This is a genomic window from Virgibacillus salinus (genome assembly GCF_900102415.1).
Lineage (GTDB): Bacteria > Bacillota > Bacilli > Bacillales > Amphibacillaceae > Lentibacillus > Lentibacillus subterraneus.
The window spans coordinates 115,344-173,014 of record NZ_FNKD01000005.1; the positions used below are offsets into that span (position 1 = coordinate 115,344).

Sequence of the window (57,671 nt, forward strand, 5' to 3'; positions counted from 1 at the left end):
CAATTCTTATAAACAACTACAACTACTATAAATGTGCCTTTTCCACCCTCTTCGTCCCTCTGTCACAGTCAACAACATACTCTCAAACTTAACTGATCAGGGGTAATTTTCCAGAAAAAAGTGTTCAATTCTATCAAGCGAAACTGTTCAATGTAGTCTTGCAGTTACAAGCTGTCAATCATGATGCAAAAGCAGTGTATCAAAAGTATATCGGCTGGATAAATTACTACCTGAAGAATCAGCCAAGAAATATGTGGAATATGTGGGTGAAGAGGGACTTGTTATAGAGAAAGCTAAGCAGGATTTCAGGAACGGAGAATATCAATGGATAACAGAGGTTACAAAACAGGTTATTTATGCAAGTCCAACTACGCTATGGTATTCTTCCGGCTAAAGGTTCGATTATTACTGAAGATGTATTAAATAATCTATCACTAGCGTATGTGATCTACTTACTTAGTATTCGAACACTCTAATATTAATATTATCCGGTTGGATGATTATATGAACATATAGTAAATATTGACTATTCACTCTAGTAGATATACGATTAATGTAATACATAACCATTAGTGCAATAGTTTGTATTTAAAACTGGAAAAGAATTCATATCATCCTGATTTATTTATCTTATAGGAGAGCAAATTACATAAAGGATTGATGGTATTGAATACTAGAAGTGAAGCAATAGAGAAGATAAAACATTTTCTATAGTCTGACGAAACATATTGCTTAGTTACAGGAACGATGAGAAACACCGACTCGTTTTGCAAGTACTCGCTAAATATTATAAAAATGGTAATTTTCTCTTTAGAACCAGTACCATTCCTAACGCTACTAATTTCTTAGAATCAAGTAAAAGACTTGCGCAAAGGATATTCATTGAAAGAGAACCGTCTCTATGTTGATATCATACAAAGAAGAACATGGTTAAAGACACCAAATCAAATAGATGTAGCTATCATTTATCCTCTAATGCCTTTGGAATAAGAATGGTTATTAACCGATATTATGGAGGATTTAAGGTTTAGACAAACACAAAAAGTATTCATCGTTAGTTCATTTGATACAGTTGATTTATCAAATCTTTCAGAGTATAGTCCTATTGAAGTCGCATATGATGTATTAGAAGAAGATCCAGACTATCATCAGCGTGTACTAGATAATTTAAACAAAAGAAGGCATTAATTTTTCCGTGTGGAGACATCCTTCTCATCTCCAGAGCTACTGTACTGTATTCTCTTCTTTTGATCGTGATTAAAAACTTTAAAGAAAACTTAAAAAGGTTCTATTCAACCCAACCATCATTGATCTCAGGTAAAAATGCCAAAGTTATATCAACATCGGTTAATAATTCAATACTTTTATTAAATACATATAAAGTTCATATGGTTAATATACAGTATAATTTTGGAGGCGATAACATTGGAAAGTACTGATTTTGCAAATAGGGAAAGCACTCACAAAATCATGAAAAAATGGGATTACGACAGGGAGAATATATTGATAAATATCCTGACTTATTTACTTTAGATAGGGTCTATGAACAAGACTTTGAAGAGTATGCAAATGTTGAACTAACTTTAATAGTAAATGAAACAAATGAAAACGCTATTAATTACTTATTAATGGAAAATCAGGTTATAGAGTATGAACATTTTACTAGAGACAATTATCATTTCTATAGGTTTTTCTATTCCATTAAACGTGGCTTTACTAATAATAACAAAGAGCGAAGATATGATTGGTTTGGAGCACTAGGTCCTGATAGCAATGACAACTCTATAAATATATCAAGATATAATTATATTATTGGATCAACACAAGTAGGAAAAATATTTGGCGACTCCAACTATCTATTGAAGGATAACTTTTATAAACTTGATAATGCTTGTTATCTGTCTTTAAACAATGGTAGAGAAATATATAGTTTAAAAGAATTCAGACGGAATGATTCTGGAGCCTCTCCAAAATATTACGAAGATTTACAGGGGATTTTTTGTTCAAAGTGGGAAGACAGTAAACACGAATTTTAAATCACAAAAATATAGAATGGGAATTGGAAAGGAATCTTTCTTGATTGAAACCAATTATAAACAGGGTTTAAGTTATATCCCAGATTTCTTTTTAAAGGAGGAGACTGAATGGAAGTTTTCTATTTTAGACTTGGGTGGGTAATAATATGAAGACAAAAAGGAATGGTGAAAATAAGGACCTGTTAATTTCGTTACAACAACTCATGGAAGACTTGGACGTTCCTGATTGGCTTCAGAGGAAGACGATCAAAATCCTCGAAATCAAAAAACAAATGATGACGGATGAAGTGTTATATCAGTACTTGGAGCAGTTAGGCAGATCAGAAACCAAGACACTTCCTGATGAATTAATGAATGAAGAATGGCTTCAGTCGGTGTATGCTTCTCACTCAAATTGGGTAGAAAAGGAAATCACCTTTCTTGAGGAGACGACCTATGAATCTTTCAATACACATCTAGTAACGACCCCACAATCTATCAAAGACATGACTGAGAATGCACAAAGGAGCTACATAGCTGTAAGTTCGTGTTTGTTTAATGTTTTCGCTCAAATAGATGATATTTTTTATCAAAAGAAAACAGTTAAGAGCCAAAGCAACGAGGGAAATCCTTCCATCCAAAGGAAACTTTTTCGTTTTTTAATAGCAGCGATTGGCTATCCCCTCATCATTTTCAGTTACATGTCTGCTATTGCTGCATTTACAACTTTTGACGAGGAAGGTCTGGTATTTTATTTTGTAATGCTTTTATTCATGGGAATGATACCATTTATAATTGGATTGTTCCTAGTTAGAGATGTTACACTGAAAAATTTCTATAAACATGCCATGTTTCGAATTTATTGTTATTTTGCGTTAGTGGTTCCATTTGGTTTATATATCTTTATCAATTTGATGGAATGGAAAGAAAATTTATTGGAGGAACCTGATTTCATATTTTTACGTCTTGTTTCTGATCAATGGGTAGGGGCACTTCAATCGTTGATCCTCGTCATCATTATACTGCTGGCAGGTCCTATTACCGTTTGGAGAAAAAACAGGAAAAAATTCCTTATATCTATTAGTATCTTTTTCCTCATGTTTGCCATATTGCAGTACGTCACGATTCATGATTATCAGGCTATTGGAAAAGATGGAGTGGTACAATCTGCCTTTGGTTCCAATCAGACTTATGACTGGAACAAGGTAGAATCGGTTTACTTATCTGGAAAAACAGATTTCCCTCCTTTAGCAGGAATTGCAAGAAGCAAAGAATTTAAATGGTCCTTCCAATTTGATATGGAGAATGGAGATACTGTTTCGTTTGAGTCATTTGGATACAGAGAAGGACCGATCGAGGACTCTCTAAAAATTAAAAATAAGATAAAAACGGAAAACATTCCGATGCAAATTGATTCATTAACGGAAGAAGATCGTGCGTTTGTAAAAATAGACATGGATTATCTTGAACCGGAATTAAAAGATAAATTTTTCAAGCTTTTTGAAATAGACAGCTTTTAATAGACATAGCGGCCGATTTGCATATTATTCTTTACTTGAGAGTACTTTTTGCGGATATAAACAGCGGTGATTTTTGCAGATGGATTGAACCACTTGTGCATATACGATAGTGTCTGACTATCAGCCTCTTTATCAGTTCGGGCAAGTGTTCAGACGTTTCAGCAAAACGTAATGTTCGTAGGATTGATTCTAGCTCTTTATACGTACGCATGAAGAATCACCTCCCTCCATAATTTCCATGTACTTAGTTAAATCTCTTGTGGGAGGTTTAATATCTAATAAATAAGATGATTCATGGTGAAGTGCTTGTATTTCTTGCACTGGTTTTACAGTTTTAACAGGGCGTTGTGCCATTAAATATTTTGTCATGTCTTGAAATTCAGAAGCGCTGTAAAGCTTTTGTTTTACACACAAAGCTTGTAGAATTCAAAAAACTCACTCCAGAGATTTTGCATAAGTTGATTGAAAAGAATGAAATTAAAGCAGATGGGACTCCGAGAATCTTTTATAGATTCTCGGACCCAACTGCATAATCTTTCACCCTTTCTATTAACGCACAGCACTCCACATGCCCTGTCTGTGGAAACATATCTACTGGCTGAACTACTTGTGTAGCATATCCTCTATCCTCCAGCACGCGTAAATCCCGTGCTAATGTTGATGGGTTGCAGGATACATACACAATTCGCTTTGGCTGCATTTCAGTCATTGCTTTAAGAAGTTCTTCATCACAGCCTTTTCGTGGTGGGTCAACGACGATGACATCCGGGTTTAATCCTTGCATCTTCCACCATGGCATGACCTTTTCTGCTTCACCAACGTAGAATTCTGCGTTCGTAATTCCGTTTAACTTGGCATTCTTTTTGGCATCGCTGATTGCTTCTGGCACAACTTCGACACCGTATACCTTCCTCGCTTTTTGGGCCATAAATAACGAGATCGTTCCAATACCGCAATAAGCATCAATTACAGTATCTTTTGTTCCAATGTCAGCATATTCTAATGCCTTATCATACAGTTTCCTGGTTTGTGCTGGGTTTACTTGATAAAATGATTTTGCTGAGATAGCAAAGGTGATTTCACCAATTTTATCGTGAATATATTCATCGCCCCAGATTACTTTTGATTTATCACCCATGATGACATTGGTCCTTTTATGATTAACATTATGAACGACAGATTTTATATGGGGAAACTCACTAGTAAGCTCCTTCACCAACTCATCCTGATGTGGCAATTTATCTGTCCGCGTTACAAGTACGACCATAATATCCTTTGTCTCTTCACCCGTCCTCACCATAATATGGCGAAGAACTCCGTTATGCTTTTGTTCGTTATAAGCTTTGATGCCAAGTCTATTGGCAATGTCTCTTACAGACTTCACAACGCCATTAATCACTTCGTTATGTGTAACACATGTTTCCGTGTTTTCGATAATCCGGTGGCTGCGTTTTTGATAAAATCCAGTTATGAGTTCACCGTTTTTTTCGCCAACTGGAATTTGCACTTTGTTTCGATAATGTAATGGATCATCCATGCCGATAATTGATTTTACTGGCACATGTTCAAGATGCGCAATTTTTTTCATCGCATTTTTCACTTGGTTTTGTTTCATTTCAAGCTGCAGCGAATAACTCATATGCTGAAGGCCACACCCATTGCAATGGACATGACAGACAGGTTCGATCCGGTCTGGACTTTCTTTGGTTAGTTCAAGTAATTTCCCGAAACCAAAATTTTTATTTGCCTTAACAACTTTTACTTTCCCTTCTTCTCCTGGTAAAGCCTGAGGGACAAATAATGGATAGCCATTAATTTTTCCGACACCATTCCCTTCATGGGTGAGATCCTCGAAGTTAAGCGTAATTGTTTCATTCTTTTCCACTGGTGCTGTGTGTTTAGCCATTGGTACCTTCCTTTACGTTCATGTATGTGATTATTATCTTATCATAACCTGATTGAATATTTACATTATAAAACCCTTGATGTTATCTATATACATCAAGGGCTAAGCATCTAACTTTTCTGTGATTCTACAAACTTATCCGGTACAAAAAACTCAATATGCTGTTGGAGATTCTTAAATTCCCCTGGCAACATTCCGCCAAACTCACCGTCTATATTTAACTGCATTTTTTCATCCGTATCGACTTTTACTTCTTTTGCCTTCACGTAAATTACATGGCTGTCTTCAAGGTGTGCACCGCGAAGGGCCAGGCTTGCAATTCGAATGAATTCTGCGAGGTTAGCTTTTTTCAAAATCAGCAAATCAAAATAACCATCGTCAAGCTTGGCATCTGGAGCAAGCTTCTCAAAGCCTGCAACCGAATTGGAGTTTGAAATTAGAAAAAGCATAATTTCTTCATCAACAATATTGCCGTCATATTCTATTTTTGCTCGTATCGGCTTCAAGGAAGGAAGCATCTCAATTCCCTTCATATAATAGGCCATCTGTCCGAGCATTGTTTTTAATTTGCTTGGAACTTCATACGTTAACTCAGTAAGTTTACCGCCACCTGCTATATTCATGAAGTATTGATCGTTTACGCGACCAATGTCCAGCAGCATCGATTGATCATACAAAATAACATCGACTGCTTTTTTGATATCGCGAGGGATACACAATGCCCTGGCAAAGTCATTTGTCGTTCCCATTGGGATAATCCCAAGCTTAGGGCGATATTCTTGTTCTGCCATTCCATTTATAACTTCATTAATAGTACCGTCACCGCCTGCAGCTACAATTAAGTCAAAGCCTCGTTCAACAGCAGTTCTCGCTGCGTTTATAGCATCACCCTCACTAGTTGTAGCGTGGGTGGATGTTTCATACCCAGCAACTTCAAAACGCTCTAATACGGGCGCTAATTCTTTTTTAAATGCTTCACGACCTGATGTTGGATTATAAATGATCCGGGCTGTCTTCATTGTGGATCCCTCCCCCCTGCTGTTCCAAACTAATCTATATTTAAAATACATCAACATTTATCATAGCCCTTTTTAGCAATTTTGAAAAGGGGTTTTACAGAATATTATAGACTACTGTCACCCATTTGACAGTAGTCTATATGCAAATCGTATTATCTTTTATCCATTTCGGCTGCAAGTATTTTGTTGACCATAGGTGGATTCGCCTGTCCTTTGGTAGCTTTCATTACCTGTCCAACGAGAAACCCTTTCGCACGTTCTTTACCGTTTTTGTAATCGATAATTGACTGCTCATTTTCATCGAGAATTTTTGTAATGATTTCAGTTAACTGACCTTCATCGGAAATTTGTACAAGACCTTTCTCTTTAACAATCTTTTCCGGGTCGCCACCATTTTCAACTAACTCCGCGAAAACTTTCTTGGCGATTTTTGACGAAATCGTTCCGTCCTCTATAAGCTTGATCATTTTGGCTAGTGATTCTGGTGTTAGGGCAAGTTCATTTAATTCTTTTGAATGTTTATTCATATAACCTGACACTTCGCCCATCAGCCAATTTGATGCTTGTTTAATATCAGCATTATGATCCACTGTTACCTGAAAGAAATCGGACATTTCCTTGGAATTCGTTAACACTTCAGCATCATATTCCGGTAATCCAAGCTCATCTATATAGCGCTTTTTACGTGCGCCTGGAAGCTCGGGAATCTCCTGGCGAATTCGTTCTTTCCATGCTTCATCAATATATAATGGTACAAGATCTGGCTCGGGAAAATAACGATAATCATCCGAACCTTCCTTAATACGCATTAGGACTGTTTCTTTTGATTTCTCATCATAACGGCGTGTTTCCTGTAAAATTTCACCACCAGCTAAAAGAACCTTTTCCTGACGTTTTTCTTCAAATTCCAGTCCTTTTTGTACAAAGTTAAAGGAATTCAGGTTTTTCAATTCTGATTTTGTGCCGAATTCCTCCTGCCCTATTGGACGGATGGATAAGTTGGCATCACACCTTAGTGATCCTTCTTCCATTTTACAGTCGGAGACACCGGTATATTGAATAATGTTTTTCAGTTTTTCCAAGTATGCATACGCTTCTTCTGGCGATTGCATATCTGGCTCGGACACAATTTCTACTAACGGGGTCCCCTGACGGTTAAAGTCAACCAGTGAATAGCCGTCATCCTGGTGATTTAATTTACCTGCATCCTCTTCAATATGAAGACGGGTAATTCCAATTCGTTTCTTTTCTCCATTTACTTCAATCTCAATCCAGCCGTTTTCACCGATTGGCTTATCAAACTGGGAAATTTGATATGCTTTTGGATTGTCCGGATAAAAATAGTTCTTACGGTCGAATTTTGTATCTGTTGCAATTTCACAATTAAGTGCAAGCGCAGCCTTCATAGCAAAATTTACCACTTCTTCATTTAATACGGGAAGAACACCGGGATACCCAAGATCAATTGGATTAACATTTGAATTCGGCTCTGCGCCAAATGCATTAGGACTTGGACTGAAAATTTTGGAGTCTGTTTTCAACTCAACGTGTACTTCTAGACCAATAACTGTTTCGAAATTCATTATTTTGCACCTCCCAGTTGAGGTCGTTTTGTGTGATGGTCTGTTACTTGTTCATATGCATACGCTGCACGATAAACGATGCTTTCGTCAAAATGCTTCCCTATAATTTGTAAGCCAAATGGAAGGCCGTTTTCCGAGAATCCACATGGTACAGAAATTCCGGGAACACCAGCAAGGTTTACTGGTATGGTCAGAATATCGTTTGCGTACATTGTTAATGGATCATCAACTTTTTCACCAATTTTAAAGGCAGGTGTTGGTGTTGTTGGTCCAATAACAACATCATAGTCTGCAAAAATCTTATCAAAGTCATTTTTGATTAATGTACGAACTTTTTGTGCTTTCTTATAATATGCATCATAGTAGCCTGAGCTTAATGCGAAAGTTCCAAGCATTATACGCCGTTTAACCTCTTCTCCAAACCCTTCACTACGGGAATTCTTGAACATATCAATCATATTATTGGAATTCTCCGATCGCACACCGTATCGTACACCATCGAAGCGTGCAAGGTTTGCAGATGCTTCTGATGAGGCTAATAAATAATAGGTTGCAACTGCATATTTAGAATGTGGTAATGATACTTCTTCCCACTCAGCGCCCAGGGATTCGTACACTTTCAACGCATTCATGACAGATTCTTTTACCTCAGGCTCAACACCTTCAGCAAGATATTCTTTTGGCACAGCGATTTTAAGACCTTTTACATCACCGGTCAGTGCCTTGGTGTATTCAGGAACATCAATATCAGCGCTGGTTGAATCCATCTTGTCATGACCAGAAATAACTTCCAGTACCCGTGCGTTATCTTCAACGTTTCGTGTGATTGGGCCGATTTGGTCCAGAGACGACGCAAATGCCACCAATCCAAACCGTGACACTCGTCCATATGTAGGCTTTAACCCAACAACTCCACAAAATGCGGCAGGCTGACGAATCGAACCACCTGTGTCAGAACCTAAAGAGAACAACACTTCTCCTGCAGCTACAGATGCTGCCGATCCGCCACTTGAACCACCTGGAACATGATCAGTGTTCCAAGGATTGCGAGTTGCCATGTAGCTGGAATTTTCATTTGATGAACCCATCGCGAATTCATCCATATTCAGCTTACCTATAGTTACAGCCTTTTCGTTATTCAGCTTTTCAACAACATTTGCATTGTAAAGCGGGTCATCAAAGTTTTTCAAAAATTGACTTCCACATGTGGTACGCAATCCTTTTGTTACAATATTATCCTTGATACCGCTTGGGATACCAAATAAACGCGCTGCAGTATCTGGAGCAGCATCCAATTGCTTTGCCTGACTGCGTGCATGCTCTTCATCCAATGTCAAAAAGGCCAGTACCTGATCATCGACCTCATTTATACGATCATACGACGTGTCAACCAGATCTTCTACTGAAATTTCTTTGTTATGTAGCATTGTTTCTAATTCTTTTATGCTATGGTCAAATAACGACATGCTGTTCCCTCCTTACTCCAAAATCGATGGTACACGAAAATAACCGTTCTGCTTATCAGGAGCATTCTTTAATGCATCCTCTTTTGATATCCATTCTTTAGGCTCGTCCTTGCGAAGAACATTTTTCAAATCCATAACATGCGTCGTAGGCTCCACACCTTCTGTATCCAATTCATTTAATTGTTCAGCATATTCTATGATTGAACTGAGCTGGTCCGTAAACAGATCTGCCTCATCTTCTGTAACTGCAAGTCTTGCTAAGTGGGCAACATGCTTTACTTGATCCTTTGAAATATCTGCCATAAATGACACCTCCATGAAAGGTAGTTTTTATTATTTTAATCGATTTTATATTTTAAAAGACACTATTGATAATAGCAGAAACCTTCTTGTGTAATCAACTAAACAGAAAAAACCACTTCCCTCATTAAGGAGGAAAGTGGCTTTTGACAGATCAATTATTCGTTAAATGTTGCTTCAGCCTTATCAAAATCAGCTTCAATTTCTGGTGAAGGCTTTCCTAATTTACTAACTAATACTGCAACAATTAAGTTGAGTATGAAACCAGGAACGATTTCATAGAGGTCGAATATTCCACCTTCTAAGAATTCACCCCAAACGATAACTGTAACAGCACCAACAATAATACCTGCTAATGCACCGTTTCGAGTAAAGTTTTTCCAGAATAGTGCTAGAATAACAGTTGGTCCGAATGCTGCACCAAATCCAGCCCATGCATAACTCACGAGCTCTAGTACAGAACTGTCTGGGTTCATAGCAATAAGAGCTGCGATTAGAGCAATTCCAAGCGTAGCGAATCTACCAATCCATACAAGTTCTTTGTCAGAAGCTTCACGACGGAAAAGAGCTCTGTAAACATCTTCTGCAACAGCAGATGATGATACTAACAACTGCGAGTCAATTGTACTCATAATAGCTGAAAGGATCGCAGCTAATAAAATACCCGCAATAATTGGGTTGAATAAAATTTGAGAAAATGCAATGAAGATTTTTTCTGGATCCTCAAGCATTTGGAAACCATTTTCAGTAATTACACTAATCCCAAATTCAGATAAAACGCCAACATCTTGTGTATGAATAAATGCCAAGCCGACAAAACCTGTAAATATTGCGCCATAAAGCCCAAGGATCATCCATGTCGTTCCTATAAAACGTGCTTTTGGAACATCCTTATGTGAACGCAATGCCATAAAACGGACAAGTATATGTGGCTGGCCAAAGTAACCAAGTCCCCAAGCTAGAGAAGATATTATTGCCATAATACCAACTCCTTGCACCATTGTTAAATGGTCAGGGCTGATTTGTCCTACTGCATTAACTGCAGTGCTCCAACCACCCATTTCATTAAGGGCAACAATTGGAACTAGAATTAGTGCTAGAAACATTAGAATACCTTGAATAAAGTCAGTCCAAGTAACAGCTAAGAAACCACCTAATAATGTATATGAAACTACCACTAATGTTCCTATCCATAATGCTGAGTTGTAAGATAACCCAAATGATGCTTCAAATAGTTTCGCTCCGGCCACCATTCCTGATGAAGTATAAAAAGTGAAGAATAATAAAATGACTAAAGCAGAGATAACGCGTAGTACGTGAGACTTGTCTTTAAAACGATTCTCTAAAAAGTCTGGAACTGTAATAGAGTCATTGGAAACCTCTGTATAAATACGTAGACGCTTCGCAACAAATTGCCAGTTTAAGTAAGCACCTATTGCCAACCCGACTGCAATCCACGCTGATCCCATCCCTGATGCATAAACAGCACCCGGTAGACCTAGTAGTAACCATCCACTCATATCTGAGGCACCCGCACTTAATGCTGCGACTCCTGGTCCAAGTGAACGCCCGCCTAGCACATAGTCAGATAAATCGTTTGTCATACGGTACATTACAATACCAATAACAAGCATACCTATTAAATAAACAATAAATGTAATCAGTGTTTCAAGACCCATCTACTTTTTCCTCCCTTCTGTGAACAATGTAATAATTGAAAGTAAAATCAAAATCGGCATAGGTATAAATAACCAAAGCCACGATGCACCTGAAATAGCGTATTCCATTGGCGCACTCCCCTTTCTGAATTTTTTTAATTGTGCTACATTTCAATAATAGCACAAATATAATACTTTCACACCACAATAATTTTTACAACAGTGCTAGGTTAATTCTAAACCTTTAGATAATTGTGTTATCTTTTCGATGTATTGCTATTATAGGACTTATAGAGCATTTTAAAATGTGAAAAAATTTCAGATTCATGGATTGCTAAATACATATTTTTTCTTAAATAGGAGGTAATTTGGAATATATTGGAATAAAAAGCCGATATGAGGCGATGTGGTTTTTGTTTTGAGATGTTTTTTTGATTTTCTTTCCGTTGATGTTCGCGCTCTTCTGTCGATGTTTTGTTTTTATAATGATATTCCTTGTCTTATGCAAATATGTTCAAATTTATTTCTAAACAAAAAAGACCTGAAATAGCTTCCACACTATTTCAGGCAAGTTCATCATATAGTAATAGGGTAAAAAAATTACTTGCTAGCTCTTCATAATTTAGAAGAGACTTGAATCATGGCTAATTGAAAACACACTTGGTTCCAGGTCTGATGCTAATTCCGCTGGCTCTTGTGAGAATAGAAAGCCTGCTACTAGAAGTGTACCTAGTGATACTGTTGCAATTACTTTTTTCATTTATCTCCCCTCCTTTACAAATTAATCAATTCTTCATAGGTGACATTTGCTAATTTATAATATTTAACAGAGTCTTTATACTTATTTAACCTCTCAAAGTGCCTACCAAGCATCTTAGCGTAATCAACTAAATTAGCAAAGTCCTTATGCTTTTGTAGGTACGGAATAAATTCATTGATTACCAGTGTTTCAAACTTCTCATTATCTTGTCTTATAGCATAGTTATAAGAATTAATAACATAGTAATGAATTTTAAATGCTTCCTTATTTTTCATGTTATCTAATAATTCAATTCCATTATCAATCATTTCTCTTGTTTTATCAAAATCATATATTGAGTAATATTCCTTAATTAATGATGTAACTGCGGTCAATCGAGCATTCATGTCAACTTCAGGGTCATTTAACACCTCAACATAGTAGTGAATTGCCTTCTTTCTATCGCCTTTTGTAGAGTGTAAATACCCCAAATTCTGATTTGTCAGTTGGATGATCTGTCTATTCTTGCTCAGCTCACCTAAGTGTTTAGCTAAATTATGGTTCTTAATCGACTTATCATACATTCTTATTCTTCTGTATGAAATTCCCAAAACAATATGACATTGGGCACACCGGATAAAATTATATTGTTTACGAAAAATATCAATAGCTTTATCGGAGTATTCAATTGCTTCGAGTGTATTATGTAACTTACTATGTGTTACCGCTATTGTATATTGCAGATCTGCTATCTTTTCTTCTGATAATTCAAGTTGATTTAATTTCTCTTCTGCAATCTTATACATTCGCATTGCCTGGTTAAATTCATTTTTAGCTGTATTATAATTACCTTTAAACTTATACCAATAAAATAAATGTAAACTATCAAAAGTTCCAGACATATCAGCAAGTCTATTAATCTGAGTTAATGCCTCTTCAAATTCACTTAGGATTAAAAAATACCTTATTTTGTGAATTTCAAATAATATTAAACTGTCTGAGTGATGTTCATACATTAAACTATTTAATTCTTTGTATGTTTTTATTATTTCCTCTTTGTCATTAACCTCAAACAGCATTTCATACCATTGCTGGCACTTGTCCCTAATTGTTTCATCTGTTTCGTTATTCATTTGAATTCCAAGACGAGTACACAATAGGCTTATTACATTTGAGCTTGCCTCTGTTTTTTGGTTCTCTATTTTTGATAAGTATGCAAATGAGACAATTCCCTCAGCTAGCTCCGCTTGAGTCATTTCCTGTTTAATGCGGTGTAATTTGATATATGGACCTATTTCCATCTTTATACCCACCTCACTAGCTGAATTTAAACAAATATTATTTAAGCTTTCTATATTTCTATAATAACATATTTTCAAATAATTCATATTGGGAAAGTTGAGGGGTTTATATAGCAATTAACACCTTAAAAACTTGCCAACTTTCCTGTAACGAGGAAAGTTCGACATAAAAAGCCCTTTTATGCGCATTTAAGCGCAAAAAAAGGGCTTTGTCGAAAATTGTAAGCCTATTTACTTAGAACATTTCAGATGTCGTCTTACCTTGCATGTGGTGGATTAGGTAATCCGGACCACCGGCTTTTGAGTCTGTACCTGACATGTTGAAACCGCCAAATGGCTGGTATCCAACAATTGCAGCTGTACAGCCACGGTTGAAGTAAAGGTTTCCGACATGGAAGTCTTTACGTGCCTTTTCCTGGTGAACACGGTTGTTCGTGATTACTGCTCCAGTTAAACCGTAATCTGTGTTATTAGCAATTTCGATTGCTTCATCAAAGTCTTTTGCTTTTGTTAATCCAACAACTGGTCCGAAGATTTCCTCCTGCATAATGCGTGCTTCAGGATCAAGATCAGCAAATACAGTTGGATTTACAAACCAGCCTTTGCTATCATCGCCATCTCCACCAACAAGAAGTTTACCTTCTTTTTTACCAATTTCAACATAACTCATAATTTTATCATATGCACCTTGGTCAATAACTGGACCCATAAAGTGTGAGTTATCATGTGGATCACCAGCAGACTTTTCTTTTGTTAATGCTGCTACGCGATCTTTTACCTGATCATATACATCTTCATGTATTACAGCACGTGAACATGCTGAACATTTTTGGCCAGAGAATCCAAATGCTGATTGAACAATCGATTGTGCAGCAAGTTCAAGATCTGCTTCATTATCCACAACGATTGTATCTTTACCGCCCATTTCGATGATGGTACGCTTAAGCCACTTTTGACCCGGCTGTACTTTTGCAGCGCGTTCAAAGATACGGGTACCGACATCGCGAGAGCCAGTAAAGCTAATGAAACGAGTCCGTGGATGATCTACAAGATAGTCACCTACTTCACTTCCAGGTCCAGGAATATAGTTGATTACACCTGGAGGCATCCCTGCTTCTTCAAGTACTTCCATCAATTTATATGCAATAACAGGGGTTGTACTAGCTGGTTTTAATAATACAGTGTTACCTGAAACCATTGAAGCAACAGTTGTACCTGCCATAATTGCAAAAAGGAAATTCCATGGTGAAATAACCACACCAACACCTAATGGGATGTAATTGTATTGGTTATATTCGATTGGGCGACTATTAATTTCAACGCCATCTTTAAATTTGAGCATCTGACGTCCGTAATATTCCATGAAATCAATTGCTTCTGCTGTATCAGCATCCGCTTCTTTCCATGGTTTTCCGCCTTCTTTTATTAAATGTGCAGTGAATTCATGCTTACGGCGTCTAACAATTGCCGCTGAACGAAAAAGAATATCTGCACGGAATTTCGGATCTGACTTTCTCCACGTTTCAAACGTTGTGTCAGCAACTTTCATTGCCTGTTCAGCCAGTTCCTGATTAGCTTTTGATACATAACCCACAACTTCATCTTTTTTTGCAGGGTTTACTGATACGATCTTATCATCTGTTGTAATGCGTTCCCCACCAATGATTAATGGGTATTCTTTACCAAGATCAGCTTCAATCTTTTTAAGTGCTTCTAGCATTGCACTTCTATTTTCTTCTACGGTAAAGTCTGTAAAAGGTTCATGCTTGTAAGGTACTACCATGAAAAAACCTCCTTGAAATTCTCTATTACTCCATGATTGCGTTTTCATATAAAATGAGGGATGGAGCTTTCCCATCCCTCATTTTAACCGAATAGCCCAAACACTTCAACGAATCTAGTTTATTTATTTAGAAACCTTGGCTTATCGTTAAAGGTGTTTTTATAAAAACGTATTTCACTCTCTTAGAATCCCTTATACTTTGGAGGCCAGCCATAGTTATACAGTAAAAAAGTATTATACTTTATTACTTATCAAAAATATGGACAGTTGGTTCGTCTGCTCCTGCTTCCCGGTATATAATACTCTCCATTTTATTATTCGATTTGATTTTGACTTCGAGATCATAATAGTCCGAGAACATTTCTTTAACTAACTGGTACGTATACTGTGTAAAGCCTATGACTTCCCCTTTCCCATAAAACTCCAGCGGTATTTCAAGAGTAAGTTTTTTTAATTCTTCATTCTTGTAGAAGCCTTCACCGATAACACCCACATAATTTGGAAAGAATTCTTCAATCCTAGTACCGAAGTTTTGTACCAATTGTTGATGATCATAATATTTTTCTTTACCTTCATCAGAAGGGAAAAGAATATTTTCTTCATTTACTGTTTCCCATTCCCCAATCGTCATGTCACTGCCTTTTACACCTGTTTTGGCAACATAGCTTCCAGATACAGGTGACCCTTGATCTTCCTCTCTGTATAGGGTGATAAGAATTGGTATTTCAGCTAAGCCATCCATTTTACGTACGCGTTCAAGAACTGTTTGTGCGATTTCTTTTCCTTTTTTAAGCATCATAGATTTTGGGATTTCATGATGATAACTTGTTCCGCCAATTTCTGTTTGAAAAGTATATATTGACTTCATTGCTATTCCAATAGACATTCCAACTAATTCTACCGAATTATCTTCATTCTTCTTAAGAAAATTTTGTTCTAGAATGTGAGTTAGATATTTTGGATTATTTTCTTGCTGTTTTTTCGAACCATCATCTTTAATCGATGGGTTAAATGCCAAGGAGGACTCATATCTTATTTCCTCCTCCTTAGATTCAATTTGCTTCTCAGTTGCTTCCGGATAGCTTTCTTTAAAGTTAGCAACCGTATCCACTATTTGTTTTTCTGTCATTTCGCGATCCAGCCAATTGTACATCATATCCTCTTCAAGATATTGACCTTCTTCAAAAAAGTACTTTTCCGGGTCATAATATTCCTTCGAAAGGCGTCTTAATCCTTGTTCCATCTCATCAATATCGAGTCGATTACCCATCTGATTAACGATAACTCCACGAGATGCACTTGGTCGATATGGTAATATTGTTCGGTATTCCTCTTTAGAGAACTGATTGCTTGAGACGATGGATGTATTTTCTTCTGATTCATCTTCTTGTTTAACAACCTCATCATCATTGATGCTTGGGCTACAGCTCGTTAAGACCAGTAGGGTACCTAACAACCAAACAATAATTTTATTCAAAGCGCTCCACTCCTTAACTATCTAGGACATCTCTAAGTTGTTCTTCGGTCCAAATCGAAATCTCGAGCTTCTGAGCTTTTTCTAATTTCGATCCGGCTTCTTCCCCCGCTATGACAATGTCCGTTTTTTTGCTCACACTACCAGTCACAGACCCGCCAAGTTGTTCGATAGCATTTTTTGCTTCTGTCCGTGTGAATAGCTCCATTTTGCCTGTAAGAACTACCGTTTTCCCCGAAAAAGGAGTATCCTCAGCAATATCTTGTTTCTTCGGTCCTTTGTACTCCATATTCACGTCTAATGTATTTAACTCACGAAGGAGATCTTTGACTTCTTCTTCGGCAAAATAACGGACAATTGAGTCAGCCATCACTTCACCCATTTCATTTATGTTAATGATATCATCAAATGTCGCCTGTTGTAAGGCTTCCATTGTTTCAAAATGGGCTGCAAGTGTTTTTGCTGCTTTCGAACCAACGAAACGAATTCCTAATCCAAAAAGCAAACGTTCCAGCGAGTTATCTTTTGATGCATCGATTGCTTTTAATAAATTATCAACCGATTTCTCGCCCATCCGTTCCAATTCCAGCAGGTCAGCCCGCTCCAAACGATAGAGATCAGCAATCGTTTGAATCAATTCTTCCTGAAATAGTTGAATGATTACCTTTTCCCCTAGGCCATCAATGTTCATTGCATTACGGGAGACAAAATGGATTAGTCCTTCTTTTAACTGTGCAGGGCAGTTTGGATTAATACAGCGTAATGCTACTTCCTCTTCCAAGCGAACGAGTTCACTACCACATGCAGGACATTCATCCGGCATATGAAATTCCTGTTCATGACCTGTTCGCTTATCCTCCACAGAACGAATAACTTCTGGAATAATGTCTCCAGCTTTTTTAATAACAACAGTATCACCGATGCGAATGTCCTTTTCGCGAATTAAGTCTTCGTTATGCAACGATGCCCGTTTTACGATTGTTCCAGCTACTTTTACTGGTTCTAATATTGCCGTAGGGGTGACCACACCAGTTCTTCCAACACTTAATTCTATATCATGCAGTGTCGTTACTACCTCTTCTGCAGGGAATTTATATGCTATTGCCCAACGTGGACTTTTCGCCGTAAACCCAAGTTCCTCTTGCTGTGTCAAATTATCAACTTTTATCACGATACCATCAATTTCATAATTTAAATTTGGCCGTTCATTTTCCCAATACTCTACATATTCAATGACTTCATCGATGGTTTCGCACTTTTTCCACTCCGGATTGGTCTTAAATCCTAGCTTCTTCAAATAATCCAGACGTTCACTATGGGATTCCAATGTACCTGCATCCCACTCTCCGACACCATATAAAAATATATCCAGATTCCTTTTTGCTGCAATTTTTGGGTCAAGTTGCCGCAGTGAACCTGCTGCAGCATTCCTTGGGTTGGCAAATGGTTCTTCTTCTTTTTCTTCGCGTTCGTTGTTTAATGCAATAAATGACTTATGTGGCATAAATGCTTCCCCACGTACTTCGATTGTTTCTTTTTCTTTAATCTTAAGCGGAATACTGCCAATAGTTTTAAGATTACTTGTAATATCCTCGCCAATTGTTCCATCACCACGAGTGGCACCGCGAACAAACTTGCCATCTTCATATAATAATGAAATGGCAAGTCCATCTATTTTCAGCTCACATACATAAGCTATAGCGTCATCCGTCCCTTGACTGGCACGTCGGGCGAAGTCACGCAAATCAGTCGCATTAAAGGCATTACCCAAGCTCAGCATTGGCACATTATGCCGTACCTTTTGAAAAGCATCCAACGGTTCACCGCCAACACGCTGTGTAGGTGATTCAGGTGAAATTAGTTCAGGAAATTCTTCCTCTAAATTACGCAATTCCTGCATTTTTTGATCATATTCTGCATCAGGTACACTTGGATTATCAAGTACATGATATTCATAATTGTATTGATGAAGCATTTCTGTCAGCTCATTAATTTTCTCTTGTGCTTGTGGTTTATCCATTAACAAGCACCTCCTTATTCTTTCGTAATTGGAGCGAATTTGGCTAACACACGTTTGATTCCCGTTGGTGCTGGAAAGGCGATATCCATTTCCATTGCTTCTCCTTCACCTTGAACCTTAACAACAGTACCAACACCCCACTTATTGTGTTTCGCTTTGTCACCTGGTCCCCATGATTCGCTTTCTGCACCAGTCGTATGCTGCATTTTTTCGGCACGTCGTTTAACAGGTGAAGGTTTATCTGGTGATTTTGAAATAGAACCATACATAGTAGCACGAGCCTGCTCAATTCCGTCTATGAGCTCTTCCGGAATTTCATTAATGAATCGGCTAATGGGATTCATATTTGTTCGGCCGTATAAGGTACGCATTTTTGCATGTGTTAAGTATAGCTGTTGTTCAGCTCGTGTAATTCCAACGTATGCTAAACGGCGTTCTTCTTCCATCTCATCATTATCAAACATCGATCTGCTGTGTGGAAACACATTCTCCTCCAAACCGATTAAAAAGACGACAGGAAATTCTAGGCCTTTGGCAGCGTGCAATGTCATTAAAGTAATCTTCTCTTCATTTTCAGAGTCTTCCTCATCATCAACACGATCTAAATCAGCTATCAATGCTAAGTCAGTCAAAAATGCAACAAGTGTCTTATCCTCACTAACCTTTTCGAAATCCTGTGTTACTGTTTTGAATTCTTCCAGGTTTTCAATACGACTTTGTGATTCTATTGTTCGTTCATTTTTCAGCACCTGTTCATAGCCTGTACGCTGTAAGATTGCTTCAACCATATCTGTCGCTGTTAAAAATTCCTGCTGCTGTGAGAGTGATTTAATTAAATTACCAAATTCCGCTAGCGCATTTGCAGCCTTTTTTGGAACACCGGTAAAATCAACTTCTTTTACCGCTTGATAAAATGAAATATCATGCTGCGCGGAATAGGCACGCAATCTTTCTACAGATGTTTTTCCAATACCCCGTTTGGGTGCGTTAACCACACGTTCAAAGCTCAAATCATCATCAGGGTTTGTAATCAGCCGTAAGTAAGCAACCATATCCTTAATTTCTTTACGATCATAGAACTTTGTTCCGCCCACCATTTGATAGGCAATATTCGACTTCATAAAAGTATCCTCAACAGCACGTGATTGGGCATTTGTTCGGTATAATATCGATATATCATTCGGTGAAAAGCCTTCCTCACGTATTAATTCCTGGATTTTATCCGTTACAAATAATGCTTCCTCTTGTTCGGTTGCACCTTGAAAATAATGGATATTCTTGCCTTCTGCATTCTCAGTCCAAAGATTCTTCGGTTTCCGTCCTGAATTATGCTCAATTACTTTATTCGCTGCAGAAAGAATTGATTTAGTCGAACGGTAATTTTGTTCAAGAAAAACAGTTCTTGCTGACGGATAGTCTTTTTCAAATGACAAGATATTTGCAATATCAGCTCCACGCCAGCCATAAATAGATTGATCAGAATCCCCAACAACACATAGGTTCTGAAAACGATTTGCCAGCTGCTGCACTAAATAGTATTGGGCATGATTCGTATCCTGATACTCATCCACATGAATGTACTGAAATCTGCGCTGGTAATATTCCAATACTTCCGGAATCCTTTTGAATAAATGGATTGTCTGCATTATCAAATCATCAAAATCGAGTGATTGATTCTTTTGCAAGGTTTTCTGATATCTGTCATATACCTGTGAGACTTGCCGTTCGAAAAAGTCACTGACATTCTTGCTGTATTCCTCAGGTGTTATTAATTCATTTTTTGCTGAACTAATCGATCCCAGCATTGCACGCGGCTCAAACTTTTTCGGATCAATATTAAGATCTTTTAGCGTTTGTTTGATAACAGATAATTGGTCACTGCTATCAAGAATAGTGAAGTTACGGCTATACCCTATCCGATCAATATCTTTTCGTAAAATACGTACACACATCGAGTGGAAGGTTGATACCCAAATTTGGCCACTTCCCATTCCAACAAGTTTATGTACACGTTCCTTCATTTCGCGTGCTGCTTTATTTGTAAATGTTATCGCCAGGACACTTTTTGGCGAAACTTCTTTTTCACGAAGCAAATAGGCAATACGGTGTGTAAGCACTCGTGTTTTACCACTTCCCGCTCCTGCCATAATAAGTAATGGTCCGTCTGTATGTTTAACAGCCTGTTGCTGTTCCTTGTTTAATCCACTTAGTAAGTCACCCATCATTTGACTCACAATGACACCACCTTAATCCATATCGTTAACTGCTTTAACAGTTTTTAATGCTTTTTTTATATCTGTATAAATGCTATTTCCAACTATTATCGTATCGGCATGTTCTTTCATTTCACGAGCTTGGAAACTGTTTTCAATACCTCCACCATAAAATAGTTTTGTGTTACTTAGTTGTTCCTTCACCTTTTTCACAAGTGACGGATCGCCATATGTACCACTGTATTCCATATAGAAAATCGGTAAATGGAAAACGCGCTCAGCCATGTATGCATATGCTGTCACATCGTCTTCATCTGGCATTTCACAGTTTGTTTTCGTAAAAGCCTTGGCTTCTTGATTTAAAATACAATAACCCTCTACAAACATTTCATTCCAGTCCATAATATCCTTATATTCCTTGATTGCTTGATGCTGCAAATCCATCATCCATTTTTTCTCGGTACTGTTGACAACCATTGGAATGAAATAGAAGTCAAATCCCGGTGTAACAGCATCCATGTTGGATATTTCTAAAGCACATGGAACTGTATGCCGGCGCACTCGTGAGAGCAAATCCAGCACTCCATCCAATGTAACATTATCAGTTCCTCCAACAATAACCGCGTCTGTACCAGATTCACATATCATATCCAGGTGCTCGTCCGATATTTCTTTAGCAGGATCCAGTTTAAATAAATGCTTCCATGTGTTCAATGTATAATTCAACGTCAAAATCCTCCATATTCAAAAATTGGATCAGCTCATTCAGCGTTATAGTATATCATTCTTAAAGTATACCAAAAATCAGGCATAGAAATTAGGATAAAGTTTAATGTTTTTGGGTTTTTTTAAGAAGGAGGCTAATAATGTGGAAAATAAGGATGGCTCTCTAACCACGCAGTTGGAATATACTCGCTTTCACCACTCTGGGTACAAAGGCGACATTTGCTCAATCTAACGCTTTCACAGTGTCTTCCTTAGCCGTGGGCTCACCACGAGCCTCCGACGCATAGAACGCTTGCTGTGGAGTCTCTTAGGATCGCTGTCCCACAGGAGTCTCGCATATTCCAACTGCTTGTTTAAATGGTTTCAAAATCTTGCTTTTTTCCGTCACAATATATATTTTGATTTATCAAGATAAAGAGGGCAAAGTCAAGCGCAGGAAACACTCGAAGACTCTTGCTCGTCACCGGCTAAAACCGGTCACGTCCTGTGACCAACGCCGGTACTAGAACATCCTGTTCATCGAAGCAACAGCTGAAGAACCCGCAGGAAGCGGTTTTTGCTTTCGAGGAAGCTGAAGCGTTGCCCTAAGGTGCGCGTAGTGTATTTCCGGAGCGGTGCTATAGCACTTAATTCTCTTCCACATTATGTCGCAGTCATTCATTAGAAACAATCTCTCAGAGAAAAATGCCGCTACCTCAACGAGATAGCGGCATTTGTTATTCTTCCTCGTCCTCGTCCATAATCCGATCTAAAACCAGCTGATAACCATCACTGCCAAAGTTAATACATCTCCGAACACGTGATATAGTAGCGGTTGAGGCATTCGTTTCCTTTTCGATAACATTGTATGTGTGACCTTCAGTTAACATTTTTGCAACTTGCAATCGCTGGGCAATAGAGTGTATTTCTGACATTGTTGCAATATCATCAAAAAATTTATAGCATTCCTCACGATTCTTAAGTGACAGAATAGCATCACACATTTGATCTAACTGTTTTCCGCGTAGCTTATCAATTTGCACAACGAAACCCCCTGATTCATACTAATTCGATATATTTACAGATTGATCGATTCCTGGGCTTGATGGAACAACGTTGACCCATGTTTTACCTTGAACAAATTCAACTGGCTGACCATCCTTTACAGGGATTATTCGCCCGTCACGATTCTCCCATTGTACCTCCTGAACCTTTCCTTTATGAATAAGATACCCATTGCCGCCTGAAGTTATATCAATTGCACGACGACCTGCGTCATCAATAACTTCATGATATGTCTCCACAATGAATATATTGTCAACCTGTATTGGCTCTTCAGAATTCAATTCAACTGTTTTCTTCCGATCGCTGTATCGTGTATATTTTTCATTTTTTTCATCATATTCATATTCAACAATTTCCATTGGGCTGTCGGAATACACAATTTCAACATGGTTTGCTGCCTCACCTGAAATGTTTTTCGTTTTATCTTCTGATAAGAACGGTAGTGGCTTGTATGAATGTTTAACATCATATCCTTTTTGTGATGCTACGTCATATACTGCTCCAAATTGCAAATACGAATTATGCGGTGCCCGTCGGAAAGATTCCCGTTTGAACAAGTGGCCGTCATTATCGTAAATAGCGCCATCTAAGTGTTCAATACCGCGCTTTTTAATCATATCATTTACGAAATTCGCTGCACCGTGATAAATATATAACGCGTCATACCTATCTGCCATTTCAAAATAATATTCACGCGCACTTCTTACCGGACCCACAACATCTGGCTTTTCGCTTTGAAACATAGCCAGTAAACGAGTGATTTTTCCTTCTGCCAAAAATTCAAACACTACATCTGCACTGGAAAGACCGGTTTGCGGTCGAGCTTTAGTATGATTATTAATCATAACACTGACTATGCGATCATTTACTTTTTGATCTGTTTTAATTCCTGTTAGTGGGAATGTATTTGATTTTTCAGCTTCCTTAGGATCCGGTACCTGATCTTTCTCTTCCACTGCGTTATCTTTTGTCCCATTATCTTCAGCTTCCTGCTTTTCGTCTGAACAAGCTGCAAGCAAGACGAACATTAACAATAACAGGAGGTAAAATAGTGCCTTCTTCATATCCCCACCTCTTTCTACTAAAATACTTATACTTTTAATTCATTATACGCTATCGCATGTTAGCTGGGAAGAGGACTTCACGTTTCTTAACGTCCATAATTCCTTGTTGTGTAATGCGAATGTATGGAAGATGGGTTGAAGACAGGAATAAAATCGAATATATTGGGTCAGTAAAACGATAGCCAAATTCTTTCAGCAAGCTTTTTAGCTGCTTTTCTTTTTCCATTAATTCCTTCATTTCTCCGGCAAACATGCTTCCTGCCAACCGAAGTGGCAATTCAAAAATAATTTCACCTTGATGCACCAATACAATTCCTCCACCAAGCTCTTTAATGCGTTCCCAAGCAATGAGCATATCAGGTTTACTTTTACCGATAAAAACAAGATCACCTGTTGTCGAGAAGGAGCTTGCTAATGCACCTAATTGATTTGTAAATCCCCTAATCGCAGTATTGACACGCCATTTCCCTTTTCGATCTACTAATAAAAGAAATGCGTCATCGTATTTGTCTGATATTACATCAAGTGTTACGTCAGTTTCAATAGGATATGGATTAATAATTACCTCATTTACCATCTTTAGGCCGATTGGCACTGAAAATTGCAAGTCCTCCATCGTTAGATCCCAATCAAAAGTAAGTGGTTCTATTTCATATTTTCCCCAGTTAATTCTGGAAGTGGTGTTCTGTTCCTCATTATCTTTTAAAATCCATTCGCCCTTTGCTAAAACGCTTATTGGGTGCGGGTTTGATTTTCCTTTAATAAAGTTAATGTTTGCAATTCGGCCTGGCGCAATACTTCCTAGCTCCTCATGCAACCCATAATGCTTAGCGACATTAATTGATGCCATACAATATGCATCCGCAACAGGAATACCCTTTTCAATGGCAATTTCTATACAAACATTCATTACTCCATTTTCATAGAATGAAGGGGTTGCTCCATCAGTTGTCATGGTAATATTATCAAAGGTTTGCAGGTTCTCTGCAAGAATTTCATCTATCAATTTTGGCAAGTCAGGGCGGATAGATGAATATCGCAAACCAACCTGATAGCCAAGCTGCAAACGTTTAATCGCTTCTTGTCCAGTCATTGCTTCATGTTCTGCAGAAATACCCAGCAATTTCATCTTCGTTAACGTCTTTTCGGAAGCGCCAGGCAAATGTCCTTCCATTGGCTTACCTAACCTTTTGGCCTCTTGAATCCAGTATAGCAGACGATCATCACCTGCAAGCAGACTTGGCCATGATGTCAGTTCTCCGCCTTGCAGGACTGATTCATGCTCCAACCAAGATAGTACATTTTCCGTACTGAAAAGCTCTTTCTCATCTTGCAATGCCGTTTGCGAATCGAACCGGGCCCACCAATACATCGAAATAGGCAGCCTATTAAACTCCTCTAATATAGAAAACGCTTTCTTTTTATCTAACAAAAAATTCCACATTAAGTTGTCGTTTATCAATGTAGTTGTTCCATATTTAGCCGCGTGAAAAGCAAGAGACTCCGGATTATACAGCTGGTATGGATGTGCATGCGGCTCCATGTATCCAGGTACAAGAAATAATCCTTCACAGTCTATCACTTCGGTAGTTATATTATTTTCAGGAAGTTTATCACCAACATAGACAATGCGATCGTTAAATATCCAAATGTTCGCACGTAACCATTGCTTCGTATATGTGTTTAAATATGTTCCATTTTTTAAAAGAATTGTTGGTGCAACTTTTCCATCTAGAACAGCAACATGTTCTCTCAGTTCACGGTTTCTCCAGTAATATCCATTTTGTAGCATATAGCAACGCTCCAATATATAATTTTTTCCATCTTAACATATTTTTCGCTTTAGAACTGTAAAGTTTTTGTATATTAAATTGAAAGTTTTGTGACGAGGGAGGTGAGGGTGAACGAAAGCCCAAGTGCATATTTTGCTATCTTGGGCTCATTCCATTTTTACTTATTTTTTTCCGATATCTCTTCGATAAATAAATTCATTTGATAAGGCAAGAGAATCTAAACATTTATATGAATCTTCTACTGCATTTGATAAGTTCGAACCTTTTGCCCCTACTAGAAGAACTCTTCCACCATCTGAAACAAGGCCTGAGTCTGTTTTCCTTGTTCCGGCCTGAATAACAAATCCGCCTGCGCATGGCTGTATTCCAGTTAGCGGAATTTCCTTTTTATATGAACCTGGATAGCCCTTTGCTGCAACTACAACTCCTGTACAGCTTTTTTCTTCCCATTGGAGAACTGGATCTTTTCCATTCATTATATCCAGGAAAACTTGCAGGAGATCATTTGTTAATAACGGTAGTACTACTTGGGTTTCCGGATCACCGAAGCGCGTATTAAACTCGATTACTTTTGGTCCATTCTCAGTCATCATCAAACCTGCATACAGAATTCCAGTGAATGGTCGTCCCTCATTCATTAAACCATCAGCTGTTTTTTGAAGGATTTTGTCTACTGTATAATCCAAGGTTTCTTGTGAGATATCCTGGACGGGAGCATAAGCACCCATACCACCGGTGTTTGGCCCTTGATCATTGTCATGTGCCCGTTTGTGGTCACGAGCTGGAATCATCGGATACACGTTACTTTCATGGACAAATGCCATTAGCGAAAATTCCTTCCCAATAAGGCATTCTTCTATTACTACTGTAGCACCCGCTTCAGCAAAAGCTTTATTGACCAGCATTTCGTCAACAGCTTCAATTGCTTCCTTATCAGTTTCAGCAACAACAACCCCTTTTCCAGCTGCAAGTCCGTCCGCTTTAACTACAATCGGTGCACCTTTTGTTTCAATATATTTTTTCGCATCATAGGCATCAGTAAAACTAGCATGTTCAGCTGTTGGAATATCATATTTTCGCATAAGTGATTTCGCAAAACGCTTACTACCTTCTAATAAAGCTGCTTCCTTTGTAGGGGCAAAAATAGACAGGTTTTCTTCCTGAAATCGATTAGCAATCCCTGCCAGTAATGGGTTCTCTGGTCCGACAATCGTGAGGTCGATGGTATTCTTTTTAGCAAAATTAATTAGACGATCGATGTCCATTTCTGAAATATTCACACATGTGGCCAATTCAGCAATTCCTCCATTACCTGGAGCCGCATATAACTGATTGATATTATTGTTTTTGGCTAAATCAATCACGATACTGTGCTCACGTCCGCCTTGTCCGACAACTAATATATTCATTAATAACACCCTTTATGTTTAATGTTTAAAATGCCGCATCCCTGTATATACCATGGAAATTCCGTATTTGTTACACATATCAATCGAGTCCTGATCACGCTTGGATCCGCCTGGCTGAATTACTGCTGTTATGCCAGCTTTTGCTGCTATCTCAACAGTGTCTGGCATTGGGAAAAATGCATCTGATGCCATTACTGCATCTTTTGCCTTCTCTTCAGCCTGTTCAAGCGCAATATCTGCAGCTCCTACGCGATTCATTTGCCCTGCACCAACACCAACCGTTTGCAGTCCTTTAGCCAGAACGATTGCATTTGACTTCACATGCTTAACTGCTTTCCAAGCAAATAACAGGTCCTTGATTTCATCCTCAGAAGGTTTTTTATCCGTTGGAAATGTAAGGTCCTTTTGTTCTACCTCTGCGTCATCATTACTTTGAATTAACACGCCGCCTTTTATCGTTGTCAGCTTGTGATAGGTTGACTGCTCATTAACCATTGCCAATTCAAGCAATCTTATATTTTTCTTTTTCGTTAAAACAGCTAGTGCGTCGTCGGTAAATTCCGGTGCAATAACAATCTCCAGAAAAATTCCGCTCAATTGGGTTGCTAACTCAACATCAATTTTACGGTTGCAAGCAACAATCCCTCCAAAAATAGAAACAGGATCAGCTTCATATGCCTTGGAGAAAGCTCGGTTAATCCCCTCTGCAACACCAATTCCACATGGATTCATATGCTTCACGGCCACTGCAGTAGGGCTTCCATATTCAGCAATTATTTCAAGGGCTGCATTTGCGTCCTGTATATTGTTATAGGAAAGCTCTTTTCCATGTAATTGTTTTGCTGAAGCCAGACTCATTGCGGTTTCAGTTGGATTTTTATAAAATGCGGCTGTTTGATGTGGATTCTCTCCATAACGTAAAGTCTGTGCTTTTTCATATGTAATGGTATAATTTTCAGGAAAAGCATCCTCGGTAAAATAACTAGCAATCATTGAATCATATTGTGCTGTATGCCGAAATACTTTTGCAGCAAGCTTTTTCCGTTCCGTTTTGTCTAACCTATTCTCTTGTATAGATTTCAGAGTGCTATCGTAGTCATCTGGATCGACAACAACCGTTACATCCGCAAAACTTTTTGCAGCAGCACGTAACATTGTAGGTCCACCAACATCAATGTTTTCAATGACTTCTTCTTCAGTTACATCCAATTGATCAAACGTTTGTTTAAATGGATAAAGGTTAACCACCACCATATCAATTAGATCAATGTCACTTTCTGTAAGCTGCTTCTGATGATCAGCATTATCGCGTTTCGCAAGTAACCCCGCATGAATTATCGGATGCAATGTTTTTACACGGCCACCCAGCATTTCCGGAAAACCTGTTACATCTTCTACTGCAGTAGCCTGAATACCTGCTTCAGTTAATTTATTCAGCGTACCACCTGTTGAAATAATTTCATAATCTAAATCAACTAGACCTTTGGCAAAATTGGTAATATTATCTTTGTCAGATACGCTAATAAGTGCTCTTTTTTTCATATGTTTAGCTCCTCACTTATTGGATATTATGTTCGTTGTGGATGCTTGTCGCTCGAGTTTCGGTGCTTCTCGCTCGAGTTCAGGTGCTTCTCGCTCGAGTTCGGGTGCTTGTCGCTCGAGTTTACTTCCTCACACTATTCCTTCATCAACCGATTGATAATTTTTGGGTACAACCTATGCTCCACTTGCTGAATTCGCTCTTTCAACGTTTCCTCTGTGTCACCGCTGAAAACTTCTACCGATTTCTGTGCGATTACTGGCCCAGTATCAATTCCTTCATCAATATAGTGAACAGTTACACCAGTATTACTAACACCTGCTTTATAGGCTTGACCAATAGCATCTTTTCCAGGGAAATCTGGAAGCAATGACGGATGAATATTAATAATTTTATTTTCATAGGCGTGTAATAGAGTTGGTCCAACAATTCGCATGTATCCGGCTAAAAATATCCATGAGATGTCTGCTTGTTGCATCCTACGTACAACTTCCTTCTCGTAATCGGATTTAGAAGCATACTTCTTGGGGTCAAAAACGAACGTCGGGACACCGAACCTTTCCGCTTTTTCTAGTACACTGGCACCAGGTTTATCACAAACAAGTAGCGAAACATCACACAGAAGGTCGTTTTTTTCCATGATTGCCTGAAAATTACTGCCTGAACCTGATGCGAATACAGCAGCTCTTATCTTATTCATGATGTAAAATGCACCCCTTCGTTTGATGTAACCTTCCCTATAACGGAGGCTGTTTCTCCTTGTTCCTGTAGGCAATTTAGTACGTCATCAACATCTTCCTCGGCAATGACGATTGCCATACCAATTCCCATGTTAAATACGCTGTACATATCCTCATCAGGAATATCACCCTGCTTTTGCAAAAAAGAAAATATCGCGGGACGTTGCCAGCTTGAATGATTAATCTCTACTCCAAGTCCTTCAGGCAACATGCGTGGCAGATTTTCGTAAAAACCTCCACCTGTAATATGTGAAATTCCTTTGATTGATATTTTTTTCATGACAGCAGAAACTGCCTTTGCATAAATCCTGGTAGGAGTTAACAGTGTATCTCCTAGTGACTCTGACAGCCCTTCATATATTTTCGTTAAATCAAGATCCTCTACTAGTTTCCTTACCAATGAATAGCCATTCGAGTGAATTCCACTTGACGCCAATCCAATAATGGCATCACCAGAATTAATTTCGTCCCCTGTAATTAAACGGGACTTTTCAGCAATGCCTACTGTAAAACCTGCCAAGTCATATTCATCATCACTATACATACCGGGCATTTCAGCAGTCTCACCACCAATTAAGGCTGCACCTGCATCAACACACCCATTGGAAATTCCAGAAACAATTTGCTCGATCATTTCGGGGTTGTTCTTACCGCATGCTATATAGTCCAGGAAAAATAACGGCTGTGCACCTTGTGCAACAATGTCATTGACACACATAGCAACAAGATCTTCGCCAACTGTATCATGCTTTCCTAATTGGAAGGCCAGTTTCAGTTTGGTTCCGACGCCATCGGTCCCTGAAACCATAACAGGTTCTTTGTAATTGAATGAGGATAGCTCAAACAAACCAGCAAATGCCCCAATACCGCCCAGTACTTCCGGCCGGGATGTTTTGGCTACATGCTTTTTCATTCGTTCAACGGCTTCATATCCCTTATTAACATCGACACCGGCATTTTTATAAACGTTTGACATGTTTGACACATCCTCCAGTAAAAATTATTAACATCTCGTATAAGAAATTTCAGTTTGACCGCTTTCTTTTACAGGATAATTTCCTGTCATACATGCAGCACAAATTCCTTGATGGAGTGTTTTATCTTTTATGATTGCTTTTTCTAATCCATCAATCGATAAATAAGAAACACTTTCAGCACCAATAATTTCACAAATTTCATCAACGGAGTTGTTCGCTGCAATTAACTCTTTTCGTGTTGACATGTCAATACCGTAATAGCACGGATTTTGAATAGAAGGAGAAGCAATTCGAACGTGAACTTCTTTGGCACCGGCTTCTTTGAGCATTTGAACAATTCGTCTGCTTGTCGTTCCGCGAACAATTGAATCATCTATCATCACAATCCGTTTTCCTTCAACAATTCCACGTACTGGTGCAAGCTTCAGTTTCACACCTTGTTCACGCAGCTCCTGGGAGGGCTGGATAAATGTTCTTCCAACATAACGGTTTTTGATGATTCCCATCTCATAAGGAAGTCCGCTTTCTTCGGCAAAACCAATCGCAGCAGAAATGCTGGAATCCGGAACACCAATTACCATATCTGCCTCAGCAGGAGACTCCTTGGCAAGCTCCATTCCCATCCGTTTTCTGGAAGCATGGACATTCACTTCATTTAAGTCACTGTCCGGTCTCGATAAATAAACATACTCCATCGCGCACATTCTACGTTGCTCACGCATTGCAAAACGGGTTGATTCTATTCCTTTATCACTAATCGTTACAAGCTCCCCTGGTAACACTTCACGGATAAAAGTAGCTCCGATTTGGTCGAATGCGCACGTTTCAGATGCAACAACATAAGCATCTCCAAGTTTTCCAATCGATAAAGGCCTGATTCCGCTTGGGTCAAGCGCGGCAAACATTTTATCTTCTTTTAAAATTAAATAAGCATATGCTCCAACAACTTTATTTAGCGCACTGGAGATAGATTCCTCATTCGTTTCCATACCATTTCGTCTTATTAAATGAGCAAGTACTTCTGTGTCGGAAGAAGTTTGTAAAATACTTCCTTCGTCCTCAAGCTCTCCTCGCAGTTTTTGTTCGTTCATGAGATTCCCATTATGTGCTAAAGCCATACTCCCTGTTTGGGAACGGAACAGTAATGGCTGGACATTTTCGACTCCCTTTCCACCTTGTGTGGAGTAACGAACATGCCCAACAGCCACATTTCCTGTTAGGTCGGAAAAATTCGCATGCTTGAACACGTCGTTGACTAAACCCAACCCTTTATGGGCTTTTAATTCCATGCCATCATTTACAACAATCCCAGCACCTTCCTGTCCGCGATGCTGCATCGAATGCAGTCCATAATACGTAAGTTCTGCTGCCCTTTCATGACCCCAAATTCCAAATACACCGCATTCTTCGTTTATGCCTTTGATTTCAGCAAGCATGGAATAGCTCCTTTCCATAATTCGTGAAGTGCTCTAGCATCTTCCTCAATAACAACCCTGTCTTTGGTTCGGACGATAAATTGAGCATTAGCCGTTACAGATCCAATCTCTGTTGCATGATCGATTATGTTTTCAAACTGCTCTTTATCCTCAGGTTTAACAGTGACAAGAAATCTCGATTGTGACTCGCTGAATAATGAAGCAGTTTGATTTCCGGAGACTTCCACATCTACTCCTAATCCTTTTCCGTTAAAAGTACCCTCAGCTAGCGCTACGCCCAATCCGCCTTCAGCCAAATCATGGGCTGATTGAACAATGCCTTGCCGGATGGCTTTCAATAACTGCTTCTGACGTTCCGCTTCTATTTGCAAATCAATTGATGGAGCTTTCCCTTCGTATTTTCCTTGAATAATATTCTGCAGCTCACTGCCGCCAAACTCAGCCTTTGTATCGCCAATCAAGTATACGGAGTCCCCTGCCTGTTGGAAAAAGCTTGGTGTAAGATGTTCTAGCGATTCGATTAATCCGACCATCCCAACGACCGGCGTCGGAAAAATTGAATTCCCTTTAGACTGGTTATATAATGACACATTACCGCTTATAACTGGCGTATCGAGAATGCGGGAAGCTTCACTCATCCCCTCAACACTCTTTTCCATTTGCCAAAATACTTCCGGATTTGTTGGATTGCCAAAATTTAAACCATCCGTTAAGCCCAGTGGCCGAGCTCCTGAACAAACTAAATTTCGGGTCGCCTCTGCAACTGCAATTTTCCCGCCAGTTTCTGGATCCAGGTAAATATAACGGGAATTACAATCGGTCGTAATTGCTAAGGCTTTATCTGTTCCTTTAATACGTACAACAGCTGCATCCGATCCAGGCGTTACAACTGTGTTCGTTTGAACCATTGAGTCGTATTGGTCATACACCGATTCCTTGCTTGCGATAGTAGGCTGCTGCAGAAGTTGTTTTAACATTTCAGCATGATTTTCGACTTTGAGAATTTCGTTTTTCATTTCTTGAAATGCTTTCACATATGACGCTTCCTTTGATGGCATCTGATAAACTGGAGCTTCCTCTGCAAGTGCATCAACTGGAATATCTGCAACAAGTGAGCCATGCTGTTTAAGGCGAAATACCTTTTCCTTAATAACCTCACCAACTGCTGTTGCCGCAAGTCCGTATTTTTCGAATATATCAATAATTTCCTGTTCACGTCCCTGTTTCACAACAAGCAGCATCCGTTCTTGGGATTCAGAAAGCATTAATTCATATGCATTCATATTTTGCTCGCGCTGCGGTACAAGGTCCAAATTCATTTCCAATCCAGTCCCAGCCTTACTCGCCATTTCGCTTGCAGACGATGTAAGTCCTGCCGCTCCCATATCCTGCATTCCTACTAATGCATCAGAATGGATAACTTCCAGGCATGCCTCAATTAATAGTTTTTCCATAAAAGGATCGCCAACCTGTACTGCCGGACGATCTTTATCCGAATCCTCAGCTAAGTCACCTGAAGCAAATGTTGCGCCATGGATACCGTCTCTTCCTGTTGCTGCTCCAGCATAAATTACTGTATTCCCAACACCTGATGCGATGCCCTTTTGAATTTCATCGTGATTTATCAATCCAATACACATTGCATTTACAAGCGGGTTATCCTCATAGCTATCATCAAACTGTACCTCTCCACCAACAGTTGGAACACCGACACAGTTGCCATAACCTGCAATGCCATGAACGACTTCCTGGAACAGGTACTTAACACGGTCTGTTGTCAGATTGCCAAAGCGCAATGAGTTCATCAAAGCAATCGGCCTTGCTCCCATTGAAAATACATCTCGGATAATACCGCCAACTCCAGTGGCAGCACCTTGATATGGTTCAACTGCCGATGGATGATTATGGCTTTCTATTTTAAAAACAACCGCCTGATCATCCCCGATATCGATGACGCCAGCACCTTCACCTGGCCCCTGCAGAACATGGTGACCCTTAGTTGGGAACTTACTTAACAGTGGCTTTGACGTTTTATAGCTGCAATGTTCCGACCACATGACTGAAAATATTCCAGTCTCGGTAAAGTTCGGTCTACGTTTTAGAATATTTTTTACCATGTCATACTCTTGGTCACTTAACCCCATATCCAGGTATAACTTTTCCTGTTCGATTTTCACCGGGCTGATATCACCTGTTAACAGCATAGGATTCCCTCCAATTTTTGACTACTGACTGAAATAATCTAAGTCCATCATCACTGCCCAACAGCTCTTCAACTGCCCGCTCCGGATGTGGCATCATACCAAGAACATTGCTTTGTTTATTGGTAATTCCGGCAATATCTGCAACCGACCCGTTTGGATTATTTTCGTACGTAAAGACGATTTGATCATTTGCTTTTAAATCGGCTAATGTCTGTTCATCGCAAAAATAGTTTCCTTCACCATGAGCAATTGGAAAACGAACGATTTCCCCCTTTTCATATCCTGTAGTAAATTGGGTTTGATTGTTCGCCACAACCAATGGCTCCTGATGGCACATGAATGCCAGATTTTTATTACGGAGCATTGCCCCTGGCAAAAGCCCTGCTTCTAGTAAAATTTGGAATCCATTACAAACGCCTAAAATCGGCTTGCCCTTTTCAGCATGTGCTTTAATCTGCTGCATCACATTTGACGTTGAAGCAACCGCACCTGAGCGAAGGTAGTCTCCATACGAAAATCCACCAGGTAAAAGAACTCCGTCATAGTTTTCGAGATTGCTATTTTCATACCAGACTAAATCAGCATCTGCTTTCAGAACATCTTTGGCAGCATGATACATATCACGATCACAATTCGACCCCGGAAAAACGATTACAGCAAACTTCACGATTGGACAGCCTCCTCCACATTAAAGCGATAATCTTCAATTACCGGATTTGCCAAAAGTTTGTCGCACATTGCTTTGACACGTGCTTCAATATCAGCATCGTCCTCCATGGTCAGTTCAATGTATTTACCTACCCGGGCTTCTTCTACTTCCGGAAATCCTAATGAATGTAACGATGTTTGAATTGCCTTCCCCTGAGGGTCGAGTACACCTTGTTTTAACGTAACGTGCACGGTAACTTTTTTCATGATTTTGCCTCCAATCGTCGAAAAATTTCCTGATATACTTCGAGCAAATCACCAGTACCATGGCGGAATACATCCTTATCCAATTTCTCATTTGTGGTACTATCCCAAAGTCTGCATGTATCTGGCGAGATTTCGTCTGCAAGCACCATACAGCCACTTGCCAAGCGTCCAAATTCAAGCTTAAAATCTACCAATTCAACATCTATTTTCTTGAATACCGCAGTTAACTGCTTGTTTATTTCCAATGCTTTCTCTTTTATTTCCTGTAGTTCAGTGGATGTGACATTACTTAAGTAAAGCGCGTGCTCATCATTAATTAACGGGTCACCCAATTCATCGTTTTTATAAAAAAGTTCGATAATTGGCGGGTTAAATTTTGTTCTCTCTTCAATCCCCAGACGCTTTGTAATACTTCCTGTTGCCAGGTTACGTACAACAACTTCCAATGGAATGATTTCTGTTTGATGGACAAGCTGTTCTGTTTCACTTAATCTTTCAATAAAATGAGTCTGAATATTTTTGTCATGAAGAAGTGGAAAAATAAGTGACGATATATCATTGTTCAACTGCCCTTTGCCTGTAAACGACGCCTTCTTCTCTCCATTAAAAGCTGTTGCATCGTTTTTGTAAGCCAGCACTAGTTGTCCTGGTTTATCCTTTGCCTGGTAGACACGCTTTGCTTTTCCCTCATATAACAGATCAGCTTTCATCATTTCACCTCAAGTCCGATTCGGTTGAAAATTGCATCCACATTTTTAAGGTGGTACGTATAATCAAAACAATCATCGATTTCAGCCTGTGACAGTTTCGTACTAATCTGTTCGTCAGCCTCAACCAACTGCTTAAAATGAGTTTCAGTCTCCCATGCATGCATTGCCTTTGGCTGTACAATGTCATAAGCAGCTTCACGAGCCATACCTTTTTCAATTAATGCCAGAAGCACACGCTGTGAAAAAATAACGCCATGTGTTTTATCAATATTACGTTTCATGTTTTCCGGGAAAACGGTTAGCTTTTTAACAATGTTAGAAAAGCGATTCAGCATATAGTTCAAAGCAATTGTTGAATCTGGCAAAATAACGCGTTCTGCTGAAGAATGGGAAATATCGCGTTCATGCCATAACGAAACATTTTCGAATGCTGTTACCATTTGACCACGTAAGACCCTGGCCATCCCGGTCATGTTTTCTGATCCAATTGGGTTACGTTTATGCGGCATTGCGGAAGATCCCTTTTGACCCTTAGCAAAGAACTCTTCAACCTCGCGCGTTTCTGTCTTCTGCAGGCCACGGATTTCAGTAGCAAATTTCTCGATTGATGTTGCAGCAAGCGTGACTGCAGATACATATGCAGCATGACGATCACGTTGTAATGTCTGAGTTGAGACAGGTGCTGGAGTCAGACCAAGTTTTTCACAGACATACTGTTCAACGAATGGATCAATATTTGCATAAGTTCCAACTGCACCTGAAAGTTTCCCGAACTCCACGCCTTTTGCAGCCATTTCAAAGCGCTCCAAATTTCGTGTCATCTCCTCATACCAAAGAGCCAATTTCAAGCCAAATGTTGTAGGCTCAGCATGGACGCCATGTGTTCTTCCCATCATGACAGTATGTTTATGTTCGATAGCTTTATTTTTCAGTATTTCAATAAATGCATGAAGGTCTTTTCGGATGATTTCATTTGCTTGTTTCAATTGATAGGATAGTGCCGTATCTACTACATCTGTAGAGGTTAAGCCGTAATGCACCCATTTGCGTTCATCACCTAGCGTTTCTGACACAGCACGCGTAAATGCAACAACATCATGTCGTGTTTCCTGTTCAATTTCATAAATCCGCTCAAGGCTAAATGATGCATTTTGACGAATCTTTTTCACATCCTCAGCTGGAATAACTCCCAGCTCACTCCAGGCTTCACATGCTAAAATTTCCACCTCAAGCCATGCGTTGAACTTATTTTCCTCTGTCCAGATTGCACCCATTTCTTCTCGTGTATAACGTTCAATCATTTTTTTGCCTCCTCATATGCAGTAAGTCTTGCACGGACATCATCCTGTGTTTTTTCAATAAAAGTAATGTGCCCCATTTTACGTTTAGCCTTCACGCCTTCTTTCCCATACAAATGAACAAAGCCGTTATCCAGTCCAGGCAACATTCGTAAAACATCATTCATATCGTCACCAAGTATATTTACCATTCCAGCAGGCTGCAGCAATGTAATTGGCATTAGACTTAACCCGCAAATTGCTCGAATATGCTGCTGAAATTGTGAAATATTACATGCTTCAATGGTGTAGTGTCCAGAATTGTGCGGTCTTGGTGCCATTTCATTGAGAAAAATATCTTCATCCTTAACGAACATTTCAAGCGCAAATGTACCGACAATGTTCATTTTTTCCGCAAGTACTTTTGCAGCATCGACAGCTTTTCCATTAACGGTTTCACTAATCAGCGCTGGTACCGTTGTTTGATATAAAATGTGGTCTTGATGCTTATTCTCTGCAATTGGAAAAAAAGTAATATCACCTGACTTTGTACGGGTGAAAACGACTGAAATCTCTTTATCAAACGGTATCCACTGTTCGATAATGCATGTGCTATTTTGATCAGCAAATTCACAAGCTGCCGTAATATCGTCTATTGAATTTAGTTTAAGCTGTCCTTTGCCATCGTAACCGCCGCTGCATGTTTTAATTACTGCTGGAAATGACATAGTTTTCAAAGCTTTATTCGCATCTTCACCATTTGAGACTATTGAAAAATCAGGTACTGGCAAGTTTGCATCCTTCATGATTGTTTTCTCTTTTTCCCGGTTTTGGGTGACTTCCAAAGGGTATGCTCCTTGTGGCAGCTTACCATGCTGCTCGATATACCCTGCAGCATCAAGATCAACATTTTCAAATTCATATGTCACAACATCACTTAGTTCTGATAACTTCTTAATACCATTCATATCATCATAGGGTGCAGTGATTTGCTGATCTGCTACCTGAGCAGTCGGACAGTTTGGTGTTGGATCAAGGACTGCAACTTTATATCCCATATATTTTGCAGCAATTGCCATCATACGCCCAAGCTGTCCGCCGCCAATGATTCCGATTGTTTGAGGTGGGATGATTACCTTATTCTTTTGCAAGATCTTCCCTCATTTCTGCAACATTTTCCTGTAATTCTTCGCGGTACATTTTCAATCTTTCAGCTACTTTTTCTTCAAAAGACCCAATGATTTGGGCAGCAATGATTCCAGCATTTTTCGCACCTGAATTGCCAATTGCAACCGTTGCGGTTGGCACCCCGCCAGGCATCTGCACGATAGAAAGAAGCGAATCCAGACCATTTAGTGCTTTACTCTGGATCGGAACACCAATAACAGGTAACGTCGTTTGAGCTGCAATCATTCCAGGTAAATGCGCTGCACCACCTGCTCCAGCAATGATTACTTTCAAACCACGTTCGCGTGCAGATTTGGCATACGTAAACATTTCATCTGGCGTACGATGAGCTGAAATCACATCCTTCTCATATGGAATGTCTAGCTTACTCAACATATCGCATGCATGCTGCATTGTTTCCCAATCTGATATACTTCCCATTATCACACCAACTTGAACCATCAAATCCCTCTCTCCCTGCTTAGAAAACTTGGCTTATCGCCATGCCTTAACTGCTAAATTAGAAAACTTGGCATTCGCCATGCCTTTGGGCGAATTGCCTTAGTTGCACTTATGCAGTAAGAAAGGAGTTATACTTTCTTAACTGCTAAAAAAGTCTATTCCTCTCCCTCAAAAACTTGAGAGAAGATGAATAGACTTTTTTCACGACATCTTAAAACGGATCGTTGCTATACAACGATTCATCCTCCCTCATAGTCCAGCATTTATGGTGCTTGGTAGAAACTTTTGAGCCATATTCTCAAAAATATATGAGGAACCGTATTTATTTGTTGGTTTTAGCATATCAAACCAGCTTCTAAAATGTCAATAAAATATCGAACAATAGCGAATAAATATAATTTAATGTTCGGATTTTATTGATGAATACCTTAGGAACTCACCATTTTCCTGCCATTAACATGGATAACCTGGCCAGAAATACAGGAAAAACATCAGAAGCAAGATAAACATATGCAGACGCTAGTTCATACGGTTGACCTGCTCGTTTCATAGGTACATCAGTGCCAATTTTTTTGCAATGTAGTCATCAACAAGATGGAAATACCTTTCCGTCTCAACACCAGGTTCACTGAATCAGCCTTCTATATAATTACAATCGAATGAGTGATACGAAAAGTGGCATTAAAAAGCTATTTTCAAATAAATTCTTGCTTTTGCCATACAATGAAGCTTCACAAGTAGTTGATGTAAGACTGGGAACCGATTCGTAGTATTTAGTGAGGTTCGCTGACCACGCAGTGCGCACCAAATAGGGCGAATCGCCAACCGCCCTAAGATGCGCATAGTGGTGTATTTCCGGAGCGGTATCATAGCACCAATTATTTTTTCATATTACGTCGCAGTTTATATCAATAGAAACAATCTTTTAGAAAACTGCCTTAAAAAATAAATAATAAGTGACACTTTTTCCATTCGAGATTCGATTGTAGTTATAGAAAGATAATCGAACAGGCTGCAACCTGTTCGATTATCTACTTATTATTCTTTTAAATCTTCATCATTTTGCTTTGGGGGCTGCTGTTCCTCTTGCGGTTTTGCTTCACCTGGATAGTTCTTTTTTTGATTAAACAGTCGGCCTTTTCGTACTTGTTTAACCCAGAAACCTCCGTTAATCTGTTTTGGTTCATACGAAATAATAAATGCTTTAGGATCTATTGTCTTAATTGTTTCATATAGTATCAGCTCATATTTTCTTGGTGTCAGAATTTGCATGGCAAGACGATCGCCTTCCATTCCATAGGCAAACCAGCTTGTCACGCCATACCCTTTATCCCTTAGCTTTCTTGTGAATTCGATATTCGGATCGGACGAGATAACATTAACGGTAATATAGCCTAATGCAAGCTTTTCCTCAATTTTTGTACCGACAATAACGCCAATTCCAAAACCAAGCGCATACGCAATAAGGTTTTGTATTTCATTTAAATTATCCAAAACCAGTCCAAGTCCAACAACATAAATAACCACTTCAAACATGCTAACAAATGCCGCTATATACCGTCGGCCTTTTAGTGTCAGGATCATGCGAATTGTTGATAACGATACATACACTATATTTATGATAAGAATGATTGCCACCATGATATATGCATTTTCCAGCAACATTAACCCTCCTAGATCTCTTACTGCAGAAATACGTTACATTCAATAATACTCACCTAACGCCTAGCTAATGCATACATTATAAAGTAATTCTATCCAACTTTAAACGAGGTGTCTTCATGGATCCTTTTAAACAAATGTCTGATTGGCGAAAGAACATGGATCATTTTTTTGGTGATCAATTCTGGAATGAATTTGAAGGGGTTATAAAACCTACTATTCCACAGATCAATATTTATCAGTATGACCATGAACTTATATGCATTGTTAATATCCCAGGTCTAACCGATTTAAACAAAGTTGATATCTTTGTAGATTACGCAAGATTGGAACTTAAAGGTGCTATAGACATTTCCTATACAGGTGGTACTGTGGTCAAAGAAGAAATACTTCAAGGTGTGTTTGAACGTGAAATAACGTTACCATTTCCTGTACGAAGAGATAAAATAAACGCAACATATAAAGATGGTTTGGTATTTATTCAGCTGCATAGACTCATATCGGATGAAAGCGGTCGGAACAAGGTGAACGTTCAAATAGTAGAGCATGATTAGACTTTGTTCGGCCCAAACACACGCTTTTCAACTGATGAACTCTTACCTTTCAGCCTCTTATTTAGTGTGTTTTTCCAACTATAAGCTAATAACTCACATGAAGCAAGTTCATCAGCTGCTTTTAAATCTTCTTTGTTGAAATGCATGACTTCGTTGCAGGCAGCAATTGTCCAATGAGGATATGGCCGTTCGAGTAATTCAAGTTCCAGTCCTGCTTCGGCATATCCTTCCTGCAGCACTCGAAAATACCAGCCTGTCCGCCCACTATTTTGTATACGTAGTGCAAAATCCATTATACGAAAACGACGCGCAGGCTTCCAGCAAGGCTGCCTCGGCTGCGCAACCTGAATAATGCTTTCACCGAATTGGTACGTATCACCTATGCAAATAGTGAATTCATCTGCATTATCCAGTGACAAATTTTCACCCATTGCACCGATTCCAATTGAATTTAATTCTAAATCCTTCTGCCAATAGGAATAATGCTCTTTTGGATAAGCAAATACAGCTTTTTCTGGGCCACCGTGGTTTTTATTGTCCGCCACTTCATCTTCAACAAATCCAGCGTCTCCAAGCCATATTCTGTCGTCTGATTCACTTTTAAACATGCCAGTCTCCCACAGCCTATCCATGCGATCTTCTGCATGAGCATCTCCTAAACGCTTTACTTTTCCAGTTAATAATTTATCTACATAAGGTCTAGTCATAACGCCACGTCACCTCTTTTTATTTACATTGTATCTTTATTGATGAAAAAATGAAAATAGCACGGAGCCATATTTTGGATTTTAGTAATTCAGTTGGTATAGATGGATGTTCTGGATTTCTGCGATCAAACTTGCGGGGGTCCTCGTTCGTGGGTCTCTGCTAGGAATTGCTATCCCGTTTTTCAACAGGAGTCTCAAAAATTCCAGTCTCAAAACGCCAATAAAAAAGCCTAAGCAGTATTAGAACTCTTATTTGGCATCACTTATCAACCTGGGATCTGATATATCAACCTGAAATACGATATATCAACTTCAATTGTCAGATATCAACTTGGAACATGCTATATCAACCCAAATTGTGTTATATCAACTTGGAATACAGTATATCAACCTCAATTGCAGGATATCGACTAAATTCACTGAATATCAACCCAAACAGGGGTACGAACGAAAAGCTTGATTGTTCATTTGCGGAATGTGAGGTGCAGCCCTGCTATCAAGAGTTCCCCTCCTTGCTATTTCACATAGAAAAAGCGGTTCAATTAAGGGGGCAATCACGTGTTGTACTCCCAATTAAACCACTTTAATCAAAATTCCGCGTTTTTTTAATTCATTTCCATTACTTTTTCTTTCAATACGACCTTATTAATTTTTCCAACATGAGTTTTCGGTAATTCTTCTAATAATAGAAACTTCCTGGGCACTTTATATCTAGTCAATTTATTCTCACAATAGATTTTCAATTCTGTTTCAGTCATTTTTTCAGTGGGCACAACAAATGCTACTACAATTTCTCCCCACTTATCATCAGGTAAACCGAGAACTGCAGCTTCACTTATATTGTCATTAGATTCAAGCCAATGTTCAATTTCTAGTGGATAGACATTCTCTCCCCCGGTAATAATCATGTCTTTCTTACGCCCAACAATATATACATAACCCTCTTCGTCTTGTCTTGCTAAATCTCCAGTATGCACCCAACCATCAATAATCGTTTGATCTGTTTTTTCCTGCTTATTCCAGTAATATTCGAACGAATGATTCCCTCGTATCAGGAGTTCACCAACCGTTTCACCACCAACTTTTCCTCCCTTTTCAGTGATAATCTTTATATCATTGAAAAGCATAGGTTTCCCAACTGACCCCATTTTCTGTTCCGTGTCAGCAGGATCTATATAAAAATTATTCGGTCCCGCTTCTGTTAAGCCATAACCCTCTTTAAATGGAATTCCTTTTTCACGAAAAGCCTTGTAAATATCGTGGGGACATGGAGCACCACCAGATAGGAATACTTTCATTTTCGGAAAACTTGCTTGTTGGAATGCTTTAGTACGAATCATCATGTGATACATCGTTGGTACACATAAAACGATCGTACATTCATATGTAATTAGATCATTGACTGCTGTAGATGCTTCAAATTCTGGTGAAATGACAACCTTTCCACCAACAAGCATTAGTGGTAAAGATAATGCGTTTAGTCCGCCTGTATGAAACATCGGCAGGCAAGTTAATGTTATGTCTTCGTTTGTTAAGTTCCAGCTGATTATGGTGTTCATTGCATTCCACAAAATTGACCGATGTGACAAGACGGCCCCTTTTGGCTGGCCAGTCGTTCCACCAGTGTAAATCATGGCTAGTGCGTCCGTTTCATCCGGTTCGTGTACCTCTGATAAAGTACTAGAGGTCTGCAAGCGATCGATATAATTATTATTATCAATTTCTATTAAGATATTATCTATTTCAGTCTGAGTTAAATTACCCTGAAACTGTGGGTCAATACCTATTAATTTTGGTGAACAATCCTGGATTACGTAACGTAATTCATCAATTGATAGCCGCCAATTCAATGGTACAAATACTGATCCAATTTTCATACAAGCAAATATGAAATCAAAATAACTAATATGGTTGGAGGCTAACAATGCAATTCTATCACCCTTTTGAATATCATTTTCGATAAAATATTGTGCTAAACGCTCCGCTCGTTCATTAAGCTGTTTATATGTCCAGGTGTGATTTGTTTTTGCATCAACCACGGCCTTTTTTTCAGGAAATAAATCCACCCGACTCTGAAACCAATCTAATGCACAATGCATTACTACCCCTCCATTGCATCTCTAAGTATATTACAGTAAGTATAGAAGGTTGGAGTTACATGATGGTTACAGTTAAACACCTCTTTGTGAATGCTGTAAGAAAAGATTTATACCTTCTTACTGCCAAAAAGAGCGTTCCAATACTGGAACACTCCTCTGTCTTACATCATAATTCCACCATCAACGTGCAGGACATGACCATTAACATAGTCTGCTTCATTTGAAGAAAGGAACAAGTAGGCGTTAGCTATATCCTCTGGACGCCCTAATCGTCCCATTGGAATTTGTTCCTTCATTTGATTAATCACTTTATCTGGCACGCCAGCAACCATTCCGGTTTCCGTGAACCCTGGAGCAACTGCGTTGACATTTACCCCTTTTCTTGCAAGCTCTTTTGCCCACGTCTTAGTCATGCCAATAATTCCAGATTTAGCTGCCGCATAATTAGTCTGCCCGACATTTCCATAGGTGCCTGATACGGAAGAAGTATTGACTATTTTTCCTTTTCCCTGCGCAGTCATGGACTGCATGACAGCCTGCGTACAATGGAACACACCATTCAGATTTACATCAATTACTTGCTGAAATTGTTCTGGTGTCATTTTTGAAAGCATCGCATCTCTTGTAATTCCAGCATTATTGATTAATATATCAACCTTTCCATAAGTCGATAATACTTCGTCGACCATCGCATCAACGCTTTCTCGATCAGCTACATTTACTTGAACGAATGTACATTTCATACCTTCTGATTGAAGTTCACCTTCTCGCTCTTTACCACTAGCTTCATCAAAGTCAGCAATAACAACCTGCGCCCCTTCATTTGCAAAAGTTCGTGCTGCTTGTAAGCCGATGCCGTTTGCTGCACCTGTAATAATGGCTACTTTATCTTGTAATCTATTCATCTTTCTACGTCCTTTCTGCTATGCATTAGTCTTTTGTTAAAGAAAATTGGCTTATCGTCACGTATAAATGGCGAAAGCCTTAATTGCATTTATGCAGTAAAAAAAGTATTTATACCTTCTTACTGGTTAAAAAAAAGTCTTCCATGAGTTCCAAAAGATTGTCAAGATCATCAATCAGTGGTGAATGTCCACTTCCGGTTAGTTCTTTGTAAGTTGCTTTTTCTCCATAGTCCTCGATGAGCTCATCTGTCATTTGTTTTGTAACAACAAGGTCTTCATCGCCCCAGGCAATTAATACCGGGATGCTTATATTCTTGATTTTGTCTTGACCTTTCGTAAGCCCGTTATGAACATTGCTTAGATTGAAGATATTTAACACTTGATACGTCTCAGCAAGATTTCGCTGTGTTGTCATGTCAGCCAAATATTTTTCATACCTTGCTTGATTAGGCTTATCTTTTCGGTAAATTAACATATCCCACGTTTGCTTGAGTAAATCGAAGTTCTTTGTGTCATATGCATTTTGAACAACTTTTGTTTTGCCATCCTGCTTAACTTGCTCCAACGTTTCAAGACGATTTGATGTTACTGGCAATCCATCTGCTCCAGTTTCAAAGTAAGCATATCCTCGTGAAGATGCGGAAGCTAGTAAAAATAGATGTGTCGCATAATCAGGATAATCAGCACAAAACTGCTGGGCAACTGCTCCTCCCAGCGACCATCCTACAAGTGAAAAGTCCCGCAATCCAATTTCATCAACAAACAGTTTTAAGTCATTCGAGAAATCCATTATCGTTTCTATCGGCTTGTTGTAGGATGATTCACCAAACCCACGCAAATCTACTGCATATACTTTAAAGTCTGGTGATAGATTTTCAATTACCAAGTCCCAATGAACCGATGATGTCATGTTCCCATGAACAAGTAACACGTTCTTATCTCCACCCTTTCGTTCACGATAAGCGATTTCTTCACCATTCGACAATAAAACCTTGTTCAGCAATACGTTTGACATAAGACTAGCCTCCCTTTATTTTCCCCATTGAATCACATTGGCTCCCCAAGCATATCCAATCCCGGCAGAAACAAGTACTACGATATCACCATCTTTAAGCATATCACGGTCTTCTGCAAGCTCGAGTGAAATAATTTGATCCATTTGACCAATATGACCATAGTTTTCCAAATAGATAGATTTGTCATAATCAACACCTAGCTGATCTAGTACGTATCTATGCGCAGACCTCTTCATGTGCAGCATCGCAACATAGTCAATATCCTCTTTTGTATAACCGCTTTTGTCCAGTGCCTTCTCAATACACGTTATAAAATTTTCCATCGATTTTTGTTCCAGACGTTTTTTCATCCCTGGTGGGTCCAGTACATCCAATTGATACAATCCTGCGTCCAGCGTTTCTTTAGTAACTGGATTTTTCGTACCACCTGTCGTAACAACTACATCCTCAGAAAAAGAACCATCTGTAATCATGTGGGTTGCCAGCAAATGGTTTACAGCGTGATCCTTTTGTAAGATTATTGCACCCCCACCAGCTCCAAGATTGAACATAAATCGGGTACGAGGATTCTGATAGTTAATAAAATCGACATTCCGGTATCCACCCGCTAACAAGACAGTGTTTATACCTGGATCAGCTAACATCATATCTTTAGCCAGCTTTAGTGCCATTATCGTTGTTCCGCACCTCAATGCCGTATCAAATGCCCAAGCATTGACTGCTCCAATCTCATACTGCAGTTTTATTCCAGCAGTCCATAAGGGATATTCTTTATGTTCTTCCCCAATATAGATTACAACGTCAATTTCTTTAGGATCCAACTTCACTTTAGCTAATGCATTTTTAGCAGCAAATATCCCCATTTCACACGTATGATCGTCTTCGCCAGGGATAGGTTTTTCTCTAATTCCCATCTTTTCTTCAATAACTTCCATGGGGAGTCCGGACTGATCAGCTAAATCTGCTGATGTAAGCTTCTTTTCAGGAATATATACCCCTGTACTTAAAACACCTACTGCTTCCATAACCGACACCTCATTTTTTAGATAACCCTTTAGTCACTCGATTAGAAAACTTGGATTGTATTGTTCCGGCAATACCTAATGGGAAGAAAATAACAGCTAAAATATAAACAATCCCATATAAAATAATCCAGCGTTCGAAAATCCAATGCACGTCAGCTAAGTCCGATAGCCAGTGGTGAGCAAATTCTACCAATCCGGCACCGATAAGTGGACCAATCAGTGTTCCAACCCCACCGATAATCGTCATTAACAAGGCATCCAGCGTAACGTCTACTGCAAATACACTTGTATCAATAAATCGTAACGACAATACATATAGTACACCGGCAAAACTTGCAATCACACCTGCTATTACACTAACAATCACTTTATAATGCAGTACCTGAAATCCTAAAGATTCAGTACGATTTTCATTTTCTCTTATCGCCACCAGCACTTTTCCTAATGGTGATTTTGTAAATCGCCTGAGTCCAAAAAAGAAGACTACAAGTGAAATAAGACAAATCATATACATCGTTCCCGAGTCTCGAAGGAACTCTGGCAATCTAAATGTGAACCCTTCTCCACCACCAGTCAAACTGGTCCACTTTTCGGCAGCTACCAGAAACAGCCCAGCCAGTGCCAATGTCAGCATGGCATAAAAGTGACTTTTAAGCCGCAGCGTGAGTATACCGGCTATAAAACTGACAATCGCAGCAATAATTACCGCAACTAAAACCCCTGCGGCTAAAGAAAGTAGTGTAGAATCGTTTAAATCCATCACAATTGCAGCAGAATATGCACCAATCCCAAAAAACATTGCATGTCCGAATGAGATAATACCGGTGTATCCCAGAAGCAGATCGTAACTCATTGCAAAAATACCAAAAATAAAGACCTGCATAATCATAAATAGCATGCTGCGACCTGTAAATAAGAATGGGACGATAAACAATAACAATGCAAAGGCTATATATATCCAGGTACTTCTTTCAATATGGCGTAAATTCATTTATTATCTCACCCCTTCACCTTAAATAATCCTTCTGGTCTGAAGATAAGTACTGCTGTCATCAAAAGCATATTTACCGCTAACGATAGTGCTGGTACATAATAAGCCATAAATGCTTGAGTTAACCCTACTAAAATAGCTGCAAATAAGGATCCTTTAAAACTGCCCATTCCGCCAATAACAACCACAATAAACGCTAATATCGCAAACTCCAGGCCCATTTCTGCATATATAACTCCTGAATATGGTGCCATAAGCATTCCACTCAGTGCCGCCATCGCTGCGCCGACCATGAATACTGCCATAAATACAAATTGGATATTAATTCCGAGTGATTGTACCATTTCTTTATTCATTACTCCTGCTCGAACAATTAATCCAATACGCGTCCGTTTTAAAATAAACGTAGTAAGCGCAAATATAAATATTCCTACTGCTATGATAAATAATCGATATTTAATGAGGATGATATCACCCAACATAAAGCTCCCGTCAAGAAATGCCGGGGGAACTGCGGACTTTTGTTCTGGCCCAAAAACGACCTTAATCAATTCACCAAGCACCAGCATAAGCCCTAATGTTATTAATATCTGTTGAATGTGATTTCCGTAAACCGGTCTGATGATTAAAAATTCCGTAATTGCTCCCAAAATCAGCCCCGTTACAATTGCAGCAGCTATTCCAAGCATGAAATTTCCGGTTAGATTGTAGACCCATACACCGCTGAAAGCTCCCCAAACAAATAAACCGCCATGTGCAAAGTTTAAAACATCCATTAAACCAAAGATCAGTGTAAGCCCTGCCGCGAGAAGGAAAATCAGCATACCGGTCGCAAGCCCATTTATTGCCAAACTAACTATTAAATCCATACCTTCCCCTCCCTATGCAATTCCTAAATATTTTTTCATCAATGCTTTGTCATTTTTTAATTCATCCATCTGGCCATTATGAATTGTTTGCCCATCATCAATAATATAAAAACGATCACCAATTTTACTTGCCATTAGAAAATTTTGTTCCACCAGCAAGATGGTCGTTTGTTCCTTCATTTGCTGAATAGATTCCATCACTTTCTCTACGATAATCGGAGCGAGCCCTTTACTAGGCTCATCAATTAAAAGCAATTCATTTTCATTTACATATGCTCTTGCAATTGCGAGCATTTGCTTTTGTCCTCCACTTAATTGTCCACCTGGTTTCTTCCAGAATTTTTGAAGATCCGGGAATAATCCAAGAACCCACTCCATACGTGTTGTTGTCTCTTCATCTTCTTTTTTCATTGCAACTTTCAAATTCTCACCAACAGTCAGGTTATCAAATATCCCCTGGTCTTCTGGAACATAGCCAATCCCGTTTTGGGCAATTGAATGTGTCTTTAACTGTCCAATTTCTTTATCATTATAGATAATGGATCCACCAGAAGCCTGATTTAGCCCCATAATTGTCCGCAAAGTAGTTGTCTTGCCGGCACCATTTCTGCCAAGAAGTACGGTTACTTCACCCTTTGGGACTTCAAATGAAATGTCGTGTAATATATGATATTGCTGTATGTATGCTTCAACCTGTTGTAGCTCAAGCAAGTTGCTCATCGTACATGCCTCCTAGATATGCTGACTGAACCGTTTCATTCTCAATTATCTCCTCAGGTGTTCCCTTTGCTAATAACTCCCCATGAAATAGAACCAGTACTTCATCCGATAAGTCCATAATCATGTCAATCTTATGTTCTATTAGCACAATTGTCCGATCCTCTTCTTCCTTAATCTTTTTAATCACTTCGATAATTGCCGGAACCTCTTCAAGGGACATTCCTGCTGTAGGTTCATCAAGCAAAAGGACCTCTGTATCCAATGCCAGCAGCATCGCCATTTCAAGCTTCCTTTTTTCCCCGTGTGCGAGGTTAACAGCACGTAAATCAGCTTTTGTGTCCAGGAATACTCTTTCAAGAAGCTCCATCGCCCTTACTTCAAATTGCTTGTAATACTTGAAATGTGCAAGCATTTGATAACGAACCTTTGCTTGGGATTGCACCGCTAATCGAACATTTTCAAGTACTGTCAGATTAGGAAAAACATTTGTGATTTGAAAGGATCTTCCTATTCCAAGACGAGTTCGCTTAGTCGTTGAAAGTTTTGTAATATCTTGATCCTTATAAAGAATTTGACCGTTTGTTGGAGATAATTGGCCACTAAGCAGGTTAAACAATGTAGTTTTCCCCGCACCATTTGGACCAATAATGGAGGTAAACTTCTTTTCGGTGATTTGTACGGAAATATGGTCAACAGCTGTATGGCCGCCAAATGCTATAGCCAAGTCTTTTGTTTCCAATATTGCAGTCATCGTTATTCCTCCCTGTGAATTAATGGTGGAACAACCCCCACCAGATTAGATGGGGGGATGTTCCAAATTTGGTCAGTTAATTAATTTTTAATTGGTGGTGCAGTTTCCTCTGGGGATAGGACTCTCTCCAGTACTGGAACGGGATAATCAAATCCTTCTTTTTCCTCTAAAGTTATTGCGTATAACGATTGTAATGCTTGGTGATCTTCTGGACGGAATGTCATTGTTCCTTTAGGTGTTTCAAAGCTCATTCCTTCCATTGTATCTATCAGTTTATCTGCTGATGCATCTCCTTCTGCCTTTTTAAGCGCTTCCACAATCGAAATTGCTGCACTCATACCTCCTGGTGTGAATAAGTCTGGAACTTCACCATCAAAACGCTCTTTATGCTCTTTTACTAGCCAGTCATTCACCTCATTGTCAGGTAATGTATGATAATAAACAGTGAACCCTTTCATTCCCACTAATGGCGACATCGTTGATAGTGCTGCAATGTCAGGTGCACCTGTTGTTATATCAATACCTTGATCCTGAAGTTTCATATCAGCAATTTGATTCCATGGTGTATTCGCTCCTGCCCATACTACGAATAAATAGTCAGGATCTGCCTCAATGATCTTTTGAATATTTGCAGTAAAATCGGTTGCTGCTGGATCCGCATACTCCTCATGCGTAATGTCAGCGCCTAAATCTGTTGCTGCTTTTTTAAATGCTGCAACACCATCCTGCCCAAATGCGGAATCCGGTGCTAGTGTCGCAATCTTCACCCCTTCATCAGCAATTGAAGCAGCAGCTGCAACTGCATCCTGTGATGAATTACGAGCTGTTCTGAAAATGTAATCGTTATACTCTGAACCTGTAATACTGTCTGCAACAGCTGGTTCAACAACCATAATTGTTTCATATTCCTCTGCTAGAGGCGTTACTGCTAAGGTATCACCAGAGCTTGATGATCCGACAAGGAAATCTACATTTTCATCTTCCAGCAGACCAATTGCTTTTTGACGGGCAACTTTTGGATCTGTTTCAGTATCCTCAAAGACTACTTCAATTTTTTTACCTGCGACTTCCATTGTTCCGTCAGTTGCATAATCAAGTCCTAGCTCAAATCCCTTTCTAGTTTGCTTCCCATAAGCTTCCAATGCACCAGTTAATGATGCAAGAACACCAATTTTAACCGTCTCAGTCGTTTCTTCCCCTTCTGTATCACTTCCATTAGATGAATCTTCGCTTTCACCAGAAGCATCCTCATCTCCACAGGCTGTTACAAATACAGCAATTAACAGCATAATAAATAACAACCCAGTTATACGTTTGACATTCATTTCTTGTTTCCCCCTTTAATTTAATTATTACATCTTATCGCAATCATAAATAGAACCAGTTACAAGAAAGTTACATATCTTAGAAAAGCTTCGCATTTTAGAAACCTTAATAGCCAATGATTTAGTTGCACTTATGCAGTAAGAAAGGATCAATATTTGTATGAAAATCCCCCTCTAGCTTGATTACAATCTCATTTTCATAATAGATGGTGGTTGCACGGTGGTTTCTTTAACTTCGATAAAAAGTTAACGAAATCTAAGAATTTATTTATTAGCGGACACAGGGGACGCTATTTCTGTAAAAAAAAGACCTATTCGATCTTATCCGGACACAGAAGCCCTTATTTTACATATATCATGGTAAATAGAGGGCATTTGTGCTAAATAAGGTCCCTGGTGTCCGCAAATACCACCATTTTCGTGGATTTCTGCCAAATAAGGTCTCTGGTGTCCGCAAAATCTCAAATTCGCTATATGAAAACACCTCTCTAATTCGACCACAAATTCATTTTCATGCCAGATGGTGACTGCGCATTCGGCAGCCATGTTGGTTTCTTAACTGCTAAAAAACCCCCTTGATTCTGCTGTTATCAAGGGGGGGGTTATCAGTATGATTTTAGCTCTTCCGATTCGATAATCATATTGTACATTTCTCTAGTTGGTTCCATCGGTTCGATTCCAAGTTCTTCCTCTAAATTAGAAGCACATTTCTCATACCATTTAATTGCTTGGGGACGGTTATTATTTTGATAGTAGCTATACATTAACAGGCGATATGCCTCTTCCCATGCATTATCAATCGCTAAAATCTTTTCACACCAGTCAATACATGCATTGAATTCACGGAGTCTAACTGACACCTGTGCCATTTTTTCCAAACCACGGAGATAAATTAATTGCAGCCGTTCACGTTCTGTAACACACCAGTCCGTAAATCTGAGATCTGCCAGATAATCGCCTTCATACAATGCTAGGGCCTTATCCAACTTTTCTTTGGCATGCTTTGGGTCGCTTTCTTCAATTCCGCTTAGTACTCCTTCTTCAAATATAATACTATCTAATTTGTATCCAGAATCTTGGTTCAGCCCGTATGCACTGCCTTTTCGTTTTATAAAAAAGGATTCCTCACGAGCCTTTCGCATTGGTTCCAATGCTTTTAATAATGCATTCAGGGTAACTTTAAATGTTTTATTTGCACCATTCTCATCCTGGTTAGGCCAAAGCTTTTGGAGGATTTCCTCTTTTGATATGAGCTTTTCCCGATTCGTTATAAGTAATTCAAATAGCTCCTTAGCCTTTCCACGCTGCCAATCAGTGTTTTCAACTTGCTTATTTCCTAGCCAAACCTTTAAATGACCAAATGTCTGAATTGTTAACGTATAGCCTGGATGACTTTTTATTGTTTCATCAAACCCAAGTTCATATAGTAATCTTGAAACAAATGCGGGCTCTATATCAAGATTTTTAGCCTTTAACAGCATGGGAGCAATGTTTTGAACATCAGTTGGACCAAAGGTAGTTCTTTTTTTAAGGAAAAAATCATATTCTTCTGTTTGCAATTCCTTCAGAAAGAGTTGCATCTCTTGTTTGAACCTTTCATCATTTTCCTGTTTAAAGGCAATAAACGTATTCCAAAACCTACTAACTAAATTGCCATAACGATCACCACATGATTTAAACTCTCTGTGAACCTCCATCATAACTTGTGACGCTTTTTCTAAATCATTGTTATAAATTTCGGTTATCCCAATACATAACTTAATCATTGCGCTTAGCCAGCGATCCTTAACTTTTTCCGTTTCACGCAATCCTTTATTTGCAGTTTCAACTGCTTGATCATATTGTTGCTTTTTTCCATAAAGGATTGCTAAACCCATATAAGGCTCCGCTTTACCTCGTGATACGTTAATTTTCTCCATGATATCCAAGGCGGTCTCATAACAATTAATTGCTAAATCAGACTCATAGTGATCCGATAACTGAACAGCATGGCCCATTCGCATCCATCCGCATGCCTCTACAAACGGAGACTGGATATTCAACCCTAACTGTATTCCATTACTCGCCAGTTTTCTACTCGATTCAGCTTCACCCATAAATGCTTCGATAATCGATAGCAGAATGTCTGTTTCGCGATGAGACTGTGGTAAATGTTTTGTTGTTTTTGCGTTTTGTTTTCGTTGAATCAGAGTCTCTCGGGCTTTTGCAAGTTTGCCAGTCCGCAAGTATATTCGCGCTTGAAGGTTTCCCTCTTCCAATGGCAAATTTAATACTTTTGCACGATCAAACCAGGATTCTGCTTTCATTGCCTGACCAGCATTTATCAGGTTTTCAGCCATTAACTGATATAGTCTTGCCATCTCTTCCTTGCTTGCACTTGATCTCTCACGCATCTGGATAGCCTGATTCACATAGCGTTCTGCAATGTCGGGCTGGATGGTATCCAGATATATTCGCGCCATCCCTTCGAGTGCAATGCCAGCAATATAATAATCTTCTTTACATCGCTCCAGTATCCTTTTATAGTTCTGCTCGGCTTCCGCATAGGATGACCGGTAACGCTCAATTTCACCTTGATAGAAATATAGAATCAGATCTTTTTCTTTAAACTTTTCCGGTAGCTCGTATAATAACTCGTATAAGTGCTGCAATCTCCCTGTTCGAAGCAATTTAGATCCTTGTTTTTGCAAGATATGAGCTATCGCACTAAATGCCTGTATTTGTCGATAATGGTATAAAGCTGTTTCCATATGAAATATTTTTTCGTAGTATTGTGCCGCTCGTTTATGTAAATCTTTGAATTCACTTGGATACGTTTTTTCCAGGCGGTTTTCTAAAAAAGCTTTGAATAAGGCGTGATAACGATAGTGACTCCCCTCACCCTCTACAATAAATAAGTTTTGCTCAACCAATCCTGCCAGAATGTCTTCTGACCCGTTAATCTGTAACACATGATCACTAACATCGGGTGTTAAAACATCAATAATGCTCGATTGTAATAAAAACTGCTGCATAATTAGTGATTGTTTAGATAGTACTTCGGATGCCAAATAATCGAATAAGTCCTGCAGCGATTGCTGACGATTTTGCAGGATGGCATCTATCGATGACTCTGATTGCATGTGCTGGATGAACATACTAAATGCTATTGCCCATCCTTCAGTCAGCTGATGAATTTTTTGTAAATCTTCTGATACTAGGTTAACTTTATATATGTCTTCCAGAACATGATGCATTTCATCAGATGAAAGAACTAAATCATTTTGAGGAATGTCAAGTAAGTCGCCCTTTATCTTTAATTTCGGTATGATATCCCATTTCGGTTTAGTTCTGCTGGACAATATGATATGCATATTTTCTGGAACATGATCAAGCAGCTGTTTTATCCATTGCTCGATTTCATTCGAATTTTTCACATGATGGAAGTCGTCCAGAATTAATGTAACCTGCTTTTTCATTTCAATGATCTCATTAATAAAGGATGAAGTCAGTGACCATATTTGCTCGTCATTAATGTAATTATCTAACTTTTCGATTTCATTTAAAATTGATTTTCCAAAGAACGGATATTTTAACTTAACTGCGTGAATTAATTTATTTATGAAAGGGAGGATATCATCATCGTTTTGTGAAATTGAATACCAGCATGCACTAGGACTAATGTCATGTACAAATAAAGCCAATGCAGTACTTTTCCCATACCCTGCGCCAGCATGCAATAATGTGAGTGGATACTTATTTGCATTGATCAGCTTTCGATTTACTTTTGCGCGCCTGACAAACCTGTCTTTTATCGGTGGTGGACTAAGCTGGCTTTGTATGATTGGTATTTTCCCCATTGTACCCATACCTTCTTTCAAAAATTCAATGTCCCCTTATTTTAACATATGATTTAAGATTCAAAATAATTTCTTTAGCTTCCTTGTTTGTGATATATTTTACTTATGTAACAAATTTTAGAAAATTTGGCTTATCGCAAAATAAAAATATGGTTAGAAAGTCATATCGATACAGACATAGACAAGGGGATCATAATGAGAAAACATCTATTTTGGATTATACCATCCATCATTATTGCAATTGGCATTTTCAGTGTTTTTTATCAAAATATTACAAACGCGTCAGAACCTCCAGATGAAGGCTGGAGCAGAGCATTACAAATTGGAACGACAACTGTAAATAACGGACTTCCAGTACAAAAGACTAATGACGATAAGCTTATCATTCAGACTTATGAAGAAGGCCAGCTTTTGACTAAGACATTAAATAATAATTTTGAAGTAGTTAATGAAAATTCGTATGATATTCCGTTTGACAAATGGACACAAGTGTTTATTCAAGAAAATAATCTGATTTACCATGATTACAAACACATTTATGACCAGAAAGGTAACATAATCGTCTCCGATGCTAAACGATTCTATCCATTGAAGGACACCATTCTTTACACAAAAGACAATACATTATATAAGCTTAATCAAGTTGATAAGACTTCAAATAAGCTAATGGATTTAAAAGATGGTACAGATGAGATCACTCCATTCGAGGGAAAACAGGGACTTTACTTAATGACAAAAAATTCCATTAATAATAATGTTGAGATTAATGTTTATGCAGTTAAAGCTAAAGGTATTGAACAAGTCCATCAGGAAAAATTCACAATTACGTTTGGACAAATTATCAACCATATCGATTTTGCCGTTAATGACCAAGAATTGACTTATGCATTTGAAACACAGCAAAAACAATCCCAGGGACCACCACAATTTTATACGTACTATAAGCAAGTAACCATAGGTAGCAATGAGAAGTTTCCACTAGAGCAATTGAAGTTCAATGACCCTGCTGGCAACGGGAACCTTAGTGAAGTTGGTAGTATTAACATCTCGTATCGTGACGGCAACCCCCATTTCATTTTTAATGCTAGCGGCTACACTCAGACAAAATTTAAAGAAAATACTGCATTCAATATCTATTCAGCATCCATGTCAGATAATGGAGATGTAGAAGTCTTTCGTAAAAGTAACACACCTGATGTATCAGGAAATCCACAATGGCTGGATGAATCAACAGTTATATGGCTTGATCTGAAAGGGGAAAGCAATGATATAAACGTTTCCTCCAGCAAACCTGCAATTGTTGATAAGGCTCCTGGGCTGACTATGGATGACTGGATTAGAGGACTCGGCAAAACACTGGGTATGATGTCCATGACGGTAATCACCATATCTATTTCAAGTATTTGGTTTATTTGGCCCGTAGTGTTCATAGTCATCATGCAGATGTCAAAAAGTAAAAAGCTGGACGAAGATCCGCCATGGATATTTTACACAGGGGTAGGTATTTACATGCTGGCAGTCTTCATTTTTAAGGACTATATTTTCGTTCAGTCGATCTACTTAAATGCACCTGATTACCTGACGTTTAATGGCAGCTCGTATGTGTTTATCTTGCTATCCGCTATGATTGCATACATTGCAGCACAATCAACAAAGAAAACAAGGGACTGGAATGCATCGGCTAGGATATCTTGCTTTGTTGGGGCGCACATTTTAATGCTACTTTCATTTTTCGGACCATATTTTATCTAAAGGATAAGGCTGTCTGCAATTGAAGCAGACAGCTTTTTAAAGCACTTTTAGACAGATTTCTAATATGAAAATCATTTATTTCCTTATATATTCCAATCTGTGTTATAGTAAAAAACAATCATTAAAGAACAATTGGGGGAAACGAGCATGACATACCAACGAAAGAAAGCCACATTTGCAGGTGGATGCTTCTGGTGCATGGTTAAACCGTTTGATAAATGGGATGGGATTCATGGGGTAGTGTCTGGATATACAGGCGGTCTGACTGCCAACCCAACCTATGAAACTGTAAAAAGTGGAACAACCGGTCACTATGAGGCTGTTGAAATCACTTATGATCCTTCAGTTATTTCCTATGAGACAATTTTAGAAGTATACTGGCGTCAAATAGACCCGACCGATGATGGCGGACAATTTCATGATCGCGGCGATTCATATCGGACAGCTATTTTTTATCATAACGAAGAACAAAAGGAACTAGCTGAGAAATCCAGGCAGTTACTCGAAAACAGTGGTAGATTTTCCAAACCAATTGTAACCAAAGTCCTGTCAGCTACAACTTTTTATCCAGCTGAGTCGCATCACCAGGATTACTATAAAAAAAATGAGGAACATTATTTGCAGGATCGTGCTAAGTCGGGACGCGATGAATATATTGAGGAAGTATGGGAGAAGTAGATGACTAAATCTGCTTCTATTTATTTTCTTGTTGAGATTTCACTTATCCGGTCGAAATTTGCGATATCCACTGTGGTTCCCCACAGCCAGCCGGCATGAAGTCCCTCACATCCAGCTAAATTTTCGCCTATTTGGTTGAATATACCCTACCTACTTTTTTAGTGGCATTCACCAATCATTAATAGTGAGTGCCTTAGTTGCATCTATCTAATCTGAGAGTAGTTATGCTTTCTTATCTGCCAAAAAAGTTTATTTGTATACTCCAAGTATAGTATAATTAAACCTTTACAACTATAGGGAGCGAATTCAATGCCTAA

49 protein-coding genes, 1 pseudogene and 1 riboswitch (2 of these 51 cut by a window edge) are annotated in these 57,671 nt (G+C 38.9%); of the genes and pseudogenes, 8 read left to right on the forward strand and 42 right to left on the reverse strand.

Annotated features, from left to right (window positions below; genetic code table 11):
* Positions 1 to 3: the 5' end (the start) of a staygreen family protein gene (locus tag BLS02_RS18840; RefSeq protein WP_139180814.1), read on the reverse strand. Its footprint begins 204 nt before the window's first position; the window shows 3 of its 207 coding nt (coding positions 1-3); its start codon is at positions 1 to 3; its stop codon lies beyond the left edge, outside the window.
* Between the two features lie 259 nt (positions 4 to 262).
* Between BLS02_RS18840 and BLS02_RS17720 the strand changes: the two genes are divergently transcribed.
* The 4 genes from BLS02_RS17720 (at position 263) to BLS02_RS17730 (ending at position 3,535) form a co-directional block, all read left to right on the forward strand.
* Positions 263 to 394, forward strand: coding sequence for an alkyl sulfatase dimerization domain-containing protein (locus tag BLS02_RS17720; RefSeq protein ID WP_254788812.1), 132 nt, complete (start codon positions 263 to 265; stop codon positions 392 to 394).
* Positions 395 to 1,011: 617 nt separating this feature from the next.
* Positions 1,012 to 1,188, forward strand: a complete 177-nt coding sequence (locus tag BLS02_RS19080; RefSeq protein WP_175559528.1) for a hypothetical protein — start codon at positions 1,012 to 1,014, stop codon at positions 1,186 to 1,188.
* A gap of 290 nt (positions 1,189 to 1,478) precedes the next feature.
* A complete protein-coding gene (locus tag BLS02_RS17725) occupies positions 1,479 to 2,036 on the forward strand; it encodes a hypothetical protein (protein ID WP_092494361.1) in 558 nt (185 codons plus the stop codon).
* Positions 2,037 to 2,182: 146 nt separating this feature from the next.
* Positions 2,183 to 3,535: a hypothetical protein gene (locus BLS02_RS17730; RefSeq protein WP_092494362.1), complete on the forward strand. Its 1,353-nt coding sequence runs from the start codon at positions 2,183 to 2,185 to the stop codon at positions 3,533 to 3,535.
* Positions 3,536 to 4,040: 505 nt separating this feature from the next.
* Here the strand turns inward: BLS02_RS17730 and rlmD are convergent.
* The 30 genes and pseudogenes from rlmD to BLS02_RS17875 form a co-directional block, all read right to left on the reverse strand.
* Positions 4,041 to 5,441 (reverse strand): 23S rRNA (uracil(1939)-C(5))-methyltransferase RlmD, encoded by a 1,401-nt coding sequence (gene rlmD, locus BLS02_RS17740; protein ID WP_092494364.1) that lies wholly within the window; start codon positions 5,439 to 5,441, stop codon positions 4,041 to 4,043.
* Between the two features lie 110 nt (positions 5,442 to 5,551).
* Positions 5,552 to 6,460, reverse strand: coding sequence for a diacylglycerol kinase (locus BLS02_RS17745; RefSeq protein WP_092494365.1), 909 nt, complete (start codon positions 6,458 to 6,460; stop codon positions 5,552 to 5,554).
* Between the two features lie 152 nt (positions 6,461 to 6,612).
* Entirely contained in the window at positions 6,613 to 8,043 is a 1,431-nt protein-coding gene (gene gatB, locus BLS02_RS17750; RefSeq protein WP_092494366.1) for an Asp-tRNA(Asn)/Glu-tRNA(Gln) amidotransferase subunit GatB, read from the reverse strand.
* Positions 8,043 to 9,509, reverse strand: a complete 1,467-nt coding sequence (gatA, locus tag BLS02_RS17755) for an Asp-tRNA(Asn)/Glu-tRNA(Gln) amidotransferase subunit GatA (protein WP_092494367.1) — start codon at positions 9,507 to 9,509, stop codon at positions 8,043 to 8,045. The genes gatB and gatA overlap by 1 nt, the downstream gene beginning before the upstream one ends.
* Before the next feature lie 12 nt (positions 9,510 to 9,521).
* On the reverse strand, positions 9,522 to 9,812 hold the full coding sequence (gatC, locus tag BLS02_RS17760) for an Asp-tRNA(Asn)/Glu-tRNA(Gln) amidotransferase subunit GatC (RefSeq protein WP_092494368.1): 291 nt from the start codon (positions 9,810 to 9,812) through the stop codon (positions 9,522 to 9,524).
* 155 nt (positions 9,813 to 9,967) lie between these two features.
* Positions 9,968 to 11,488, reverse strand: a complete 1,521-nt coding sequence (gene putP, locus BLS02_RS17765) for a sodium/proline symporter PutP (RefSeq protein WP_092494369.1) — start codon at positions 11,486 to 11,488, stop codon at positions 9,968 to 9,970.
* A 601-nt stretch (positions 11,489 to 12,089) separates the two neighbouring features.
* On the reverse strand, positions 12,090 to 12,227 hold the full coding sequence (locus tag BLS02_RS19085) for a hypothetical protein (RefSeq protein ID WP_175559529.1): 138 nt from the start codon (positions 12,225 to 12,227) through the stop codon (positions 12,090 to 12,092).
* A gap of 14 nt (positions 12,228 to 12,241) precedes the next feature.
* Complete coding sequence (locus BLS02_RS17770) at positions 12,242 to 13,507, reverse strand: helix-turn-helix domain-containing protein (protein ID WP_092494370.1); 1,266 nt, start codon at positions 13,505 to 13,507, stop codon at positions 12,242 to 12,244.
* A gap of 235 nt (positions 13,508 to 13,742) precedes the next feature.
* Entirely contained in the window at positions 13,743 to 15,290 is a 1,548-nt protein-coding gene (pruA, locus tag BLS02_RS17775; protein WP_092494371.1) for an L-glutamate gamma-semialdehyde dehydrogenase, read from the reverse strand.
* Between the two features lie 244 nt (positions 15,291 to 15,534).
* Positions 15,535 to 16,767 (reverse strand): CamS family sex pheromone protein, encoded by a 1,233-nt coding sequence (locus tag BLS02_RS17780; protein ID WP_092494372.1) that lies wholly within the window; start codon positions 16,765 to 16,767, stop codon positions 15,535 to 15,537.
* 13 nt (positions 16,768 to 16,780) lie between these two features.
* Positions 16,781 to 18,784, reverse strand: coding sequence for an NAD-dependent DNA ligase LigA (gene ligA, locus BLS02_RS17785; RefSeq protein WP_092494373.1), 2,004 nt, complete (start codon positions 18,782 to 18,784; stop codon positions 16,781 to 16,783).
* Between the two features lie 14 nt (positions 18,785 to 18,798).
* Positions 18,799 to 21,009, reverse strand: coding sequence for a DNA helicase PcrA (gene pcrA, locus BLS02_RS17790; protein ID WP_439144729.1), 2,211 nt, complete (start codon positions 21,007 to 21,009; stop codon positions 18,799 to 18,801).
* Between the two features lie 21 nt (positions 21,010 to 21,030).
* Entirely contained in the window at positions 21,031 to 21,723 is a 693-nt protein-coding gene (locus tag BLS02_RS17795; protein ID WP_245736129.1) for a heptaprenylglyceryl phosphate synthase, read from the reverse strand.
* 716 nt (positions 21,724 to 22,439) lie between these two features.
* Positions 22,440 to 22,745: a YerC/YecD family TrpR-related protein gene (locus BLS02_RS17800; RefSeq protein ID WP_092494375.1), complete on the reverse strand. Its 306-nt coding sequence runs from the start codon at positions 22,743 to 22,745 to the stop codon at positions 22,440 to 22,442.
* Between the two features lie 21 nt (positions 22,746 to 22,766).
* Positions 22,767 to 23,831: a DUF3048 domain-containing protein gene (locus BLS02_RS17805; protein ID WP_092494376.1), complete on the reverse strand. Its 1,065-nt coding sequence runs from the start codon at positions 23,829 to 23,831 to the stop codon at positions 22,767 to 22,769.
* 49 nt (positions 23,832 to 23,880) lie between these two features.
* Positions 23,881 to 25,623, reverse strand: coding sequence for an adenine deaminase C-terminal domain-containing protein (locus BLS02_RS17810; protein WP_092494377.1), 1,743 nt, complete (start codon positions 25,621 to 25,623; stop codon positions 23,881 to 23,883).
* Positions 25,624 to 25,785: 162 nt separating this feature from the next.
* A complete protein-coding gene (purD, locus tag BLS02_RS17815; protein WP_092494378.1) occupies positions 25,786 to 27,033 on the reverse strand; it encodes a phosphoribosylamine--glycine ligase in 1,248 nt (415 codons plus the stop codon).
* Positions 27,034 to 27,051: 18 nt separating this feature from the next.
* The gene (gene purH / locus BLS02_RS17820; RefSeq protein WP_092494379.1) at positions 27,052 to 28,575 is read right to left on the reverse strand and encodes a bifunctional phosphoribosylaminoimidazolecarboxamide formyltransferase/IMP cyclohydrolase; all 1,524 of its coding nucleotides are present in this window, start codon (positions 28,573 to 28,575) and stop codon (positions 27,052 to 27,054) included.
* Between the two features lie 134 nt (positions 28,576 to 28,709).
* On the reverse strand, positions 28,710 to 29,273 hold the full coding sequence (purN, locus tag BLS02_RS17825; protein WP_092494380.1) for a phosphoribosylglycinamide formyltransferase: 564 nt from the start codon (positions 29,271 to 29,273) through the stop codon (positions 28,710 to 28,712).
* Complete coding sequence (gene purM, locus BLS02_RS17830) at positions 29,270 to 30,289, reverse strand: phosphoribosylformylglycinamidine cyclo-ligase (RefSeq protein ID WP_092494381.1); 1,020 nt, start codon at positions 30,287 to 30,289, stop codon at positions 29,270 to 29,272. The genes purN and purM overlap by 4 nt, the downstream gene beginning before the upstream one ends.
* A 27-nt stretch (positions 30,290 to 30,316) precedes the next feature.
* The gene (gene purF / locus BLS02_RS17835; RefSeq protein ID WP_092494382.1) at positions 30,317 to 31,726 is read right to left on the reverse strand and encodes an amidophosphoribosyltransferase; all 1,410 of its coding nucleotides are present in this window, start codon (positions 31,724 to 31,726) and stop codon (positions 30,317 to 30,319) included.
* The gene (gene purL, locus BLS02_RS17840) at positions 31,702 to 33,930 is read right to left on the reverse strand and encodes a phosphoribosylformylglycinamidine synthase subunit PurL (protein ID WP_092494383.1); all 2,229 of its coding nucleotides are present in this window, start codon (positions 33,928 to 33,930) and stop codon (positions 31,702 to 31,704) included. Before purL ends, purF begins: the two co-directional genes overlap by 25 nt.
* Positions 33,914 to 34,597 carry a phosphoribosylformylglycinamidine synthase subunit PurQ gene (purQ, locus tag BLS02_RS17845; RefSeq protein WP_092494384.1) on the reverse strand — a complete coding sequence of 228 codons (684 nt, stop codon included), beginning with the start codon at positions 34,595 to 34,597 and terminating at the stop codon, positions 33,914 to 33,916. The genes purL and purQ overlap by 17 nt, the downstream gene beginning before the upstream one ends.
* Positions 34,594 to 34,845, reverse strand: coding sequence for a phosphoribosylformylglycinamidine synthase subunit PurS (purS, locus tag BLS02_RS17850; protein ID WP_092494385.1), 252 nt, complete (start codon positions 34,843 to 34,845; stop codon positions 34,594 to 34,596). Before purS ends, purQ begins: the two co-directional genes overlap by 4 nt.
* Entirely contained in the window at positions 34,842 to 35,555 is a 714-nt protein-coding gene (gene purC, locus BLS02_RS17855) for a phosphoribosylaminoimidazolesuccinocarboxamide synthase (protein ID WP_092494386.1), read from the reverse strand. Before purC ends, purS begins: the two co-directional genes overlap by 4 nt.
* Positions 35,555 to 36,856, reverse strand: a complete 1,302-nt coding sequence (gene purB, locus BLS02_RS17860; RefSeq protein WP_092494387.1) for an adenylosuccinate lyase — start codon at positions 36,854 to 36,856, stop codon at positions 35,555 to 35,557. The genes purC and purB overlap by 1 nt, the downstream gene beginning before the upstream one ends.
* Positions 36,853 to 37,983, reverse strand: a complete 1,131-nt coding sequence (gene purK / locus BLS02_RS17865; RefSeq protein WP_092494388.1) for a 5-(carboxyamino)imidazole ribonucleotide synthase — start codon at positions 37,981 to 37,983, stop codon at positions 36,853 to 36,855. The genes purB and purK overlap by 4 nt, the downstream gene beginning before the upstream one ends.
* Positions 37,970 to 38,461, reverse strand: coding sequence for a 5-(carboxyamino)imidazole ribonucleotide mutase (gene purE, locus BLS02_RS17870; RefSeq protein ID WP_175559535.1), 492 nt, complete (start codon positions 38,459 to 38,461; stop codon positions 37,970 to 37,972). Before purE ends, purK begins: the two co-directional genes overlap by 14 nt.
* Positions 38,462 to 38,693: 232 nt before the next feature.
* Positions 38,694 to 38,793, reverse strand: a riboswitch (purine riboswitch).
* Positions 38,794 to 38,889: 96 nt separating this feature from the next.
* Positions 38,890 to 39,032, reverse strand: a pseudogene (locus BLS02_RS19245) (SDR family oxidoreductase); the annotation flags it as partial.
* Positions 39,033 to 39,499: 467 nt separating this feature from the next.
* Positions 39,500 to 40,123 (reverse strand): DUF2179 domain-containing protein, encoded by a 624-nt coding sequence (locus BLS02_RS17875; protein ID WP_245736128.1) that lies wholly within the window; start codon positions 40,121 to 40,123, stop codon positions 39,500 to 39,502.
* A gap of 119 nt (positions 40,124 to 40,242) precedes the next feature.
* On the opposite strand from BLS02_RS17875, the gene BLS02_RS17880 reads away from it, so the two are divergent.
* Entirely contained in the window at positions 40,243 to 40,677 is a 435-nt protein-coding gene (locus tag BLS02_RS17880) for an Hsp20/alpha crystallin family protein (protein ID WP_092494390.1), read from the forward strand.
* Here BLS02_RS17880 and BLS02_RS17885 read toward each other — a convergent pair.
* The 11 genes from BLS02_RS17885 to BLS02_RS17940 form a co-directional block, all read right to left on the reverse strand.
* Positions 40,674 to 41,384: an MOSC domain-containing protein gene (locus BLS02_RS17885; protein WP_092494391.1), complete on the reverse strand. Its 711-nt coding sequence runs from the start codon at positions 41,382 to 41,384 to the stop codon at positions 40,674 to 40,676. The two genes, BLS02_RS17880 and BLS02_RS17885, sit on opposite strands and share 4 nt — an antisense overlap.
* A 605-nt stretch (positions 41,385 to 41,989) precedes the next feature.
* A complete protein-coding gene (locus BLS02_RS17890; RefSeq protein ID WP_092494392.1) occupies positions 41,990 to 43,483 on the reverse strand; it encodes a class I adenylate-forming enzyme family protein in 1,494 nt (497 codons plus the stop codon).
* Between the two features lie 161 nt (positions 43,484 to 43,644).
* Entirely contained in the window at positions 43,645 to 44,388 is a 744-nt protein-coding gene (gene fabG, locus BLS02_RS17895) for a 3-oxoacyl-ACP reductase FabG (protein WP_092494393.1), read from the reverse strand.
* Between the two features lie 109 nt (positions 44,389 to 44,497).
* Complete coding sequence (gene phaZ / locus BLS02_RS17900) at positions 44,498 to 45,403, reverse strand: intracellular short-chain-length polyhydroxyalkanoate depolymerase (RefSeq protein ID WP_092494394.1); 906 nt, start codon at positions 45,401 to 45,403, stop codon at positions 44,498 to 44,500.
* A gap of 15 nt (positions 45,404 to 45,418) precedes the next feature.
* Positions 45,419 to 46,429 (reverse strand): 3-oxoacyl-ACP synthase, encoded by a 1,011-nt coding sequence (locus BLS02_RS17905; protein ID WP_092494395.1) that lies wholly within the window; start codon positions 46,427 to 46,429, stop codon positions 45,419 to 45,421.
* Positions 46,430 to 46,439: 10 nt separating this feature from the next.
* The gene (locus BLS02_RS17910; protein ID WP_092494396.1) at positions 46,440 to 47,420 is read right to left on the reverse strand and encodes a branched-chain amino acid ABC transporter permease; all 981 of its coding nucleotides are present in this window, start codon (positions 47,418 to 47,420) and stop codon (positions 46,440 to 46,442) included.
* A gap of 8 nt (positions 47,421 to 47,428) precedes the next feature.
* The gene (locus BLS02_RS17915; protein ID WP_092494397.1) at positions 47,429 to 48,289 is read right to left on the reverse strand and encodes a branched-chain amino acid ABC transporter permease; all 861 of its coding nucleotides are present in this window, start codon (positions 48,287 to 48,289) and stop codon (positions 47,429 to 47,431) included.
* Between the two features lie 12 nt (positions 48,290 to 48,301).
* A complete protein-coding gene (locus tag BLS02_RS17920; RefSeq protein WP_092494398.1) occupies positions 48,302 to 49,009 on the reverse strand; it encodes an ABC transporter ATP-binding protein in 708 nt (235 codons plus the stop codon).
* Positions 48,993 to 49,760 (reverse strand): ABC transporter ATP-binding protein, encoded by a 768-nt coding sequence (locus BLS02_RS17925; RefSeq protein ID WP_092494399.1) that lies wholly within the window; start codon positions 49,758 to 49,760, stop codon positions 48,993 to 48,995. Before BLS02_RS17925 ends, BLS02_RS17920 begins: the two co-directional genes overlap by 17 nt.
* Positions 49,761 to 49,840: 80 nt before the next feature.
* A complete protein-coding gene (locus BLS02_RS17930; RefSeq protein WP_092494400.1) occupies positions 49,841 to 51,085 on the reverse strand; it encodes a substrate-binding domain-containing protein in 1,245 nt (414 codons plus the stop codon).
* A 605-nt stretch (positions 51,086 to 51,690) separates the two neighbouring features.
* Positions 51,691 to 54,945, reverse strand: a complete 3,255-nt coding sequence (locus tag BLS02_RS17940) for an AfsR/SARP family transcriptional regulator (RefSeq protein ID WP_254788813.1) — start codon at positions 54,943 to 54,945, stop codon at positions 51,691 to 51,693.
* A 174-nt stretch (positions 54,946 to 55,119) separates the two neighbouring features.
* Between BLS02_RS17940 and BLS02_RS17945 the strand changes: the two genes are divergently transcribed.
* From BLS02_RS17945 to BLS02_RS17955, 3 genes are all read left to right on the forward strand, one after another.
* A complete protein-coding gene (locus BLS02_RS17945) occupies positions 55,120 to 56,676 on the forward strand; it encodes a hypothetical protein (protein ID WP_092494402.1) in 1,557 nt (518 codons plus the stop codon).
* Positions 56,677 to 56,823: 147 nt separating this feature from the next.
* A complete protein-coding gene (msrA, locus tag BLS02_RS17950) occupies positions 56,824 to 57,354 on the forward strand; it encodes a peptide-methionine (S)-S-oxide reductase MsrA (RefSeq protein WP_092494403.1) in 531 nt (176 codons plus the stop codon).
* A 309-nt stretch (positions 57,355 to 57,663) separates the two neighbouring features.
* Positions 57,664 to 57,671: the 5' end (the start) of an MFS transporter gene (locus tag BLS02_RS17955; RefSeq protein WP_092494404.1), read on the forward strand. Its footprint extends 1,147 nt past the window's final position; 8 of the gene's 1,155 nt are visible here — the first part of the coding sequence; its start codon is at positions 57,664 to 57,666; the stop codon falls past the right edge of the window.

Excerpts from the sequence above, each read along its gene's own strand:
- BLS02_RS19080 (WP_175559528.1), top strand. The coding sequence starts at position 1,012 with ATGGAGGATTTAAGGTTTAGACAAACACAAAAAGTATTCATCGTTAGT.
- BLS02_RS17725 (WP_092494361.1), top strand. The coding sequence starts at position 1,479 with ATGGGATTACGACAGGGAGAATATATTGATAAATATCCTGACTTATTT.
- BLS02_RS17730 (WP_092494362.1), top strand. The coding sequence starts at position 2,183 with ATGAAGACAAAAAGGAATGGTGAAAATAAGGACCTGTTAATTTCGTTA.
- rlmD (WP_092494364.1), bottom strand. The coding sequence starts at position 5,441 with ATGGCTAAACACACAGCACCAGTGGAAAAGAATGAAACAATTACGCTT.
- BLS02_RS17745 (WP_092494365.1), bottom strand. The coding sequence starts at position 6,460 with ATGAAGACAGCCCGGATCATTTATAATCCAACATCAGGTCGTGAAGCA.
- gatB (WP_092494366.1), bottom strand. The coding sequence starts at position 8,043 with ATGAATTTCGAAACAGTTATTGGTCTAGAAGTACACGTTGAGTTGAAA.
- gatA (WP_092494367.1), bottom strand. The coding sequence starts at position 9,509 with ATGTCGTTATTTGACCATAGCATAAAAGAATTAGAAACAATGCTACAT.
- gatC (WP_092494368.1), bottom strand. The coding sequence starts at position 9,812 with ATGGCAGATATTTCAAAGGATCAAGTAAAGCATGTTGCCCACTTAGCA.
- putP (WP_092494369.1), bottom strand. The coding sequence starts at position 11,488 with ATGGGTCTTGAAACACTGATTACATTTATTGTTTATTTAATAGGTATG.
- BLS02_RS19085 (WP_175559529.1), bottom strand. The coding sequence starts at position 12,227 with ATGAAAAAAGTAATTGCAACAGTATCACTAGGTACACTTCTAGTAGCA.
- BLS02_RS17770 (WP_092494370.1), bottom strand. The coding sequence starts at position 13,507 with ATGGAAATAGGTCCATATATCAAATTACACCGCATTAAACAGGAAATG.
- pruA (WP_092494371.1), bottom strand. The coding sequence starts at position 15,290 with ATGGTAGTACCTTACAAGCATGAACCTTTTACAGACTTTACCGTAGAA.
- ligA (WP_092494373.1), bottom strand. The coding sequence starts at position 18,784 with ATGGATAAACCACAAGCACAAGAGAAAATTAATGAGCTGACAGAAATG.
- pcrA (WP_439144729.1), bottom strand. The coding sequence starts at position 21,009 with ATGATGGGTGACTTACTAAGTGGATTAAACAAGGAACAGCAACAGGCT.
- BLS02_RS17805 (WP_092494376.1), bottom strand. The coding sequence starts at position 23,831 with ATGAAGAAGGCACTATTTTACCTCCTGTTATTGTTAATGTTCGTCTTG.
- BLS02_RS17810 (WP_092494377.1), bottom strand. The coding sequence starts at position 25,623 with ATGCTACAAAATGGATATTACTGGAGAAACCGTGAACTGAGAGAACAT.
- purD (WP_092494378.1), bottom strand. The coding sequence starts at position 27,033 with ATGAATATATTAGTTGTCGGACAAGGCGGACGTGAGCACAGTATCGTG.
- purH (WP_092494379.1), bottom strand. The coding sequence starts at position 28,575 with ATGAAAAAAAGAGCACTTATTAGCGTATCTGACAAAGATAATATTACC.
- purN (WP_092494380.1), bottom strand. The coding sequence starts at position 29,273 with ATGAATAAGATAAGAGCTGCTGTATTCGCATCAGGTTCAGGCAGTAAT.
- purM (WP_092494381.1), bottom strand. The coding sequence starts at position 30,289 with ATGTCAAACGTTTATAAAAATGCCGGTGTCGATGTTAATAAGGGATAT.
- purF (WP_092494382.1), bottom strand. The coding sequence starts at position 31,726 with ATGCTTGCTGAAATCAAAGGCATAAACGAAGAATGCGGTGTATTTGGA.
- purL (WP_092494383.1), bottom strand. The coding sequence starts at position 33,930 with ATGCTGTTAACAGGTGATATCAGCCCGGTGAAAATCGAACAGGAAAAG.
- purS (WP_092494385.1), bottom strand. The coding sequence starts at position 34,845 with ATGAAAAAAGTTACCGTGCACGTTACGTTAAAACAAGGTGTACTCGAC.
- purC (WP_092494386.1), bottom strand. The coding sequence starts at position 35,555 with ATGAAAGCTGATCTGTTATATGAGGGAAAAGCAAAGCGTGTCTACCAG.
- purB (WP_092494387.1), bottom strand. The coding sequence starts at position 36,856 with ATGATTGAACGTTATACACGAGAAGAAATGGGTGCAATCTGGACAGAG.
- purE (WP_175559535.1), bottom strand. The coding sequence starts at position 38,461 with ATGGTTCAAGTTGGTGTGATAATGGGAAGTATATCAGATTGGGAAACA.
- BLS02_RS17880 (WP_092494390.1), top strand. The coding sequence starts at position 40,243 with ATGGATCCTTTTAAACAAATGTCTGATTGGCGAAAGAACATGGATCAT.
- BLS02_RS17885 (WP_092494391.1), bottom strand. The coding sequence starts at position 41,384 with ATGACTAGACCTTATGTAGATAAATTATTAACTGGAAAAGTAAAGCGT.
- BLS02_RS17890 (WP_092494392.1), bottom strand. The coding sequence starts at position 43,483 with ATGCATTGTGCATTAGATTGGTTTCAGAGTCGGGTGGATTTATTTCCT.
- fabG (WP_092494393.1), bottom strand. The coding sequence starts at position 44,388 with ATGAATAGATTACAAGATAAAGTAGCCATTATTACAGGTGCAGCAAAC.
- phaZ (WP_092494394.1), bottom strand. The coding sequence starts at position 45,403 with ATGTCAAACGTATTGCTGAACAAGGTTTTATTGTCGAATGGTGAAGAA.
- BLS02_RS17905 (WP_092494395.1), bottom strand. The coding sequence starts at position 46,429 with ATGGAAGCAGTAGGTGTTTTAAGTACAGGGGTATATATTCCTGAAAAG.
- BLS02_RS17910 (WP_092494396.1), bottom strand. The coding sequence starts at position 47,420 with ATGAATTTACGCCATATTGAAAGAAGTACCTGGATATATATAGCCTTT.
- BLS02_RS17915 (WP_092494397.1), bottom strand. The coding sequence starts at position 48,289 with ATGGATTTAATAGTTAGTTTGGCAATAAATGGGCTTGCGACCGGTATG.
- BLS02_RS17920 (WP_092494398.1), bottom strand. The coding sequence starts at position 49,009 with ATGAGCAACTTGCTTGAGCTACAACAGGTTGAAGCATACATACAGCAA.
- BLS02_RS17925 (WP_092494399.1), bottom strand. The coding sequence starts at position 49,760 with ATGACTGCAATATTGGAAACAAAAGACTTGGCTATAGCATTTGGCGGC.
- BLS02_RS17930 (WP_092494400.1), bottom strand. The coding sequence starts at position 51,085 with ATGAATGTCAAACGTATAACTGGGTTGTTATTTATTATGCTGTTAATT.
- BLS02_RS17945 (WP_092494402.1), top strand. The coding sequence starts at position 55,120 with ATGAGAAAACATCTATTTTGGATTATACCATCCATCATTATTGCAATT.
- msrA (WP_092494403.1), top strand. The coding sequence starts at position 56,824 with ATGACATACCAACGAAAGAAAGCCACATTTGCAGGTGGATGCTTCTGG.